Source organism: Thermocrispum municipale DSM 44069, assembly GCF_000427825.1.
In the GTDB taxonomy this organism is placed as follows: domain Bacteria; phylum Actinomycetota; class Actinomycetes; order Mycobacteriales; family Pseudonocardiaceae; genus Thermocrispum; species Thermocrispum municipale.
The window spans coordinates 340712-384777 of the sequence record NZ_ATYT01000004.1 but is presented as its reverse complement, the minus strand read 5'-3'; the positions used below and the strand labels follow the sequence as shown (position 1 = coordinate 384777).

The 44066-nt window shown below is 68.0% G+C and carries 44 protein-coding genes, 2 tRNA genes and 1 other RNA gene (1 of these 47 cut by a window edge); 30 read left to right on the top strand and 17 right to left on the bottom strand.

All coding sequences use genetic code 11. The features are described 5' to 3' along the window. Nucleotides 1–86: 86 nt before the first annotated feature. Nucleotides 87–260: a helix-turn-helix domain-containing protein gene (locus YWM_RS0105235; protein WP_028849830.1), complete on the top strand. Its 174-nt coding sequence runs from the start codon at nucleotides 87–89 to the stop codon at nucleotides 258–260. After that, nucleotides 260–1480, top strand: coding sequence for a tyrosine-type recombinase/integrase (locus tag YWM_RS0105230; protein WP_084612186.1), 1221 nt, complete (start codon nucleotides 260–262; stop codon nucleotides 1478–1480). The genes YWM_RS0105235 and YWM_RS0105230 overlap by 1 nt, the downstream gene beginning before the upstream one ends. Nucleotides 1481–1584: 104 nt before the next feature. Here YWM_RS0105230 and YWM_RS0105225 read toward each other — a convergent pair. Further along, nucleotides 1585–1657: transfer RNA gene (locus YWM_RS0105225), tRNA-Arg, on the bottom strand. 399 nt (nucleotides 1658–2056) lie between these two features. On the opposite strand from YWM_RS0105225, the gene YWM_RS22270 reads away from it, so the two are divergent. The 5 genes from YWM_RS22270 (at nucleotide 2057) to YWM_RS0105200 (ending at nucleotide 4522) form a co-directional block, all read left to right on the top strand. Beyond that, nucleotides 2057–2605 (top strand): YbaB/EbfC family nucleoid-associated protein, encoded by a 549-nt coding sequence (locus YWM_RS22270; protein ID WP_052344567.1) that lies wholly within the window; start codon nucleotides 2057–2059, stop codon nucleotides 2603–2605. Between the two features lie 84 nt (nucleotides 2606–2689). Next, complete coding sequence (locus YWM_RS0105215; protein WP_245565922.1) at nucleotides 2690–2944, top strand: hypothetical protein; 255 nt, start codon at nucleotides 2690–2692, stop codon at nucleotides 2942–2944. Beyond that, nucleotides 2941–3639: a WXG100 family type VII secretion target gene (locus tag YWM_RS0105210; RefSeq protein WP_028849827.1), complete on the top strand. Its 699-nt coding sequence runs from the start codon at nucleotides 2941–2943 to the stop codon at nucleotides 3637–3639. The genes YWM_RS0105215 and YWM_RS0105210 overlap by 4 nt, the downstream gene beginning before the upstream one ends. Nucleotides 3640–3646: 7 nt before the next feature. Further along, the gene (locus YWM_RS0105205; RefSeq protein ID WP_028849826.1) at nucleotides 3647–4150 is read left to right on the top strand and encodes a hypothetical protein; all 504 of its coding nucleotides are present in this window, start codon (nucleotides 3647–3649) and stop codon (nucleotides 4148–4150) included. A 9-nt stretch (nucleotides 4151–4159) separates the two neighbouring features. Continuing rightward, a complete protein-coding gene (locus tag YWM_RS0105200) occupies nucleotides 4160–4522 on the top strand; it encodes a DUF6188 family protein (protein WP_028849825.1) in 363 nt (120 codons plus the stop codon). Between the two features lie 146 nt (nucleotides 4523–4668). Here the strand turns inward: YWM_RS0105200 and YWM_RS0105195 are convergent. The 5 genes from YWM_RS0105195 to YWM_RS0105175 all read right to left on the bottom strand — a co-directional run bounded on the left by YWM_RS0105195 (nucleotide 4669) and on the right by YWM_RS0105175 (nucleotide 9696). Continuing rightward, nucleotides 4669–4759 (bottom strand) — tRNA-Ser (locus tag YWM_RS0105195). Nucleotides 4760–4869: 110 nt separating this feature from the next. After that, nucleotides 4870–6852 carry an acetoacetate--CoA ligase gene (locus tag YWM_RS0105190; RefSeq protein ID WP_043659646.1) on the bottom strand — a complete coding sequence of 661 codons (1983 nt, stop codon included), beginning with the start codon at nucleotides 6850–6852 and terminating at the stop codon, nucleotides 4870–4872. Between the two features lie 97 nt (nucleotides 6853–6949). Continuing rightward, nucleotides 6950–7723: an ESX secretion-associated protein EspG gene (locus tag YWM_RS0105185; RefSeq protein ID WP_028849823.1), complete on the bottom strand. Its 774-nt coding sequence runs from the start codon at nucleotides 7721–7723 to the stop codon at nucleotides 6950–6952. Between the two features lie 12 nt (nucleotides 7724–7735). Then, nucleotides 7736–9085 carry a hypothetical protein gene (locus tag YWM_RS22265; RefSeq protein ID WP_052344566.1) on the bottom strand — a complete coding sequence of 450 codons (1350 nt, stop codon included), beginning with the start codon at nucleotides 9083–9085 and terminating at the stop codon, nucleotides 7736–7738. After that, nucleotides 9082–9696, bottom strand: coding sequence for a hypothetical protein (locus YWM_RS0105175; protein WP_028849822.1), 615 nt, complete (start codon nucleotides 9694–9696; stop codon nucleotides 9082–9084). The genes YWM_RS22265 and YWM_RS0105175 overlap by 4 nt, the downstream gene beginning before the upstream one ends. A 207-nt stretch (nucleotides 9697–9903) precedes the next feature. On the opposite strand from YWM_RS0105175, the gene hisC reads away from it, so the two are divergent. After that, nucleotides 9904–10965: a histidinol-phosphate transaminase gene (gene hisC, locus YWM_RS0105170; RefSeq protein ID WP_028849821.1), complete on the top strand. Its 1062-nt coding sequence runs from the start codon at nucleotides 9904–9906 to the stop codon at nucleotides 10963–10965. Here the strand turns inward: hisC and YWM_RS0105165 are convergent. Both YWM_RS0105165 and YWM_RS0105160 read right to left on the bottom strand, forming a co-directional pair. Then, a complete protein-coding gene (locus tag YWM_RS0105165) occupies nucleotides 10946–11701 on the bottom strand; it encodes a sulfite exporter TauE/SafE family protein (protein WP_028849820.1) in 756 nt (251 codons plus the stop codon). The two genes, hisC and YWM_RS0105165, sit on opposite strands and share 20 nt — an antisense overlap. 58 nt (nucleotides 11702–11759) lie before the next feature. Then, complete coding sequence (locus YWM_RS0105160; RefSeq protein WP_028849819.1) at nucleotides 11760–13112, bottom strand: M20/M25/M40 family metallo-hydrolase; 1353 nt, start codon at nucleotides 13110–13112, stop codon at nucleotides 11760–11762. A 50-nt stretch (nucleotides 13113–13162) separates the two neighbouring features. Between YWM_RS0105160 and YWM_RS0105155 the strand changes: the two genes are divergently transcribed. Further along, nucleotides 13163–13651: an SRPBCC family protein gene (locus YWM_RS0105155; protein WP_028849818.1), complete on the top strand. Its 489-nt coding sequence runs from the start codon at nucleotides 13163–13165 to the stop codon at nucleotides 13649–13651. Here the strand turns inward: YWM_RS0105155 and YWM_RS0105150 are convergent. Together YWM_RS0105150 and YWM_RS0105145 are read right to left on the bottom strand one after the other, a co-directional pair. Next, entirely contained in the window at nucleotides 13637–14599 is a 963-nt protein-coding gene (locus YWM_RS0105150; protein WP_028849817.1) for an NADPH:quinone oxidoreductase family protein, read from the bottom strand. The two genes, YWM_RS0105155 and YWM_RS0105150, sit on opposite strands and share 15 nt — an antisense overlap. 95 nt (nucleotides 14600–14694) lie before the next feature. Beyond that, nucleotides 14695–15987: a M14 family metallopeptidase gene (locus YWM_RS0105145; protein WP_028849816.1), complete on the bottom strand. Its 1293-nt coding sequence runs from the start codon at nucleotides 15985–15987 to the stop codon at nucleotides 14695–14697. Between the two features lie 127 nt (nucleotides 15988–16114). On the opposite strand from YWM_RS0105145, the gene gcvT reads away from it, so the two are divergent. The 5 genes from gcvT to YWM_RS0105125 all read left to right on the top strand — a co-directional run bounded on the left by gcvT (nucleotide 16115) and on the right by YWM_RS0105125 (nucleotide 22040). Continuing rightward, the gene (gene gcvT, locus YWM_RS0105140) at nucleotides 16115–17218 is read left to right on the top strand and encodes a glycine cleavage system aminomethyltransferase GcvT (RefSeq protein WP_028849815.1); all 1104 of its coding nucleotides are present in this window, start codon (nucleotides 16115–16117) and stop codon (nucleotides 17216–17218) included. A gap of 171 nt (nucleotides 17219–17389) precedes the next feature. Continuing rightward, nucleotides 17390–19042, top strand: coding sequence for a BCCT family transporter (locus YWM_RS0105135; RefSeq protein WP_342664925.1), 1653 nt, complete (start codon nucleotides 17390–17392; stop codon nucleotides 19040–19042). Between the two features lie 11 nt (nucleotides 19043–19053). Beyond that, nucleotides 19054–19824 carry an SDR family oxidoreductase gene (locus YWM_RS0105130; protein ID WP_028849813.1) on the top strand — a complete coding sequence of 257 codons (771 nt, stop codon included), beginning with the start codon at nucleotides 19054–19056 and terminating at the stop codon, nucleotides 19822–19824. Between the two features lie 41 nt (nucleotides 19825–19865). Further along, nucleotides 19866–19962, top strand: an RNA gene (ffs, locus tag YWM_RS25550) — signal recognition particle sRNA small type. 161 nt (nucleotides 19963–20123) lie between these two features. Next, nucleotides 20124–22040: a DNA polymerase III subunit gamma and tau gene (locus YWM_RS0105125; protein ID WP_028849812.1), complete on the top strand. Its 1917-nt coding sequence runs from the start codon at nucleotides 20124–20126 to the stop codon at nucleotides 22038–22040. A gap of 214 nt (nucleotides 22041–22254) precedes the next feature. Here the strand turns inward: YWM_RS0105125 and YWM_RS0105120 are convergent, their stop codons facing one another. Then, nucleotides 22255–23106, bottom strand: coding sequence for an N-acetylmuramoyl-L-alanine amidase (locus YWM_RS0105120; protein WP_245565921.1), 852 nt, complete (start codon nucleotides 23104–23106; stop codon nucleotides 22255–22257). An 82-nt stretch (nucleotides 23107–23188) separates the two neighbouring features. On the opposite strand from YWM_RS0105120, the gene YWM_RS0105115 reads away from it, so the two are divergent. From YWM_RS0105115 to YWM_RS0105085, 7 genes are all read left to right on the top strand, one after another. Then, complete coding sequence (locus YWM_RS0105115; protein ID WP_028849810.1) at nucleotides 23189–23569, top strand: YbaB/EbfC family nucleoid-associated protein; 381 nt, start codon at nucleotides 23189–23191, stop codon at nucleotides 23567–23569. 6 nt (nucleotides 23570–23575) lie between these two features. Further along, the gene (recR, locus tag YWM_RS0105110; RefSeq protein ID WP_028849809.1) at nucleotides 23576–24172 is read left to right on the top strand and encodes a recombination mediator RecR; all 597 of its coding nucleotides are present in this window, start codon (nucleotides 23576–23578) and stop codon (nucleotides 24170–24172) included. 162 nt (nucleotides 24173–24334) lie between these two features. Beyond that, nucleotides 24335–26002, top strand: coding sequence for an ABC transporter substrate-binding protein (locus tag YWM_RS0105105; RefSeq protein WP_028849808.1), 1668 nt, complete (start codon nucleotides 24335–24337; stop codon nucleotides 26000–26002). Between the two features lie 96 nt (nucleotides 26003–26098). Continuing rightward, entirely contained in the window at nucleotides 26099–27103 is a 1005-nt protein-coding gene (locus tag YWM_RS0105100; RefSeq protein ID WP_028849807.1) for an ABC transporter permease, read from the top strand. Between the two features lies 1 nt (nucleotide 27104). Continuing rightward, nucleotides 27105–28037 (top strand): ABC transporter permease, encoded by a 933-nt coding sequence (locus YWM_RS0105095; protein WP_028849806.1) that lies wholly within the window; start codon nucleotides 27105–27107, stop codon nucleotides 28035–28037. A gap of 34 nt (nucleotides 28038–28071) precedes the next feature. Beyond that, the gene (locus tag YWM_RS0105090; RefSeq protein ID WP_028849805.1) at nucleotides 28072–29076 is read left to right on the top strand and encodes an ABC transporter ATP-binding protein; all 1005 of its coding nucleotides are present in this window, start codon (nucleotides 28072–28074) and stop codon (nucleotides 29074–29076) included. After that, the gene (locus tag YWM_RS0105085) at nucleotides 29073–30209 is read left to right on the top strand and encodes an ABC transporter ATP-binding protein (protein WP_052344564.1); all 1137 of its coding nucleotides are present in this window, start codon (nucleotides 29073–29075) and stop codon (nucleotides 30207–30209) included. The genes YWM_RS0105090 and YWM_RS0105085 overlap by 4 nt, the downstream gene beginning before the upstream one ends. Before the next feature lie 78 nt (nucleotides 30210–30287). On the opposite strand, the gene YWM_RS0105080 is transcribed toward YWM_RS0105085, so the two are convergent. Next, nucleotides 30288–30482 (bottom strand): DUF397 domain-containing protein, encoded by a 195-nt coding sequence (locus YWM_RS0105080; RefSeq protein WP_028849803.1) that lies wholly within the window; start codon nucleotides 30480–30482, stop codon nucleotides 30288–30290. Next, the gene (locus YWM_RS22260; RefSeq protein WP_043659643.1) at nucleotides 30467–31234 is read right to left on the bottom strand and encodes a helix-turn-helix domain-containing protein; all 768 of its coding nucleotides are present in this window, start codon (nucleotides 31232–31234) and stop codon (nucleotides 30467–30469) included. Before YWM_RS22260 ends, YWM_RS0105080 begins: the two co-directional genes overlap by 16 nt. A gap of 336 nt (nucleotides 31235–31570) precedes the next feature. Between YWM_RS22260 and YWM_RS26065 the strand changes: the two genes are divergently transcribed. Further along, entirely contained in the window at nucleotides 31571–31795 is a 225-nt protein-coding gene (locus tag YWM_RS26065; protein WP_156914647.1) for a hypothetical protein, read from the top strand. Between the two features lie 45 nt (nucleotides 31796–31840). Here YWM_RS26065 and YWM_RS0105070 read toward each other — a convergent pair whose 3' ends face one another. Further along, nucleotides 31841–32776, bottom strand: a complete 936-nt coding sequence (locus YWM_RS0105070; protein WP_028849802.1) for an EamA family transporter — start codon at nucleotides 32774–32776, stop codon at nucleotides 31841–31843. Between the two features lie 71 nt (nucleotides 32777–32847). On the opposite strand from YWM_RS0105070, the gene YWM_RS0105065 reads away from it, so the two are divergent. Next, on the top strand, nucleotides 32848–33762 hold the full coding sequence (locus YWM_RS0105065; protein WP_028849801.1) for a LysR family transcriptional regulator: 915 nt from the start codon (nucleotides 32848–32850) through the stop codon (nucleotides 33760–33762). Nucleotides 33763–33805: 43 nt separating this feature from the next. Next, nucleotides 33806–34783, top strand: coding sequence for a zinc-binding dehydrogenase (locus YWM_RS0105060; RefSeq protein WP_028849800.1), 978 nt, complete (start codon nucleotides 33806–33808; stop codon nucleotides 34781–34783). Nucleotides 34784–34910: 127 nt separating this feature from the next. Here YWM_RS0105060 and leuA read toward each other — a convergent pair whose 3' ends face one another. Beyond that, nucleotides 34911–36698 carry a 2-isopropylmalate synthase gene (gene leuA / locus YWM_RS0105055; protein WP_043659640.1) on the bottom strand — a complete coding sequence of 596 codons (1788 nt, stop codon included), beginning with the start codon at nucleotides 36696–36698 and terminating at the stop codon, nucleotides 34911–34913. Between the two features lie 299 nt (nucleotides 36699–36997). Here leuA and YWM_RS0105050 point away from each other — a divergent pair, with 299 nt between their 5' ends. After that, nucleotides 36998–37366, top strand: a complete 369-nt coding sequence (locus YWM_RS0105050; protein ID WP_028849798.1) for a hypothetical protein — start codon at nucleotides 36998–37000, stop codon at nucleotides 37364–37366. On the opposite strand, the gene YWM_RS0105045 is transcribed toward YWM_RS0105050, so the two are convergent. Both YWM_RS0105045 and YWM_RS0105040 read right to left on the bottom strand, forming a co-directional pair. Then, nucleotides 37363–37953 (bottom strand): nitroreductase family protein, encoded by a 591-nt coding sequence (locus YWM_RS0105045; protein ID WP_028849797.1) that lies wholly within the window; start codon nucleotides 37951–37953, stop codon nucleotides 37363–37365. The two genes, YWM_RS0105050 and YWM_RS0105045, sit on opposite strands and share 4 nt — an antisense overlap. Further along, a complete protein-coding gene (locus YWM_RS0105040; RefSeq protein WP_245565920.1) occupies nucleotides 37950–39179 on the bottom strand; it encodes a hypothetical protein in 1230 nt (409 codons plus the stop codon). Before YWM_RS0105040 ends, YWM_RS0105045 begins: the two co-directional genes overlap by 4 nt. Before the next feature lie 159 nt (nucleotides 39180–39338). Between YWM_RS0105040 and YWM_RS0105035 the strand changes: the two genes are divergently transcribed. The 5 genes from YWM_RS0105035 to YWM_RS0105010 form a co-directional block, all read left to right on the top strand. Continuing rightward, nucleotides 39339–40604 carry an aspartate kinase gene (locus YWM_RS0105035; protein ID WP_028849795.1) on the top strand — a complete coding sequence of 422 codons (1266 nt, stop codon included), beginning with the start codon at nucleotides 39339–39341 and terminating at the stop codon, nucleotides 40602–40604. Then, entirely contained in the window at nucleotides 40604–41626 is a 1023-nt protein-coding gene (locus tag YWM_RS0105030; RefSeq protein WP_043659638.1) for an aspartate-semialdehyde dehydrogenase, read from the top strand. The genes YWM_RS0105035 and YWM_RS0105030 overlap by 1 nt, the downstream gene beginning before the upstream one ends. Before the next feature lie 356 nt (nucleotides 41627–41982). Then, nucleotides 41983–42843 carry an SAM-dependent methyltransferase gene (locus YWM_RS0105020; protein ID WP_028849793.1) on the top strand — a complete coding sequence of 287 codons (861 nt, stop codon included), beginning with the start codon at nucleotides 41983–41985 and terminating at the stop codon, nucleotides 42841–42843. A gap of 94 nt (nucleotides 42844–42937) precedes the next feature. After that, a complete protein-coding gene (locus YWM_RS0105015; protein WP_028849792.1) occupies nucleotides 42938–43459 on the top strand; it encodes a GNAT family N-acetyltransferase in 522 nt (173 codons plus the stop codon). 122 nt (nucleotides 43460–43581) lie between these two features. Beyond that, nucleotides 43582–44066: the 5' portion of an SAM-dependent methyltransferase gene (locus YWM_RS0105010; RefSeq protein WP_028849791.1), read on the top strand. 379 nt of this gene lie beyond the right edge of the window; the window shows 485 of its 864 coding nt (coding positions 1–485); the start codon lies at nucleotides 43582–43584; the stop codon falls past the right edge of the window.

Genomic DNA, 44066 nt, shown 5'->3' with positions numbered 1-44066 from the left:
CAACGAAGCCGAACGCGAGCTAGCCGCCGCCATCGCCACCCGCATCCGCCAACACCGAGCACTCAAACACCGAAAGGACAACGACCATGCCCAAGCTGCTTAGCGTCGAGGACCTCTCGGACATCCTCGGCATCCCCGTCAACACCCTCTACCAATGGCGCACCAAAGGCTACGGGCCACCCGGCGTCCGCATCGGCAAACACCTCCGCTACCGGCCCGACGACGTCAACGCCTGGCTCAACGAACAGGCGGTGGCCTGATGGCACGCGTGTGGGTCTACGACCGGATCCAGTCGAAGAAGTACCGCGATGCTGTTGCGAAGGCTAAGGCGGCCAAACGCAAGCCTCCGAACCGGTACCTGGTGATGTACTACGACAAGACCGGCAAGCAGCGATCGGAATCTGTGCCAACTCGGGCACGGGCGGACCTCCGGGTAGCGGAGTTGTCGTCAGCGTTGCTGACGGGCACTTACACCGACCCGGTGGTCGCGAAGGTCAAGTTCGCGGAGGTCGCCGAAAAGTGGCTCGAGTCCAGGACGCGGATCAAGCCGTCGACTTGGTGGAAGTACAGAGGCCTGCTGGACAACCACGTCTTGCCCGAGTGGGGCAATGTAGCTCTCAACGCGATCGAGAGAGAGGACGTGGCTCTGTGGGTGGCACGTCTACTCAAGCCGACAGAGGAAGATGGCAGCAACTTAAGCCCGTCGACGGCACGGCTGGCATTTCGGGTTCTGTCGATGGTTCTCGAGTGGTGTGTCCCGCGACGGTTGGCAGTCAATCCGGCGAGAGGCGTTGAACTGCCGGTCGTTCCGGAAGCCGACCACGTGTACCTGACCTATGAGCAGGTCGAGGCGCTGGCGGCTGCTGCGGGTGAGCTACGAACCAAGTACAAGCGGCCGACTGCTGCCGCTGCTGTCAACCGGGCGCTGATCCTTTTCCTGGCTTACACCGGAGTCAGGTGGGGGGAGGCGGCTGCACTGCGTGTACGTAACGTTGACCTAGACAACCGGCGAGTTCGCATCGTGGCGACGCTCTACGAGATCAAGGGCGGTCAGGTCGAGGGGCTGCCGAAGTCGGGCAAACCTCGGACGGTGCCGCTACCGGCGTCGCTCGTGGATGAATTGCGGCCACTGATCGCTGGACGAGGGCCGGAGGATCGCGTGTTCACCACTAGTCGAGGCAAGCCCCTGCGGAAAGCCAACTGGCGGAGGCGCGAGTTTCTACCGGCTCTGCGGAAAGCCGGGCTCGATGTGGATGGATTCACTCCACATAAGCTCCGGCATACGGCTGCGTCCCTGGCCATCGCCGCTGGCGCGGATGTGAAGGTCGTTCAGTCCATGCTGGGTCACGCCGACGCATCGATAACGCTCAATGTGTACGGGCACTTGTTCCCGGATCGTCTCGATGAGGTCGCCAGCACACTTGATGCCAGGCGAAGGGCGGTTCTGGAAGCGCGCCAAAACGGTCCCGAGGCGGCTTGATCGGCACTGTACCCGGCCCCGGGCGTGTTGGACGTATATTGGACGCTTCCGGGGCTGTGGTATCTCTGGGCCTCGCGAAATGGCCTCTGACCTGGGAGAATGAGCGCGCCCGGAGGGATTCGAACCCCCAACCTTCTGATCCGTAGTCAGATGCTCTATCCGTTGAGCTACGGGCGCCTGTTCAGTTGGCGCGGTACACGTTACCGGGTCCGCGGTAGCGGCCTGCCACCGGGTCCATGAGGCGTCCGGGATGTCCCGGCCCAGGTGGGTGTCACCGTCAACTGTCCAGCAGTCTACCTGGGTTCATGACACATGACGTCGCAGGCCCGATCGGCCACATCGCGGCTGGTCCGGGTGGCACGGAGAGCCGAACGGGCGTCCGTCATGCGACAGTCATCCGCCTGATAGGGCATCGGCGCCAGTACGCGCAGTCGAGCCGGCCTACGCCCACCGAGATCGCCTCGACTGCGCCGACGGTGTGATGTCACCCCGGCACGTTCGGTCCTGCCTGGTAAGCGATCTTTACTGTGGCCGTAAGGCTGCTACGTTCCCGCCGGGATGAAAGAGGCTGACTCCATGGACGACACCGTGCTCGATCCGGACGGCGCCCGCGAACGGCTGCAGGCGTGGAAGGGTCGCATTGACCAGTTGGCCGCACATACGAAGGCGATGAGCGATCGCTTGCAGCAGTTGCAGGAAACGGTGGCCGACCCGCGCGGGCTGACCAAGGTGACGGTCGACTCGACCGGCTCTCTGATCGGTTTGCAGCTGACGCCGAAGATCCACGGTCTCCCACCGGACCTGATCGCGCAGGCGATCATGGACACGGTCCGCCGCGCCAAGGCCCGGTTGGCCGAGCGCTCCCGCGAGATCGTCGAGGAGACCATCGGCACCGAGTCGGCGGCCGGGCAGGCGATCGCGGCCTCGGTCGGCAAGCATCTGCTCGCCGAAGATGTGTCCGACACCGTCACCAGGAGCGCTACACCTGCCCCGACATCACCTGCTGCTCCGCCGCCTCCCCCGCCTGCGCCTGCGCCGACGGTGAAACCGTCGAGCGCTCCGCAACGTCGTAGGCGCGAGGAGGAAGAGGACGACGAGGAACCCTTCGAGTTCAAGTTCGAGTGACCGACCGGGGACCTGCTCCTGGGGCATCAGGGGTATCACGCGCCTGTCGAGGACATCACCAAGCACGCGGCCAACATCGACGCATTGCGAGAGCGGTTCGGCGCGATCAAGGCGGCCAGCAGCCACATCGCCCAGGACGACCAAGCGTACGGGCTGCTGTGCGGGTGGATCGCCGGAATCTTGGAGGACAAGCACGTCCAGGTGGATGACGTCATCGCCTACGTGGAGGAGAATCTCCAGCTCGTCGCCGAGACGTTGCGCGAGGCCGCCCAGACCTACGAACGCATGGAGGACGACTCCCGCAGCAGCTTCCAGGCCATCGGGGGTGGGCTGCGGTGACCGGCGACTCGCTGATTGCCCCGGTCGAGTCGACCCGCAAGCCGTGGACCGGAGCCAGTCTCGCCGACGGGGTGGACGGTCTCGTCCAAGCCATCAAGTCGGAAGGCTGGGTCGACGACGTCCTGGCCGGTGCCTCGCTGGGTGTGGACGTCGCTGCCACGGTGATGGACCCGATCAGCGCGCTGCTGGCCAACGGGCTCGGCTGGGCGATCGAATACTTCGAGCCGCTGCGCGAGATGCTCGACGAGCTGACCGGCAAGCCGGACGTGGTGAGCTCGCACGCCCAGACCTGGGCGAACATGGCCACGGAGTTCAAGTCGATCGCCGATGAGCTGAAAAGCGACATCGACAACGACTTGCCGGCGTGGCGGGGCGAAGCGGCGGACGCCTACCACAACCTGATGGAGCACAACGTCGAGGCCATCAACGCCCTCAGCGCCATCTGCACGGCCATGCAGTCGGCGACCGAGGGCGCCGGCGGCCTGGTCGAACTCACCAGGGAAATCGTCCGTGACTTGATCGCCGACCTGGTCGCGCGGGTGATCGTGTGGGCGGTGGAGGCGATTTTCGTGGTCACCATCCCGGTGATCGCCTCGCAAATCGCCGCTGCGGTCGTGAAATGGGCCGGCCGCATCCTCACCTACACCATGGCCCTGATCAACAGTCTGACCAACCTGACCAAGCTGCTCGGGTGAGCCGACGATGACACCCAAACCGAAAAATCCCAGCGGCTCGACGTCCACCAACAAAGGCGGAGCCGGGGGCAAGAAGCAGCCGGCCGGCGGCGGCACGCCCACCGTCCAGAACGTCAGCCAGGGCGTGAACCTGGCCAAGACCGCGGCCGTCAAAGGGCGGCCGAACAAGGCCTCGACGAACCCGCAGAAGTCCGGCAACCAGTCCGGCCAGAGCTCCGGCAAGAACCAGCAGGGACAGCAGACGAGCAGCCTGCCGCCCGGTGCCAAGCAGGGGTGGGTGAAACGAACAGCTGACAACGGCAAGGGTGTCGTGTATCAGCGCCCTGGCGCGACCGGAAACGCCGACATGATCCGCATCATGGATCCGACGCCTCGGTATCCTCACGGATATGTCAGGTTCTACAACAGCCACGGTCAGCCGATAAATTTGGATGGCAAGCCGGGCTCCAGGGCGGACACGCACATTCCCATCGACCCGAACGGAAATTATCCGCTGCCTAAAGGCTGGTAGGAGACGGCTATGGATCTGGGCTTGGCTGGGCAGTTCGTATCGGAAGCCACATGCGAGTTCGCTCTGGTGCTGCGCACCGACGCCGGGGCCGAGATACGGGTGGAGAGCGACTTCACAGTGTCCGGTACCGGGGGCAGCGTGACGTATTCGCCCGAGGATGTCGGCGAGACGACGGCGTTTGACTGGTTGGTGGGTAAGCACATTGCCGCGGCTGCCGTGGACGACGCGATTCTGACAATTGCGCTGGCCGACGGTACGAAGATTTCGGTGTCGCCGGATGAGGATTTCGAGGCGTGGACGCTTGCCGGGCCCGGCGAACGGAAGATCGTGTCCATGCCGGGTGGTGAGCTCACCGTGTTCGGCGTCGAGTAGTTCGGAGCTTACGAGTGGCCGACACTGATCAACTGCAGCGCGGACGCGTCGAGGCGTGGCCACTTCGGTGCGCGGCTTCCGCGACCCATGATCGTGCGAGTGCGGCGGCCGCCCCGGATTACCCAGGGCAGCGCGCCTGCATCTTGCGGAGGCTGCGGGATTCGAACCCGCGAGGGGGCTCAAACCCCCAACCGCATTAGCAGTGCGGCGCCATAGACCAGACTAGGCGAAGCCTCCAGGGTGGTATTCGGTGCGACTAGGTTACCGTCCGCCCACGACACGGCCCACCCGCCCCCCTGGATCCCGGCACGGGAGCCGCCAACGGGGCGGGTGGCCTGCGCGGGTCGTCAGGAGTTCGCGGTGCCGGCGAACTCCACGAACGGCCGCAACGCCCCCGGGTCGGAGAGCGCGTCCACGCTGATCGCCTTCTTCGGGTCCACCCCGCTGAGGATCTTCTTGACCGGAACCTCGCACTTCTTCCCGTTAAGGGTCCGCGGGATCGCCGGCACCTCGATGAACCGGTCGGGCACGTGGCGCGGGGACAACTCCGACCGCAGCCGCGACCGCAGCTCCGGCTCGACATCCGCCAACGACGACCCGGGCGCGAGCACGAGGAAGCAGAGCAGCTCGCCCTCCTCGTCACCGATTCGCGTCGTGTCGATCACCAGCGAGTCGTGGATGGCGTCGAAGCTCTCCACCACCCGGTAGAACTCCGCCGTGCCCATCCGCACGCCGCCGCGGTTCAACGTGGAGTCGCTGCGACCGTAGATCACCGCGGACCCGCGCTCGGTGATCCGGACCCAGTCGCCGTGCCGCCACACACCAGGGAAGTCCTCGAAATACGCCGCGCGCAGTCGCGAGCCGTCCGGGTCGTTCCAGAACATCACCGGCATGGACGGCATCGGCTTGGTGACCACCAGCTCGCCGACCTGCTCCACGATCTCTTTGCCGTGCTCGTCGTAGGCCGCGACCGCCGCGCCGAGCGCCCGACACGACAGCTCCCCGAGCCACACCGGAACATCGGGCGACGATCCCAGGAACGCCGTGCACACGTCCGTGCCGCCGGACACCGAGCAGATCTGCACCGGCCCGACCTCGTCCATGATCCACCGAAAGCCGTCCACCGACAGCGGCGCCCCGGTCGAGCCGATCGCGCGCATGGCCGACAGGTCGTGCTCCGCCGCCGGGCGCAGCTTCGCCTTCAGGCAGCTCTGCACGTACGGTGCGGAGACACCGAAGTACGTGATCCGATGCTGCGCGGCCAACCGCCACAGCGTGTTCAGATCCGGGTGCCCAGGGCTGCCGTCGAACAGCACCACGGCCGAGCCCACCAACAACCCGGAGATCAGCAGGTTCCACATCATCCACCCGGTGGTGGTGAACCAGAAGAACCGTTCACCGGGCCCCAGGTCGAGCGACATCGCCAACTGCTTCAGGTGCTCCACGACGATGCCGCCATGGCCCTGCACGATGCCCTTCGGCAGACCGGTCGTGCCCGACGAGTACAGCACCCACAGCGGGTGGTCGAACGGAACCGGCTCGAACTCCAGCGGCGCGCCCTCGTGCTCGGCCATCGCCGTGTCGAAGTCGACCGCACCGGCAGTCTGCGCCTGGTCCAGCTCCACGTAGTCGATCAGCAGGATGCCCTGCAACGACGGCATCTGCCCGGCCAGCTCCCGCACGGTCGGCCGCACGTCGAACTTCTTGCCGTTGTACAGATAGCCGTTGACGGCCAGCATCACCTTCGGCTCGATCTGGGTGAACCGGTCGGCCACCGCGCGCACGCCGAAGTCCGGCGAACACGACGACCAGATCGCACCCAGGCTCGCCGCGGCCAGGAACGTCACCAACGTTTGCGGGCAGTTCGGCGCCAGCGCCACCACCCGGTCGCCGCGCTGCACACCCAGCGACTGCAACATGCCGCGCGCCGCGCCCACCTTCGCACGCAGCTCGCCGAACGTCAGCTGCTCGGTCAGTCCGTCCTCGCGGTGGAAGACGACCGCCAGCTCGTCGTCGCGCTTCTCCGCGCCCGCCACGCCCGACAGCGCGTGCTCGGCGTAGTTCAACTCGCCGCCGGGGAACCACCGCACGCCGGGCATCTCGTCGCCCTCGCGGACCGCCCGCGGCTCGGCGCGCCACCGCACACCGATGAACTCACCGAACGCTGCCCAGAACTCGTCGAGCTCGTCCACGGACCAGCGCCACAGGTCCTCGTACCGCGACACCGCGAGCCCACGGTGCTCGGACAGCCACCGCTTGAACTGCTCGACGCGGGTGTCGGGCAGGTGATTCGGATCCGGACGCCAGAGAACTTCGGGAGTGTCGGCCATGACCCGGAGGGTAATGCGAAACTCGCGGATCAGGCCATGGTCGGCGAGCCCACACGGCAAGCGGAAATGTGTGCTGATCGCCCGGCGACGCGGTGGCTCAGACGACGACCTGCACCATCTCCTCGGCCATGGTGATCAACCGTGACGGATCCGCCGGGCTCACCGTCATCCACTCACCCTCGGTGCGCAGCGCGTACCGGCCGTCCTCGGCGTCCAGCCACGACACGGTGATCGGGGAGCGATGCCACCGGCCACGGCCGTCACGGGCTCGCGCACTCACTCGGCCGCCACCGGTGCGCGTGCTCAACGCCTTGGACAGCACCAAGCACTCCTCGCGCCGCACGCCCAGCTCGGTCAGGGTCTCCACGAACCCGCCAACCCCGTCCTCCGCGGCGGCCGCGCACGCCTTGTCGAAATCGGCGATCGGCAGGTTGGCCGACATCCCGCTGCCCGGCCCGAGGGGCGGCGGCACCTCGAACAGCATCGTGCGCAGCAGTCCGTCCCTGGTCTCCGGGCCGATCCGCACCTGCGTGTTCACCCGCGCCACGGCCGCAGTGCCCCGCGGTCCGAAGCCGCCGAGCGCGCGCAACGCCGCCTCCTGCGTGTCGACCTGAAGCTCGAGCATCACCTCGGCTTCCGTGATCGCCCGCAGCAGGGCGGCCAGATCACCGGCGGGCCGCTCGATCGTGCCCAGCTCCCGCGTGCTCAATGCCTCGTCGACCACGGCCGAATACTCCGCCCTGGCCCGCGGGGTGCGGCCGAAATGCGGGATACCCAGCCAGTCCGGCACCTCCCCGAGATCGAGCCCGCGCCACAGCAGGAAGAACTCCGCCGCGTGCAGCTCGATCCAGCCGGTTCGCTCGTCGCGCACCCGTCCTCCGGTCTAGTGCCGTCGGCGCGGCATCTCGTCGTCGACGTCCTCGCCGAGAAGCTTGCGGTGGATGTCGTTCCTGTCGGGGTCGAACATGCCCTTCTCGCCCAGCACCGGGCTCTTCCGCTGCCGCGACTGGTCCTCGGACCGCCCGGCACCGGCGCCACCCATGGCACCCATCGGCATGGCCCCCATGCCACGCGGCGCCGCGCCCGCACCGCTGGCCGCCGGGGCGGTCGTCGCGCCGGCCCCGGCCGGACCAGGCGCGTTGCCGCCGACCCCGGAGAGCGCACCACCGCCGAGCCGCGGCGCATTCTCCGCAGGCGCCCCGCCGCCGAGCGCTCCGACGGCGCCACCAGCAGCGGCACCGCCACCGGACACGGCGCCCACGCCCGACGTCGACGACGTCGAGGTGTCGGACTTGCGCGGGTCTTCCGGTGTCCTCGGCTTCGCGTCGTCATCCGGCCGACGGCCGCGATCCTCCGGCGGCTGCTCCTTCTTCGGCGGGGCGAACCACGGCACGGTCGAATACACCTCGGCCGACTCGTGCTGCATCGTCTTCATGACCTCGGCCGCCTGCCGGTGCGCCGCGCGGGACTCCTCCAACGGACCGAAGACGTCACCGGTCAGTTTGTTCGCGCTGCCCAGGTCCTGGCTGACGAACGGGCTGGAGTCACCCGCGGACATCGCCACGGTGCTGCCGCTGCCCGCGTTCCCACCCGAAGACTCCGGGAACGGTCGAGGCGACGGCTCCGGGAGCGGTCGCGGCATCGGCTGCGGAAGCGGAACCGGCTCCGGCATCTCGCGGGCGGCGCGCACCGCGATGTCCGTCTGCCTGCTCACGCACGTCCCAGCCTCGTGCGCGCGATGCCCGGTGTCCTCGGACCACTGCGCCAGCTTCGCCGCGGTGTCGCGGGCCAGCTCGGCCGCCGAGCCTTCCCACCCCTGTTCACATCGCCGCGCGGCACGCTCCAGATCCTCGGCGACCTCCTGCAGCAGGACGCCGATGTCGCCCCACTTCGCCGCCACCGCGTTCGCTCCCGCGACATCCAGGCCTTGCGTGGCCATCGCGTACAGCTCCGGGTGGTTCCACGTCATCCAGTCGATGTCGGAGTTCAAGTCGGCGGCACCCAGCGTGCCGACGTCGTCGTCGTCCTTCGGCCAGTGATTCGGCGGGATACAACCACCGGGGCCGATTCCCATCGACGACTGCCTGGGTGGCTCCGGCCGAGGGTCCCAGTCATCCGGGTCCCACGGGTCGCCGCCTTGCGGCAAGTCCGGCCGGACGCAGCCGCCTGGCGCGATACCCATGGACGAGGGTCCACCGTCGAACCGGGCACCGCTGTCCTCGGGGACGTTCACAGCCGGCTCCCCTCGTCAGCGACCTTCCGCTCCATCGCGTGCATGGCGGCCTGCAGCTCTTCCTCAGTGGCGTAGTAGCGGCGGGCCGCCGCACGCACCGCTTCCTCGTAGTCGGAGATCACCATCGCGAACTGCTTCAACACCCGGATCGCGGCGCTGTCGTCGCCTTCGGCCACCGAATGCAGCCGCCTGCTCATCGTCTCGGCTACCCAGTTCGCACCCAGCCGCAGCGGGACGTCCAGCTCGGCGGCCTCCGCGGTGATCTTCTCCACCTTGTCCTTGATCGCGACCAAGTCCATCAGGAGCATCCGCGCGATGTCCTCGTCCAGGCGGAGTTTGCCCTGCTTGGCCTGGTCCTTCAGCTTCGCCATGTCCCGCGAGACCGGAACCAGGTCGATGCCGGACCCCTTGCCGAACGCCTCGTCCGGGTCGTTCGGCCGCTGCGGCGCGGGCTCGGGTGGCGGCTGCCGGGTCGGGGACGATTGCGGGTCCGGGGTCGGCGCCGGTGCGCTGACGGGCGCGCCCGCTCCGGGAGCCTTCTGGTAGCTCGGGTCCAGGTGCGCCGGTGGCGGATCCTCGGCCGCCATCAAGCGGAACTCGTCTTCGCTCATGCTGCGAAGCCACCCCCTGTCCTAGCAGCGCCTGATCCGATCGGACGCTGCACACACGGTACCCAGTCGCAGCGGGGGAGAAAGGACTTTTGCCGGAATTCCTCCACGGCCCGCGGCGCGTTAGCCTCAAGCCACCGACCGACCACACGACGGCGCCCACACCATGGGACCGTCATGCCCGCACCTAGACCCCAAGGAGTCTTGTCGATGCCCGTCACCCCGCGAACCGATCTGGACACGCTGCCCAACTACGTGCCCGGCAAGTCCGTGCCAGGGGCGATCAAGCTGGCCAGCAACGAGTCGCCGGACGGCCCGCTGCCGAGCGTGGTGCGCGTGATCGCGGAAGCCGCGGAAGGAGTCAACCGCTACCCCGACATGGGCGCGTGGACGCTCATCGGACGGCTGGCCGACAAGCTGGGGGTCGAGCAGGACCAGGTCGCCGTCGGCTGCGGTTCGGTGTCGCTGTGCCAGCAGCTGATCCAGGCGATGTGCGAGCCGGGCGACGAGGTGCTGTTCGCGTGGCGTTCGTTCGAGGCGTACCCGATCATCACGCAGGTCGTCGGCGCCAAGCAGGTCACGGTGCCGCTGGACGACAACCACGTGCACGACCTCGACGCGATGCTGGCGGCCATCACGCCGCGCACGCGCGTGGTCTTCGTCTGCAACCCGAACAACCCGACCGGCACGGTGGTGCGCCGCGACGAGCTGGTGCGTTTCCTGGACGCGGTGCCGGAGGGTGTGCTGGTCGCGCTGGACGAGGCCTACCGCGAGTACGTCACCGACGTGGACGTGCCGGACGGCATCGAGTTGTTGGAAGGCCGGGACAACGTGGCCGTTCTGCGCACGTTCTCCAAGGCGTATGGCCTGGCCGGTCTGCGAGTGGGTTACCTGGTGTCGAACCCGAAGGTCACCGCGGCCGTGCGCAAGGTCTACGTGCCGTTCAGCGTCAGCTCGCTGGCCCAGGCGGCCGCGCTGGCGTCACTGGACGCCGCCGAGGAACTGATGGCACGCGTGGCGCAGGTCGTCGCCGAGCGCAGCAGGGTCCGGGACGGGCTGATCGCCGCCGGCTACCCGATTCCGGAGACGCAGGCGAACTTCGTGTGGCTGCCGCTGGGGGAGCGGACCGCGGCCTTCGCCGAACACGCGCTGGCCGGCAAGGTCGTGGTGCGGCCGTTCGTCGGTGACGGCGCGCGGGTGACCATCGGCACCCCCGAGGAGAACGACGCGTTCCTGGCGGCCGCGCGGTCGTTCAGTCAAGCAGGAGCTTGACCACCGCGGCCAGGCCGACGACCACGATCACGCCGCGCAGCACCCGGGGCGGGAACCGGCGGCCGATCTTCGCGCCGATCATCCCGCCCACGGTGGAGCTCACCGCGATGATCGCCACCACTTGCCAGCTGACCGGCGCGACGAACGCGTAGATGATCCCCGCGACGGTGTTGACCACCGCGGCCAGCACGTTCTTCAGCGCGTTCAACCGCTGGAGGGGTTCGGACAGGAACAGCCCGGCGATTGCGATCAGCATGATGCCCTGCGCCGCGGTGAAATAGCCGCCGTAGATGCCGACCAGCAGCGTCCCGATCCACATGGCGGCGCCGCCGTGCTCCTTGTGGTTCTCGCGCCGGGCGTTCAGCCACGCGGTCAGCCGCGGCTGCACGACGACCAGGACCAGCGCAAAGATGATCAGCGCGGGCACGATCGTCTCGAAGGCCTTCGGCGGCAGCGACAGCAACAGCACCGTGCCGAGCGTGGCGCCGATCATCGACGCCACCCCGAGCCGCAGCACCCGGCCGCGCTGACCGGCCAGCTCGCGGCGGTAGCCGATCGACCCGGAGATGGTGCCGGAGATCAGCCCGATGGCGTTCGACGTCGTGGCCGTCACCGGAGGGAAGCCCACCGTCACCAGCACCGGGAACGTCACCAACGTGCCGGATCCGACGACGGTGTTGATGGTGCCCGCCCACAGGCCGGCAATGAAAATCAAGACCGCTTCCCACCAGGTCACGGTCGCAAGCTACGCCAGGGTCACCGTGCCCGCCGTGCCGACGTGGCACAGGCCACGATCACAACCGGCGCAGCAACTGCCCGGTGAACCTGATCAGCCTGGCGTAGTTGTCCAGCGAGAGCCGTTCGTCGGTGCCGTGAATGCGGTCCAGCTCCGTGCTGTCCATCAGGATCGGGGCGAAGCCGAAGCGCTCGCGGGCGACGCGGTGGTAGTGCCGGGCGTCCGTGGCTCCGGGCACCAGCCCGGTGGTGACCGCAGCCTCCGGGACAACCGCCGTGGTCAGCTCGCCGAGCAGCCGGAAGTGCGGGCTGTCGGTGGAGGACACCGGCGAGGGCTCCGCGCGCTCACCGGGCGCCAGCTCCACCGAGACCTGCTTGTCCCGGACCACTCGGCGGCAGTGCGCCAGCACGTCGTCGACGGTGTCGCCGTGCAGGATGCGGAAGTTCACGAAGGCTTCCGCCGTCTGCGGCAGGACGTTCGGCTTCACTCCGCCGCGGATGACCGTCGGCGCCGTCGTCGTGCGCACCAAGGAGGCGGTCTGGGGACGCATGGCCAGCACTCGGGCCAGTGCCTTGTCCCATTTCGCCACCTTGGCGAGCAACGTGCCCCGCACACCCGGAAGGTACGGAGCGACTCGGGCAACCATCTCCCGCACGGGTTCGGTCACGCGGAGCGGCATCGGTTTGTCCTGGAGGGCGGCGACCGCTCGCGCCAGCCTCCCCACGGCCGTGCGGCGCGGCGGCATCGACGCATGCCCGCCGACGTCCGACGTGGACAGCCGCACGGTCACGAAACCCTTCTCGCCGACCATGATGGTCGCGGTCGGCACCGGCACGCCGTCGATCAGCCCGACACCGATCACGCCGCCCTCGTCCAGCACGAAGTCGGCCATCACGCCCTCGGCGGCGAGCAGCTCCGCCACCTTGGCCGCGCCGTGCTCACCGCCGATCTCCTCGTCATGGCCGAAGGCCAGATACACCGTGCGCCGAGGTCGCCAGCCGTCCGCCAGGGCAGCTTCGACCGCTTCCAGCGTGGCCAGCACGCGCGACTTGTCGTCGATCGTCCCGCGACCCCACACGTGCCCGTCGGCGATGACGCCGTCGAACGGCGGGTACGTCCAGCTGGGTTCGTCGTCGACCGGGACGACGTCCTGATGAGCCAGCAGCAGGGCGGCGGGAGCGCCGTCCTCCCGCCCGGCCCACCGGTAGAGCCTGCTGTGCCCGACGACGCGCAGTTCGAGCTCGGCGTGCACCCGCGGATACATGCGCTCCAGGAACTCACCGAACGCGGCGAACTGGTCGTCCTCGATACGTTCGCGCTCTTCGTAGGACACCGTGCGGTAGCGAACGGCCTCAGCGAGCCGGGCGGCAGCGGGCTCGAGATCGGACTGCGGGTGATCGAGCTCGGCCATGCTTGCGATCCTGCCACTAGGGTGAGAAACCAACGAACGAAGGAGATGCCGTGGCAGAGCCGACCGCGCAAAGTTCGATCGACATCGCCGCGCCCCCGGAGCTGGTCTACCGCATCGTGTCCGACGTGACCAGCATCGCGGAGTGGGCCGAAGAGACCCAGCGGTGCGCCTGGCTGGGCGACGCGACCGGTCCCGCCGTCGGCGCGAAATTCCGCGGCGTCAACAAGCACAAAGGCCGCAAGTGGGCGATGACGTGCACGGTGACCGAGGCGACCGAAGGGCGTCGCTTCGCCTTCCGGGTCAGCCTGCTCGGCGTGCCGACCGCGGTGTGGAGCTACGAGATCGAGCCGACCGAGCAGGGCTGCCGGGTCACCGAGAGCACCCGCCGCCTCGCGCCGGACCTGCCGACGGTGTTGGTCAACCGCTACATCCTGGGCGTGGGCGACCGCGACTCGCACAACCAACGCAACATCGAGCGCTCGTTGCAGCGGCTGAAGTCCTACGCCGAGCGGCAGGCCGCCGACTCAGCGGACGTCTAGCACCACCTTGCCCAGCGCGGCGCGCTCGTCCAGCGTCTGCAAGGCCTTGCCGGCCTCGGACAACGGGAACCGCGAACCGATCAGCGGGTCGAGCGCGCCCGCGGACAGGTGGGGCCACAGCTCGTCCCACTGCCGCTGCAGGTACTCCGGGTGCGGCATCCAGTAGTGCCCCCAGCCGACACCGATCACCGCGGTGTTGTTCAGCAGCAGCCGGTTGACCTTCACGGTGGGGATCTCGCCACCGGTGAAGCCGATGACCAGCAGCCTGCCCTCCGGGCGCAGGCAGCGCAGCGAGTCGATGAACCGGTCCCCGCCGACCGGGTCGACGACGACGTCCACGCCGCCGGTCAGCTCCTTGACCGCGTCCTTGAACCCGTCGACCCGTACCACGTCGTCCGCGCCCGCGTCCCGCGCGATCTGCGCCTTCGCGTCACTGGACACCACGGCGACGACCCGCGCGCCGAGCACCTTGGCCAGCTGGATCGACGCGGTGCCGATCCCGCCCGCGGCGCCGTGCACCAGCACGATCTCGCCCGCTTGCAGCCGCCCGCGCTGGACCAGCGCGAAGTGCGAGGTCAGCACGTTCATCGGGATCGCGGCGGCGGTCTCGAAGCTCATCTCGTCCGGGATCCGGAAGACCTGGCGGGGGTCGACCACGACCGTCTCGGCGAAGCCACCGATGCCGGGGAACGCGGCCACCCGCTGGCCGACGCTCAACCCGGAGCCCTCCGGCGCCGAACGCACCGTGCCGGCCACCTCCGAGCCCGGCACGAACGGCAACTCGGGCTGGATCTGGTACAGCCCTTTGCTCTGCAGGACCTCGGGGAACGTCACGCCCGCCGCATGAACGTCGACCAGTACCTGGCCTTCGGCAGGCTCCGGTTCGTCGATGTCCACCACCCGCACCGCGGCGGGTCCGTCCAGGGTCTCGATGTGCACGGCTCGCATGCGCCTCATTCGACCACACCGAGCCGCGAACGGAGTGTGGCCCCGATCACCGCTGTCTGGGATTGGTGATCGGGGCCACGTCCGTCGCGCGGAGATCAGCCTGTCGTGTCGCCGCCTGCGCCTACCTCCTCGAGCAGGATCTCCACCGCTTCGTCGTTGCGGCTGGTCTCCCGCTCGATCACCTCGTCGGGCGGGTAGAAGCCGTCGATGCCGCCGCTGGACGGGTACATCTCGAAGCAGAAGCTGAGGATCTTGTGCTCGCCCCACATCCAGTCGTTGATGTCGCCATCGGTGATGTAGAGGTCGCTGGACTGCTGCGGGGTGTAGCCGTTGGTCTCGGCCATCCGGGTGCCGACGTCGCGGAACCGGGCCGCTTCTTCCTCGGTCATGCCCTCGTCGGTGTCGTCGGTGGTGTAGCCGTACGGCCACAGCACCAGCTCGCTGAACGTGTGGAAGTCGATGTGGCCCTTGATCTGCTGCTCGCCGTCGACCACCCGGGAGTCGACGAACTCGGTGATCTGCTTGGACTCCGGCTGGTCCAGCGCCTCGGCGCCACGGTAGGTCTCCGACGCCGGGTTGCCGCTCGAGCCGTTGCAGCAGCCCCACTGGTAGGAGAAGTTCCGGTTGATGTCGGTGCCGACGGCCGAGCTGCCCTCGTTCGGCTTCCGGGACTTGCGCCAGCCCTGGTACTCGCCGGTGGCGATGTCGTACTCGATGCCGTCCGGGTTGACCTGCGGGACGACCCAGATCTCCGCGGTGTCCACCAACGCCTTGATCTTCTCGTCGGACGCGTAGTCGTCGGTGTAGCGGTTGATGATGCGCAGGCACATCTCGGTGGTCAGGTGCTCGCGCGCGTGCATGTTGCAGGTGAACAGCACCTCGGGCTCGTCCTCGTCGGTGTCCACGTTGTCGCTGATCTTCACCAGCGGGATGTCCCTGCCCTCGTAGGACGTGCCGATCGAGCTGATGGACACCAGGTCGCCGTGGTCCTCGGCGGCCTTGGTGATCTCCGCGACCATCTCGTCGTAGTTGTGGTAGTCCGCGTCGTCCTCCGGGAAGTCACCCGGCTTCTTGGCCGCGCTGAGTTCGCGCAGCTGCTTGCGGACGTCGGCCATGGTGATCAGTTCGTGCCCGGCCGCGCGCAGCTCGGCGGCCTGCTCTTGGGTGGCGCGCACGGTCATCGTGCCGTGTTCGGCGCTCAGCACATCGACGCCGGAGCGGGCGACGGCGGTCCGTTCGGCGACGCTGTCCAGGCCAGTGACGGTGTAGGTGACGATGTCCCCGGCGGCTTGCTGGTCGGCCGCACCGGCCGGACCGGCGAGGGGGAGGAGCACCGCGACACCGGCGGCGAGCGCTGCGGCCGCCGCCATCCCCCGACGAGTGGGCATTTTTCCTCCACGCTCCAGATCGTGTGTGGTTCTCACACGGTGCTGGGGCGACGGTGAGTTCGGCAACCGTCGAAAGTCGGTTCAACCCGGTTGGCGTGCGTTTTTCCCCCCGACGAAGATGGGCCCCATGACCGCACAGCCATCACCACTGCACGAGGTCCACCACGACCTGGGCGCGACCTTCACCGAGTTCGCGGGCTGGACCATGCCCGTGCGCTACAGCTCCGACCTGGCCGAACACCACGCGGTGCGCAAGGCGGCCGGGCTGTTCGACCTGTCCCACATGGGCGAGATCGAAGTGACCGGGCCGCAGGCCGGGCAGGCCCTGGACTACGCACTGGTCGGCAACATCGCGAACCTCAAGCTGGGCAGGGCCCGCTACAGCATGCTGTGCGACTCCGACGGCGGCGTGTTGGACGACCTCGTGGTGTACCGGCTGGCCGAGGACCGGTTCCTGGTCGTGGCGAACGCGGCGAACGCGTCGGTGGTGGCCGAAGCGCTGACCGACCGAGCCGAGCGGTTCGCCGACGCGCAGGTGACCGACGTCTCGGCCGAGTACGCGCTGATCGCCGTTCAGGGTCCGGCGTCGGCGGAGATCGTCCGCACCGTGTGCGATGCCGACGTCGACGCGCTGAAGTACTACGCGGCGACCCTGACGCAGGTGTCCGGTCACGACGTCCTGCTGTCCCGCACCGGCTACACCGGCGAGGACGGTTTCGAGCTGTACTGCGCGCCGGACCGGGCCGCCCAGGTGTGGGCCACGCTGACCGAGGCCGGCAAGCCGCACCAGCTCCAGCCCGCCGGGCTGGCCTGTCGCGACACGTTGCGCCTGGAGGCGGGAATGCCGCTGTATGGTAATGAGCTCAGTCGTGAAGTGACTCCGTTCGACGCTGGGCTCGGACGGATCGTGAAGCTGGAAAAACAGGGCGGGTTCGTCGGTCGCGAGGCGCTTGCCGCGCGAGCCGGGCGACCCGACGAGAAGGTCCTCATCGGGCTTCGGGGTACCGGCAGGCGTGCGCCACGGTCCGGCTACGCGGTGCTGGGTCCGGATGGGCCGGTCGGCCAGGTGACCAGCGGGGCGCTGAGCCCGACGCTGGGATACCCGGTGGCCATGGCGTACGTCGACGCGCAATTCCGCGAGCCGGGCACGGCTTTGCAGGTGGACGTGCGTGGAAAGCTTCAGTTGCCGGTCGAGGTTGTCGAATTGCCGTTCTATCGGCGGTCGTTGTGATGCCCCACACGTTCGGAAACCATTCTGTTACTTAGTACCGCTAACGTGCCAAAGCTCCGGGGTGCCGGAAGGACATGACAGCGACGAGAGAGGGAAGAACTCGTGGCGATAGAGGCGGAACGCCAGTCTGATACGGACCGGCTCCCGTGGTACCGAACGGTGCACGGGCCGGTGTTCTGGCCCGCGGCAGCGATCGTCCTGGTGTTCGTCCTGGCCACCGTGGCGTGGCCGACGACCATGAACGAGGACGTGATGGCCCCGGTCCAAACGTGGATCGTGGAGTGGTTCGGCTCCTACTACACGTTGTTGGTGACCGGGTTCGTTGCATTTTCGTTGTGGATCGGGCTCGGACATTTCGGCGACATTCAACTCGGCAAGGACGACGACAAACCCGAATTCGGTGTGCTGTCGTGGTTCTGCATGTTGTTCGCCGCCGGCATGGGCATCGGCCTGGTGTTCTGGGGCGTCGCCGAACCGCTGAGCCACTACGCGGGCGTGCCGAACAGGGCGGCGGGAGCGCCGAGCGGCATGACCGACGAAGGCGTGCACGAGTCGCTGGTGACGACGTTCCTGCACTGGGGCCTGCACCCGTGGGCCATCTACGTCGTGGTCGGCGTGGCGATCGCCTACGCGGTGCACCGCAAGGGCAGGCCGGTCTCCATCCGCTGGACGCTTGAGCCGATCTTCGGCGACAAGGTCAAGGGCTGGATCGGTGACGTCGTCGACATCGCGGCCGTCGTCGGGACGCTGTTCGGTGTGGCCACCTCGCTCGGCCTTGGCGTCCTGCAGATCGGTTCCGGTCTGAGCTTCCTGGAGATCATCGGCGGCGACCCCGGCAAGATCGTTTACATCATCTTGATCGGCGCCATCACGCTGATGGCGACCGTGTCCGTGGTCACCGGGGTCAAGAAGGGCATCCGCTGGCTGTCCAACATCAACATGGGCCTGGCCGCCGTCCTGCTGTTCATCGTCGCGGTCACCGGCGCTTCGCTGTTCCTGGCCAGGGAATTCGTCGAGTCGGTCGGCCTGTACTTCCAGGAGCTGCTGCGGCACAGCTTCAACACCACGGCGCTGGCCGGCGATGACGGCACCGTGTGGCAGGGCTGGTGGACTGCCTTCTACTGGGGCTGGTGGATTTCCTGGGCGCCCTTCGTCGGCGTGTTCATCGCGCGAATCTCCAAGGGGCGCACGATCCGCCAGTTCGTCGCGGCCGTGTTGCTGGTGCCGACCACGCTGGCCTTCCTGTGGTTCACCGTGTTCGGCGGCACCGCGCTGAACGAGGAGCGGAGCAACCCGGGCCAGTTCGTCGCCCGTGGCGACGACGGTCAGCCGCTACTGGACGCCGACGGCAACAACATCTCGGTCAACGTCGACAACTCGCTGTTCGAACTGCTCGACGGCCTGCCGGGCGGGAAGGTGCTGGTCGGCCTGGCGATCATCCTCGTCGTGCTGTTCTTCGTCACCTCGTCCGACTCCGGCTCGCTGGTGGTCGACATGCTGGCCTCCGGTGGCGACCCGGAGCCGCCGACGTGGAGCCGGGTGTTCTGGTCGGTGCTGGAGGGTGCGGTCGCGGCCGTGCTGCTGACCGTCGGCGACGAGACCGGTCTGACCGCGTTGCGCTACGCCGCGATCATCATCGCGTTGCCGTTCAGCGTGGTCATGATCCTGATGTGTTGGGCGTGCCTGAAACAGTTCCGAGCCGAACGTGAGCTGGCGCTGCGGATACAGCGCAGGCAGCAGCGGGAGGAACTGACCGAGCACGTGACGCAGAACCTGATCGAGGACGGCCTGGTCGAACCGAACGGGAACACCAACAACAAGTAACCTCACCTGCTGTGCGCAGCATTCTGGTGACCGGCGGCACCGGCACGCTCGGCAAGCACGTGGTCGAGCGGCTGGTGGCCGCCGGTTGCCGTGTCACGGTGCTGACCAGGCAACCGCGTCCTGGCGGGCCCGCACGGCAGCTGAAAGGTGACTTAATCACCGGAGAAGGGCTGGCCGCCGCGGTAGCCGGGGTCGACACGATCGTGCACTGTGCGACCGGCGCGCGGTTCCGCCGAGTCGAGCAGCTCGGCGCGCAGCGACTGCTGGAGCTGTGCCGGGAGCACGCCGTCGGGCACTTCCTCTACGTCTCCATCGTGGGCATCGATGATCACCCGATGCCGTACTACCAGGCGAAGCTGGACACCGAACGGCTGATCGCCGACTCGGGCGTGCCGTACACGGTGCAGCGCGCGACCCAGTTCCACGACCTGGCGCTGCGGATCGTCTCGGCTCTGGCTGCGCCGCCGGTCGCATTGGTGCCGCGAGGGTTCGCGGTGCAGTCGATCGACGTCGAGCAGGTCGCCGGCCGGGTGGCCGAGCTCGCCTTGGGCAATCCGGTGGGACGGGCGCGGGACATCGGCGGTCCGCGTGTGCAGTCCCTGGCCGAGCTGCTCGAGGAGTACAGCGCTGCGATCGGTCGGCGACGCCGGGTGGTCCGGGTGCCGGTGCCCGGGAAGATCGGCCGCGCCTTCGAGGCGGGATTGAACCTGCTGGGGCCGGACGGTGAACGGCTCGGGGGAACGTTCGCGGACTTTCTGAGCAAGCGGCTGTCGCAGAAGTGAGCGCCCGCGGTGCGGCGGCGTCGGCGGACCCGTCTACACTGAAGGCGGACCCCCGCGACGTCCACCCTGTGAACCTCCCCAGGGCCGGAAGGCAGCAAGGATAAGCAGGCTCTGACGGGTGCGGGGGTCCCCTTTTGCCCTGGGGTCGGCCGCCGATGGGTCCGTGGTCCGCTCACGGCCCGTGCTGCGACGGCTCCGCTGCGCGCCGAGCCTGGTCGTGGTCGTACTTCGCGCCGCCCGGGCTCCAGGCACACCCCGGGGCGTGAGAAGCGTCGGCATGCGGCGGTAGTCTCGGCGCCGTGGCTCTCGCGCTGTATCGCAAGTACCGACCGGCGACCTTCGCCGAGGTCGTCGGCCAGGAGCACGTGACGGAACCGTTGCGTGCCGCGTTGGCGTCCGGGCGGATCAACCACGCGTACCTGTTCTCCGGCCCGCGAGGCTGCGGTAAGACGTCCAGCGCGCGCATCATGGCCCGCTCGCTCAACTGCGAGCAGGGGCCGACGCCGGATCCGTGCGGCGAATGTGCCTCGTGCATCAATCTCGCCCCGGAGGGCCCGGGCACGGTCGACGTGGTCGAGCTCGACGCGGCCAGCCACGGCGGCGTCGACGATGCCAGGGAGCTGCGGGACAGGGCGTTCTACTCTCCCGCCGAGTCGCGCTACCGGGTGTTCATCATCGACGAGGCGCACATGGTCACCACGCAGGGCTTCAACGCCCTGCTGAAGATCGTGGAGGAGCCGCCGGAACACCTGATCTTCATCTTCGCCACCACCGAGCCGGACAAGGTGCTGACCACCATCCGCTCGCGCACCCATCACTACCCGTTCCGGTTGATCCCGCCGAGCGCGATGCGTCAGCTGCTGGAGCGCACCGTGGAGGCCGAGGGCGTCAAGGTGGAGCCCGCGGTGTATCCGCTGGTCATCCGGGCTGGTGGTGGCTCGGCCAGGGACACCCAGTCGGTGCTGGACCAATTGCTGTCCGGTGCGGGCCCGGAAGGCGTCACCTACGAACGGGCCGCGGCCATCCTGGGCGTGACGGACTCCGCCCTGCTGGACGACCTGGTGGACGGCCTGTCCGCCGACGACCCGAAGGCGGTGTTCGGCACCATCGAGCGATTGGTCGACGCGGGCCACGACCCGCGCCGCTTCGCCAGCGACCTGCTGGATCGGCTGCGCGATTTGGTGCTGCTGCGCGCGGTGCCGGATGCCGCAGCGCGCGGTCTGGTCGCCGCGCCGGAGGACCAGCTGGAACGGATGGCCGCGCAGGCCGAACGCATCGGGCCCGCCACGTTGACCCGCTACGCCGAGATCGTGCACAACGGTCTGCTCGACATGCGGGGCGCGACCGCCCCGCGGCTGGTGCTGGAGCTGCTGTGCGCCCGGATGCTGCTGCCGTCGGCGGAGGATTCCGAGGCGGCCGTGCTGCAGCGGCTCGAGCGGCTCGAGCGTCGGATGACCGCGGGGAACGCGGCAGCGGAAACGTCGGCGCAGCAGGTGGAAGAGCCCGCTCCGCGGTATCAGCGTCCGTCCGCGCGGCAGGCCGAACCGGCTCGGTCGGCTGAGCCTGCGCGGGCACCCCAGCCGTCCCGGCCGCCGGAGCCCGCGGCACGGGTCGAGCCTCCGCCGGAGCGGCGCCCGGCCGAGCGGCCACAACCGCCGGCTCAGCCGGCCCAGCCTGCCCACGCGGCACCTGCGGCCGAAGCGCAGAGCAAGCCGGGAGCCCCTGGAGAGCTGGACGCCACGGCGTTGCGCGGGGTGTGGTCGGAGCTGCTGCAGGCGATCCGGAAGAAGTCCCGCAGCACCGAGGCGATGATGACCAACGCCACCGTGCAGTCCGTGCAGGGTGGGGACGTCACGTTGACGCATCCCGCCGAGCCGCTGGCTCGCCGGTTGTCCGAGCCGCGGAACGCCGACGTGATCGCGTCCGCGCTGACCGAGGTGCTGGGTGGCGAGTGGCGCGTGCGGTGCCTGCCCGCGGGCAGTGGTGGGCCGAGCATGACCGCCCAAGCCTCGTCGCGGCCGGCGCCGAAGCCGCCGTCGCGCCCCGCGCAGGCCGAGCCCGAGGTGCCGCTGCCGCCCGAGCCGCCGGAAGAGGACGAGGACCTCTACGCGGAGGAGCCGAAGTCGCTGGGGACGCCGCAGCCGGAGAAGCCGGACCCGGGTGCGGCAGCGATGAAGCTGCTGTCGGATCAGTTGGGCGCCCGGCCGCTGGAGTGAGTGGTCGGCCGGGACCCAGCGGCACAGGTCTGCTCGGCCAGGTTCATCGCCGCGCGGCTCGTCTGCCCAGGTCCATCGCTGCGCGGCTTGTCGAGAGGGCCGTTGCCGCGAGATTCGTCAGCAGGGCCGTCGCCGCGAGGTCGTCGCCACGGGGCTTGTCAGCCCCAGCCTCCGGCGGCAGGCGCCGGCTCAGTTTGCGGTACTGCCGCGGCTGTCAGCTCAGCCCGAGGTACCGCAGCACGCCGTCGGCGATGGCCTCGGCGTAGGCCTGCCGCCCGGAAGCCCGGCGCATCGCTGCCGCCTCCTCCGGGTTCCGCATGTTGCCGCACTCGACCAGAACCGCGGGCCGCCGGGACAGATTCAGCCCGGCCAAGTCGGCCCGCGGGGCGAGACCGTCCGAGCCCAGGTAGCTCGAGACGGGGAAGTCCGCGTCCTGCAGCGCGTCACGCATCGTGCGGGCCAGCCGGATCGACGGCTGTCCCTGCGCGGCGTTCAACGGCGGCGCGGAGTACGAGACGTGGAATCCGCGCGCGGAGGCGTTCGTGTTGCCGTCGGCGTGAATGGACACCACCGCGTCCGCCCGGTGCTGGTTGCCGATCGCCGCGCGGCGGTTCACACACGGCCCGACACCGTCGTCCGAGTTCCGTGTCATCACGACGGTGACCCCGTGCTGCTGCAACAACCGCCGCACCCGCTGGGAGACGTCGAAGGTGAACGCATGCTCCGGGTACCCGTCGTTGGACGCCGTGCCCGTCGTGTTGCACGGCTTGGTGTTGCCGCGACCCGCGGGCACCGGCTGGTTGATCTCCTCCGGGACGGCGGCATTCCCGCCGTTGTGCCCGGGATCGAGGACCACGACGGCCTGTCGGACCTCGGCCGTCGTCGTGGTCGGTGGAGCCGCACTGGAGCGCGTCGGCCTGGCAGGCGAAGACGTTGTCGGCGTCGCGGAAGGCCGCTCGGCCACCGAGCTGGGGGAGGAAACCGGCCGCGGACCCGGCTGGTCGGACGGCCCCGCGCACGCGCCGACCGCAACCATCGTGAGCAGGACCGACAGCCACCGTCGCACGGGCCAACAGTGCCACACTCACTGGCGCTACGCTGGCAAGACGAGCCGTAGCGGTGTAAGTCCACGCAGGAGAGGCAAGGCGATGGTGCAACCCGGGGGCATGCCCGACATGCAGGCGATCCTGGAGCAGGCGAAGCAGATGCAGGAGCAGCTGCTGAACGCGCAACAGGAGCTGGCCGACGCTGAAGTCACCGGCACCGCGGGCGGCGGGCTGGTCTCCGCGGTGGTCAGCGGTGACCTGGAGCTGAAGAGTCTGAGCATCGACCCGAAGGTGGTCGACCCGGACGATGTGGAGACGTTGGCGGATCTCGTGGTCGCCGCGGTGCGCGACGCCATGGCGGCGGCGCAGCGGATGTCCGCGGAGAAGTTCGGCCCGCTGGCCGGCGGCCTCGGTGGCCCCGGCGGCCCGGGTGGCGGCGGATTGGACCTCGGCGGCCTCGGCCTGCCCGGCACCGGAAAGTAGACGAGGTTGTACGAAGGCGTCGTCCAGGATCTGATCGACGAACTGGGGCGATTGCCCGGCGTCGGTCCGAAGAGCGCCCAGCGCATCGCCTTCCACCTGCTGGGGTCCGATCCGGCGGACATCAAGCGGCTCGTCGACGTGCTGAACGCGGTCGCCGCGGGCGTACAGTTCTGCGAGGTCTGCGGAACCGTGTCCGAGCAGGAGCGCTGCCGCATCTGCCGTGACCCGCGACGAGACCCGGCGATGATCTGCGTGGTGGAAGAGCCCAAGGACGTGCTGGCCATCGAGCGCACGCGCGAGTTCAAGGGCCGCTACCACGTGCTCGGCGGCGCGCTCGACCCGCTGTCCGGTGTCGGTCCGGACCAGTTGCGCATCCGCGAGTTGCTGAGCCGCATCTCCTCGGACGAGGTGTCCGAGGTGATCATCGCTACAGATCCGAACACCGAAGGCGAAGCGACAGCCACTTACTTAGTGCGCATGCTGCGTGACTTTCCGAATCTCACTGTCACCCGTTTGGCGTCCGGCCTGCCCATGGGTGGTGACCTGGAGTTCGCCGACGAATTAACCCTTGGGCGAGCGTTTTCCGGCCGAAGGCAAGTGTGAAACTCCCCGTCACCGCCTAAAGTCTTACTGCCACGTAGCAGGATCGTGACCTGCCGGGCTTATGTCCCAGGGCCTAATCCGGTTAGGGTCTGGCCCGACACACAACGCGTTGACCGCTCACCCATGCGGGCGACGATGGATCGAATGGGCAAGAGGTGCCAGATGCTCCAACACAGGGCAACGAGACTCAAGAAGGCGGCCCTGATCGGGCTGGCAAGCGCGCTAGCGCTGTCGGTTGCGGCATGTGCCTCCGAGCGCGGCCAAGGCGGTGAGGGTCAGGTCAGGGGCGGCACGCTGACGTTCGGCAGCGCCGGTGACCCGAAGATGTTCGACGCCACCTTCGCCACCGACGGTGAGACGTTCCGGCCGGTGCGGCAGATGTTCGACACGCTGATCACCTACAAGCAGGGATCGGCCGACCTGGCTCCCGCGCTTGCCACCAAGTGGGAGCCGGTCGACGACGGCAAGGGCTGGAAGTTCACGCTGCGCGAGGGCGTGAAGTTCCACGACGGCACGGACTTCAACGCCGACGCGGTCTGCTTCAACTTCGACCGCTGGTACAACATGAAGGGCGCGGCGGCGCAGAGCCAGATGATCTACTACGCCGACGTCTTCGGCGGGTTCAAGAACAACACCAGCGAGGACTTCGGCGAGCCGCTGTACGCCGGCTGCGAGAAGGACGGCGACTACACCGTCACCATCAAGCTGAAGCGGCCCAGCGGCGCGTTCCCGGCGGCCTTCGGCCTCACCTCGCTGTCCATCGGCAGCCCGACGGCGATGAAGAAGTACAACGCCGACGAGGTCAAGCAGAGCGGTGAGGCGTTCACCTACTCCGAGTACGCCACCGAGCACCCGACCGGGACCGGTCCGTTCAAGCTCGAGTCCTACGACAAGTCCAACGGCACCGTCACCATGGTGCGCAACGAGGACTACTGGGGCGAGAAGGCGTACCTGGACAAGCTGATCTTCAAGACGATCCCGGAGGAGCAGGCTCGCAAGGACGAGCTGCGCGCCGGCACCATCGACGGTTACGACCTGCCCAGTCCGGCCGACTACGAGACGCTGGAGAAGGAAGGCCATCAGGTGATGGTCCGGCCGGTGTTCAACATCCTGTACCTGGGCATCAACCAGAAGAACAACCCGAAGCTGCGCGACCTGAAGGTGCGCGAGGCGCTCGAGATGGCCATCAACAAGGAGCAGCTGGCCAAGACCAGGCTGCCCAAGGGCGCCATTCCGCGTGACCAGTTCGTGCCGAAGGACCTGCCCGGATACACCGAGGACGTGGTCAAGCGCGAATACAACCCGGACGAGGCCAAGAAGGTCCTGAACGGGTTGAAGGTCAAGTTCCACATCCCGACCGAGGTCACTCGTCCGTACATGCCGGACCCGAAGACGATCGCCAAGTCGATCATTTCCGACCTGAAGGCGGTCGGGGTCGAGGTGCAAGAGGTCAGCAAGCCGTGGAACGGTGGCTACCTCGACGACGTGAACGTCAACGGCGTGCACGACCTGCACCTGCTCGGCTGGACCGGTGACTACGGTGACGCGGGCAACTTCATCGGCACGTTCTTCGGTCGGAAGAAGGCCGAGTTCGGCTTCACCAACGACAAGATCTTCGACGCGCTGGCCAAGGCCGACCGTGAGCCCGACCCGGACAAGCGGGGCGAGCTGTACGAGCAGGCGGCCGTCGAGATCTCGAAGTACGTCCCGGCCATCCCGCTGACCTCGTCGCCGCCGGCGATCGTGGTGTCCAAGGACGTGCAGGGGCTTGTCCCCAGCCCGTTGACGGACGAGCGATTCGTGACGGTCAGCAAGAAGCAATCGGACTGACGCCGCAGTCAGGCGTGCCCGAGACGCACTAGTTAGGCGAGTGCCCACCCGCACGTCGGGTGGGCACTCGCCGGTGCCCACCACACAGGCGGTTTCATGCTGAGGTTCATCGTTCGGCGATTGCTGCAAGCGATCCCGACGCTCTTCATCTTGTCCTTGCTCGTATTCGCGTGGTTCCGGGCGCTGCCCGGTGGTCCCGCCAGCGCCATGCTCGGCGAGCGAGCGACTCCGCAGCGGATCGCGGAACTCAACGAGCAGATGGGGCTCAACGACCCGATTCCCCTGCAGTACGTCAACTTCCTCGGCCGGATGCTCACCGGCGACTTCGGGACGTCGACCATCACCGGTGACTCGGTGTTGACCGAGATCGGCAGGCATTTCCCGGCGACCATCGAGCTGGCGTTCGCCGCGCTGTTCCTCGCGGTCGCGTTCGGTATCCCGTTCGGCTACCTGGCTGCTCGGTACCGGGGGAGCCTGTTCGACACCGGCATCGTGGTCAGCACTCTGGTCGGTGTCGCGGTCCCGGTGTTCTTCCTCGGCTTTCTGCTCAAGTACGTCTTCTCCACGCAGCTGAGCTTGCTGCCCCCGTCAGGCAGACAGGACGTGGACATCGACGCGACATCGGTGACCGGGTTCGCCACGCTCGACGGGCTGCTGACCGGAGAGTTCGACGCCACGATCAACGCGTTGCAGCACTTGGCGCTGCCCGCGATCGCGCTGGCCACCATCCCGTTCGCGGTGATCGTGCGCATCACCCGGGCGTCGGTGCTGGACGTGCTGAACGAAGACTTCGTGCGTACGGCAGAGTCGAAAGGGCTGACCGCGCAGGTGGTGCGCACCCGGCACGTGCTGCGCAATGCGCTGCTCCCGGTCGCCACCACGATCGGTCTGCAGACCGGGTTGCTGTTGGCCGGTGCGGTCCTGACGGAAAAGGTGTTCGTCTGGCGTGGCCTCGGCTTCCTGCTCGCCCAAGGTATCGAGCAGCGCGACTACCCGCGGCTGCAGGCGTTGATCCTGCTCGCCGCGGTCGTCTACGTCGTGGTCAATCTGCTGGTCGACATCTCGTACGCGATCATCGACCCGAGAGTGCGGGTGAGCTGACATGCAGGTGCTGCTCGATCGCAAGAAGCGCCGCATCGACAAGCTGGCGGCGGCGGGTGAAGGCGGAACCAGCCTGGCCAAGGACGCACTCAAGCGGATGATGCGCAACCCGGTCGCGGTGGTCGGCCTGGTGATCGTGGCGTTGTTCGTGTTGCTCGCCGCGTTCGCGCCGTGGCTGACGCCGAAGGACCCGTACAAGCCGTACCCGGAGCTGCTGGAGAACCTCACCGTCACGCACATTCCCGGGTCGATGCCCGGGTTCGTGCTCGGCAGCGATGCGGACGGGTTCGACTTCTTCTCCCGCCTGCTGATCGCCTCCCAGCAGACGTTGATCGTGGCGGTGCTGGCCACGTTGTTCGGTCTGCTGCTCGGGTTGATCATCGGTGGCTTGGCCGGTGCGCTCGGCGGCTGGGTGGACAGCGTGCTGATGCGCCTGGTCGACGTCCTGTTGTCGCTGCCCGCGCTGATCCTGGCGGTGTCCATCGCGGCGCTGTTCGCGCGCAGCAACCAGTGGACCGTGATCATCGCGGTCGGCATGGTCAGCGTTCCGGTGTTCGCCCGGCTGTTGCGCGGCGCGATGCTGGCGCAACGGGAGAGCGACCACGTGCTGGCCGCCACCGCGCTCGGCGTCAAGCGCAGCACGATCGTGTTCCGGCACATGCTGCCCAACGCGCTCGGCCCGGTGATCGTGCAAGCCACGCTCACCCTGGCGACGGCGATCCTGGAGGCGGCCAGCCTGTCGTACCTCGGCCTCGGCGACCAGGACACCTTCCGTGCCGAGTGGGGCCTGATGCTGGCGCAGGCGCAGCGGGTCTTCGAGGTCAAGCCGTCGCTGGCCTTCTTCCCCGCGGGCGCCATCATCATCGTCGCGCTGGGCTTCACGTTGCTCGGCGAGTCGATGCGCGAGGCCCTCGACCCCAAGAACCGCAGGTGATGGTGATGACGTCGGAACGGAGGTGGAGCTGACGATGGCACTGCTGGAGGTCGAGGACCTGACCGTGGTGTTCGGTCGGAAGGGGATCGAGCCCACGGTGGCGGTGGACAAGGTGAGCTTCACCGTGGAACCAGGGCAGACGATCGGTCTGGTCGGTGAATCGGGCAGCGGGAAGTCGGTGACGTCGCTGGCCATCATGGGCCTGTTGCCCAAGCGGGGCGTGCGGGTGAGCGGGTCGGTGCGGTTCGGCGACACCGAGCTGCTGTCGCTGTCGGACGCGCAGATGCGGGACCGGCGCGGGCGGGATCTCGGCATGGTGTTCCAGGACCCGCTGTCGGCGCTGAACCCGGTGATCACCATCGGCAAGCAGCTGACCGAGACGCTGCAGCGGCACCAGGGCATGGACATCAAGCAGGCGCGGGCCGAGGCGACCGAGCTGCTCGGCAAGGTCGGCATCCCCGACCCGGCCAGGCGCATCGACGAGTACCCGCACCAGCTGTCCGGTGGTATGCGGCAGCGCGTGATGATCGCGATCGCGCTGGCCTGCCGGCCGAAGCTGTTGATCGCCGACGAGCCGACCACCGCGTTGGACGTGACGATCCAGGCGCAGATCCTGCGGCTGCTGTCCGAGCTCGTGTCCGGCACGGACACCGCGATGATCATGATCACCCACGACCTGGGTGTGGTCGCGGGGCTGTGCGACGAGGTGAACGTGATGTACGGCGGCCGCATCGTGGAGCGGGCCGAGCGGTACGAGTTGTTCGCCGAGCCGCGGCATCCGTACACGAACGGCCTGCTGGGTTCGATCCCGCGGCTGGACATGCCGCGCGGGGAGCGGCTGGTGCCGATCACCGGCTCGGTGGTCGACAACATCCCGTGGACCGAGGGGTGTGCGTTCGCGCCACGGTGCCCGAACGCGAACGACGACTGCGTCCAGGGCCCGCCGCAGCTGGAGGAGCTGCCCGGCGGCCGCATGCTGCGCTGCTATCACCCGGTGGAACCCGCCGGTGAGGCGGCGACCCCGGAGGTTGTGCGATGACCGAGACCGCAGAGCGGGCCACGCCGGAGGCCACCGAAGAGGCCGACGTGCTGGTCAGTGTCGATGACCTGAAGGTGCACTTCCCGATCAAGCGCGGCATCGTGCTGGATCGGGTGGTCGGGCACGTCTACGCCGTGGACGGGGTGGATCTCACCGTGCGCCGCGGGGAGACGTACGGCCTGGTCGGCGAGTCAGGTTGTGGCAAGACCACGCTGGGCCGCGCGATGCTGCGCCTGGTCGAGCCGACCGGCGGCCGCACGGTGTTCGACGGAACGGACTTGTCGCAGCTCGACGGCGAGGAACTGCGCCGGATGCGTCGGCGCATGCAGATGGTGTTCCAGGATCCGCTGTCCAGCCTCGACCCGCGCCAGTCGGTGGAGTCGATCCTGGTCGAGGGCATGCGGGCGCACGGGTTGGCCAAGGACCGCAAGCAGACCGGCAAGCGGCTGCGCGAGCTGCTCGACGCCGTCGGTCTGCCGGCGAACTCGCTGTACAAGTACCCGCACGAGTTCTCCGGTGGTCAGCGTCAGCGCATCGGTATCGCGCGGGCCCTGACGGTGCAGCCGGACCTGATCGTCGCCGACGAACCGGTGTCCGCGCTGGACGTGTCGGTGCAGGCACAGGTGATCAACCTGCTGGAGGACCTGCAGGGTGAGTTCGGTCTGACCTACATCGTCATCGCGCACGACCTGGCGGTGGTGCGGCACATCTCGGACCGCATCGGCGTGATGTACCTGGGCTCGGTGGTCGAGGAGTCGGATTCGGACGAGCTGTACGAGGCGCCGCTGCATCCGTACACGCGGGCGTTGCTGTCGGCCATCCCGGTGCCGGACCCGGTGGTGGAGGACTCCCGCGAGCAGATCCTGCTGGCCGGGGACCTGCCGTCGCCGGCCAACCCGCCGACCGGGTGCCGGTTCCACACGCGATGCCCGTGGCGGCAGGAGAAGCTCTGCGACACCGAGCGGCCGCAGCTGCGGGAGATCCGGCCGGGCCACCGGGTGGCGTGCCACTGGGCCGAGGACATCGAGGCGGGCAAGATCACCCGGCACGAGGTGACCCCGGAGCTCATCGACACCAGCGGCGGTCCGCGCGAGGTGCCGGATTCCCCGGTCAGCGTCACCGACGTGGTGTGAGGCTCAGCGCTGCGGCGCGGCCTTGACAAGCCAAAGCCCCGGCTCGCGGTGAAGCGAGCCGGGGCTTTGCACGTCTGGTCAGAACTCGTCGTTCTTCACGCCCTGCTTGAATGCGTCCCACTCCGCTTTGGTGAAGCGGAGCATGCCGCCGTCGGGGTTCTTCGAGTCACGCACGAAGACGGTGTCACGGTCGGAGCCGTAGGCTACTTCGACGCAGTTGCCACCTTGAGTGCCAGAAAACGACGATTTGCGCCACGTCAGCTGCTCTGCCATTCGTCCGCCACTTCCAATATCAGCTGCTTGGACTGTCTTTGCGGTAGCGCCTCTCCCCGTATGACATCCCAGTGACGATTCAGCTTGAACACTGCCTCGTCGTCTTCCATGACGAAGCCACATATGGGAGTTTCCGCGTACGCGATCACCCTACCGGCGACCTCAGCCAGCGCGAAACTGCCGTCGATGCCGTGGTGCGTGTCCGCATCGACGGGCAATACCTGAACCCTGGCCGGAGATTCGGCAAGGGCATGAAGTTGCTCGACCATTGTCGCGTTGTCCCCGACTCGTCTCCGGAGCACCTGCTCGGCCACGATCGCCACCAGCGAAACCGCCGACGGCCCGTCAAGGATCTTCTGCCGTCCCAGACGGGCGGCAAGGCGAGTCTCGTCCCCCTCGAGGATTGCGCTGGCATATCTCTCGGTCTGCAGCAATCCCGGCACGACCAGAGGTTCGAACAGGCGGAGCTCGGTCGCCTGCTCCTCGATCTCTGACCAAGGCTGGAACCATGGCGGAACCGCGTTCTGCTCCAGCAGTCCTTTCCTGATTCGGCTGAGCAGCCCATCGGTCTGCAGAGCGCGGTCGACAGCTTCCGCGAACTGCTGGCTCGGCTGCATATGCCCGGCCTCGACCTTCGTGACCGTGCTGATCGAGAACGCAACGGACTCAGCAAGCTGCTCTTGCGTCAGGCCTGCATTCTCACGCGCCCGCCGCATCTCGTTCGCAAACAGGCCTGTGCCGACACCTTTCATTGCATGTTCACCTGACTCTCAGCCTCCCCACCTGAGCTGTCACTGCACCTTCGCTGTGGTTGCGTCGAGCAGACAACGATCTTCAGCCCGCGATTTATGCAGGTCAGTTCCCTGTCTCAGAGTAGTTGCGTCAGCACACGATGTGGGCATGACATGGAACTCGGGACCCTGTATTCGCCCCTTCGGGGCAGCGATCATCGCCACGGATGCCTACGCAGAGCCAATTTGCATTGAAAGTGCTGACGTACGGTCGGACGAGAAGGCGCTGCGGCGAGATGTCGTCGTGATGGACGAAGGTGTTGGCCTCCCGTACGTGGAGCGAGGGCTGCATCAACCGTGATTAACTATGACCCTCAGCTGTTCGCCCAGGTCGCAGCGGTCAATCCGGGCCTGGTGTCCACGCTCAACGCGCTGGTTGGTCAGCTGAAAACCGGACCTTTACCTTCTGCAGGTGTGCTTCAGGCTTACGGCCGGTACGTCCAGCGCCTCGGCGATGCCGTTGTCAGCTATGCCGAAGACCTGTCGGCGGCCCCTCGCATCGAGCAAGCGGATGCTCAATGACCGTCTACGGCTATACAGGACGAGCTGGTTGACGCCATTTGTGACTCACCGCTGCGGCGTGGGCTCGAGGGCCTCGGCGTCGACAGTCGGCGCCTGTACCTTCTTGCGGCCGGGGAGCGACCCGAGCAGGACGCCGGTGATGACGACCGCGCCCGCGACGAGCTCGACGACGCTCGGCTGCTCGCCGAGGATCACGAACGCGGACGTTATCCCGACGATCGGCACCAGCAGTGAGAACGGTGCGACGGCCGTGGCCGGGTTGCGTCGCATGAGTGTGGTCCAGATGCCCGTGCCCAGCACGGTTGCGGCCAGCACGACGTAGGCCAGACCGCCGAGCGCGACCCAGCCCGTCGGTGTGGCCATGGTGACCAGCGACTGCCATCCGGCGGCGGGGCCTTCGAAGATCACCGACAGCGCGTACAGCGGCACCGGTGGAACCAGACACATCCACAACATCACGTGGAACGGATTGATGTCCGGCCTGCCCTCCATCGCGCGCCGGCTGCACAAGTTCCCGATAGCCCAACTCAACGCCGCGAGCACGGTGAGCAGCACGGGCAAGGCGTCGGCGTGCTCGGCCCGGTGCCATGCGATGGTCGCCATGCCGCACACCGCCATCACGATGCCGACGACGGCTCGCCAGGACAGCTTCTCGCGCAGCAGCAGCCAGCCCAGCAGCACGGTGAACGGCGCGGAGGCCTGCAGCACCAGCGACGCCAGTCCGGCGGGCATACCGACGTGCATACCGACGAACAGGAACGCGAACTGCCCGGTGCCGAAGCCGAGCCCGTAACCGATCAACCAACGCAGCGGTACCTGCGGCCGCGGGACGAGCAGGATCGTCGGCACGGCGATGACCACGAACCGCAACGCGCCGGCGAACAGCGGCGGGAAGTGCTCCAACGTGGCGTGGATGGCCAGGAAGTTCACGCCCCACAAAGCGGCGACGAACGCGGCCAGCAGGCGATCGCGAACGGGCATGTCTCCACGGTGCGAGCAGATGACCTTGAAGACAAACGAATTATTCTTCCGTATCTCTGTAGCATTGCTTCATGGACATTGCGCGGCTGCGAGCTTTGCGGGAGTTCGCCGACCGCGGCAGCGTCGCGGCCGCGGCTGCCGCGCTGCACTGCACGCCGTCCGCGGTGTCTCAGCAGCTCAAGGCGTTGCAGGCAGAAGTCGGGGTACCGCTGACCGAGCCACACGGTCGCGGCTTGCGGCTGACCGACGCCGGGCGCGCGCTCGTCGTGCGGGCCGACGAGGTGCTCGGCGCGGTCGCCCGAGCGGAAGTCGAGCTGGAGACCTACCGGGCGCGCCCACGCGGCCGAGTGCGGCTGGCGATCTTCCCGTCCGCAGCGTTGTTGCTGCTGCCAGGCCTGCTGCACCGGGTCGCCGAGGTCGAGGGTCTGGACCTGGAGGTGCGCGACATCGACATGACCCCGGCGGAGGTCCCCGGCTTGCTGGCCGACTTCGACGTCGTGGTGACCCACCGCGACGAGCACGCCGAACCGTGGCCCGCCGACCGGATGGACGTCGAGCCGCTGCTCCGCGAGCCGTTGGACGTGGTGCTGCCGCCGGGGCATCGGTTGGCGAAGCAGCGGAAAGTCGAACTGAGCGACCTCGCCCACGAGCGCTGGATCTCGGTCGATGTGGGATTCCCGGTCGACGACGTGCTGCGCTCGCTCGCGGTGCGCACCGGCGTCCGCGCCAATATCGTCCACCGGATCAACGACTTCCGGATCACCGAGGTGTTGGTCGCCGCCGGGCACGGCGTGGCGCTCCTGCCCAGGTACACCGTCGACACCCGCCGTGGGAAACGGCTGCTGCGTAAACCGCTGGCCGGAACCCGAGCGGCCAGGCATGTCGACGCCGTGCTGCGTCCGAGTTCTCGGGCCCGTCCCGCGGTGCGGCGCCTGGTGGAGCTGCTGCACGCGGAAGTGGCCTCGGCCGTCCAAGATCCTCGCTGATCGTCCTTGACCTCGAGTTAACTCGAAGTTTTAGCGTGGTCGCATGCACGCGATCCGACAGTACGAGTTCGGCGCACCCGAGACGTTGCGCTACGAAGAGGTGGCCGATCCGCACCCGGCCCAGGGGCAGGTGCGCATCGCCGTGTCCACCGCTGGGGTCCACTTGATCGACACCGCCATCCGGCGCGGTGAGGGGCCGCCGCCGCGTCCGGAGCTGCCGATGACACCCGGCCGCGAGGTCGCCGGCGTGATCGACGAGGTCGGTGACGGTGTCGCCGACGAGTGGCTGGGCAAGCGGGTCGTGGCGCACCTTGGTTTCGCATCCGGCGGGTACGCGGAGCGCGCAGTGGTCAGCGTGGAGTCGGTCCACGAGCTTCCGCCCACGGTTTCCGACGACGTCGCGGTGGCGATGATCGGAACCGGCCGCACGGCCACGGCGATCCTCGACACGGCCCAGCTGACCAGCGACGACGTCGCGGTGATCACCGGCGCCGGTGGTGGGATCGGCATGCTGCTGGTGCAGGCGGCGCGCAACGCCGGAGCCACCACGGTCGGGCTCGCCGGCGGCGCGGCCAAGGTGAAGCTGGTGGACGAACTCGGCGCGGACATTGCGCTCGACTACAACGAGAACGGCTGGACCGATCGGTTGCGCGCGCAGCTCGGGCATCGCACTCCGACCATCGTGTTCGACGGAGTCGGCGGAAAGTACGGCACCGGAGCCCTCGAGCTGCTCGGCGACGGCGGACGAATGGTGGTGTTCGGCTGGTCTGCGGGCGAGCCGGTCCAGTTCGACAGCATGGACGTCTTCGGCCGGGGGATCGCGGTCCTGCCCGGGATCGACCGACGGGTCGTGCGAGACCGCACCAGCATGCGGGAGCTGGAGTCGCGTGCGCTGGCGGCCGCGGCGGAAGGGGACCTCAAGCCGGGTGTCAGCGCGAAGTTCGCGTTGCGCGAGGCCGCCGAGGCGCACCGGGCATTGGAGTCACGCGCCACGGTCGGCAAGGTGCTGCTCATTCCCTGACCGGCACGCGCAAGGCGGACCGGACTGAACAGCCATCGGAATTCGGGGCCGGTGTGCCGTCCGTCCGGGCGTGCAAGGGGGAGCTGGGCCCGCGGGACGCGGGGTCACCGCGGGCCCAGCGCCGACGTCAGCGGTTGGCGCGGTTGATGGCCGACACCACGGCACGCAGCGAAGCGTTGACGATCGACGGGTCGATGCCCACGCCCCAGTAGATCTTTTCCTCGATCGCGCACTCGATGTAGCAGGCGGCGCGGGCGTCGTCGCCTGCCGTCATGGCGTGCTCGGAGTAATCAAGAAGGCGCACGTCGAACCCGATGGTGGCCAGCGCGTCGAAGAACGCCGCGATCGGACCGTTGCCGGTGCCGGTGATCTGCTCCTCGTCGCCCTCGACCCGCACGGTCGCCTCGATCGAGTACTCGCCGCCGCCGTTGTCCGTCACGTGCGAGGTGACCAGCTCCAGCGGCGTGGTGGACGTGAGGTACTCGTCGCTGAAGACCGACCACATGGTGTCCGGGTCGACCTCGCCGCCCTCGCTGTCGGTGTGCTGCTGGATCACCTGCGAGAACTCGATCTGCAGGCGGCGCGGCAGGTCGAGATGGTGCTCGGTCTTCATGATGTAGGCGACGCCGCCCTTGCCGGACTGCGAGTTGACCCGGATGACCGCCTCGTACGTGCGGCCGACGTCCTTCGGGTCGATCGGCAGGTACGGCACCTCCCACGGGTGCTCGTCGACCGGGACACCGGCCTTGTCCGCCGCGTCCTTGAGCGCGTCGAAGCCCTTGTTGATCGCGTCCTGGTGCGAGCCGCTGAACGCGGTGAACACCAGGTCCCCGCCCCACGGGGTGCGCTCGTGCACCGGCAGCTGGTTGCAGTACTCGACGGTGCGCTTGATCGCGTCGATGTCGGAGAAGTCGATCTGCGGGTCGATGCCCTGCGAGAACAGGTTCATGCCCAGCGCGACCAGGTCGACGTTGCCGGTGCGCTCACCGTTGCCGAACAGACAGCCCTCGATCCGGTCCGCGCCCGCTTGGTAGCCGAGCTCGGCCGCCGCGATGCCGGTGCCGCGGTCGTTGTGCGGGTGCAGCGACAGGATGATCGAGTCGCGCCGCTCCAGGTTGCGGTTCATCCACTCGATGGAGTCGGCGTACACGTTGGGCGTGGCCATCTCGACCGTCGCGGGCAGGTTCACGATCACCGGGTTCTCCGGCGTCGGCTGCCAGATCTCGGTCACCGCGTTGCAGATCTCGGCGGCGTACGACAGCTCGGTGCCGGTGTAGGACTCCGGCGAGTACTGGAAGCGCCAGTCGGTGTCCGGGTACTTGCCCGCCAGCTCCAGCACGTACTCGGCCGCCTGCGTGGCGATCTTGGTGATGCCGGTCTTCTCCTCCCGGAACACCACCCGGCGCTGCAGGATCGACGTCGAGTTGTAGATGTGCACGATCGCCTTCTTGGCGCCCTCCAGCGCCTGGAACGTGCGATCGATCAGCTCGGGACGACATTGGGTCAGCACCTGGATGCGGACGTCGTCCGGCGCCAGGTCTTCCTCGATGATCTGCCGCACGAAGTCGAAGTCGGTCTGGCTGGCCGCCGGGAACCCGACCTCGATCTCCTTGTAGCCCATGCGCACCAGCAGCTCGAAGAACTTCCGCTTGCGCGCGGGCGACATCGGGTCGATGAGCGCCTGGTTGCCGTCCCGCAGGTCGACCGCGCACCACAGCGGCGCGCGGGTGATGCGCTTGTCCGGCCAGGTGCGGTCGGGCAGCTGGATGTCCTCCACCAGCCGGTACCACGGCCGGTAGCGGTGGTACGGCATCGAGCTGCCGCGTTGCGGATTCCAGTGCGGCTGGTCGGCGGGTACCGGTTGGTCGGGGGTGCGAATCGTGGGGTGCGCGTCAGAACGCGAAGAACTGCTCATGATGGGGAATCTCCTGCTTGATGGCCGACGACCGGCGGCATGGCGAAACTCCGCGACGAGGAGCCGGTCTGGATCAGGCCCCGTCGCGGCAGCGAAGCAGGAGCGCACGCGCCACGAGAGCCACCATAGCGCGCGTCGCGGTTCGGTGAAAAACCCACCCCGGGCGGTGGGCCGTGCCCGCATCGTTACCGTCCGGTAGGCCAGGCGAGCCGGTCAAACCGGAAATCGATCGTCCAAAGTGGTAAAACCGACGCCGTGACCCGTGGCATAGACCAGCCGAACGTGTCAAACTTCCGGCCATGAGCGAGCACACCGACAAGGCGGCGGAGGAGAAGACCGCCGTTAAGCGCGACGTCGACTGGGGCGAGATCAAGGACCGCTTCATCGGCCTGCTCGCTGGTGTGGTGCGCTGGGTATGCCTGATCTTCGCGCTGATCCTGGTGCTGCACGTGGTGTTCGTGGTGGCCGAGGCCAACCCGTCCAACGGCATCGTGCAGTTCGTCGACGGCTGGGCCGACCGGCTCACGCTCGGGGTCGGTGACCTGTTCACCCCGGACGACGCGAAACTGCGGGTGCTGATCAACTACGGCATCGCCGCCATCTTGTGGCTGATCATCTCCAGCGTCGGGTCCAAGATCATCCGCCGGGTCGGCGCGGTCCGCGACTAGAACGCGGGCACGTTCCAGTCGCTCAGCGCGATCTCGCTCAGCGGCAGTCGCCTGCGTGGTGCCCGTTCACGATCGATGAGCGCCTCGTGGCCGAGGATGTCCGCGTCCACCGGCTTGCCGACGGCGATCGCGACCACGGGCTCGACGTCGTCCGGCAGGGAGAACTCACGGCGAGCGGCCTGCGGGTCGAAGCCGGCCATCTGGTGGCCGGCCAGCCCTTCCGCGACGGCCTGCAGCACCAGATTCTGCGCGGCCAGCGCCACGCCGTAGGTCGCGTACGGCAGCTCGCCCTTCTCGTTGCGTGTGACGGCCAGGCCGAGGAAAAGGACGCTGACCCGGTGGGCCCACGCCTGATTGGCTTCGGTCAGCACCCCGAGAATGCGGTCGAACGTCTGCGAGCCGCGGGGACCGACCAAGAAGCGTGCGGGCTGCGTGTTGCCGTACGACGGCGCCCAGCGAGCGGCCTCCAGCAACGCGCGCAGCTGCTTGTCGCTGATCTTCTCGTCCGGGTCGAAGGCCCGCGGACTCCACCGGCGGGCGATCAGCTCGTGCAACTCGACACTGCTCTCGGCAACCTTCTCGGTCATATCGCGTACTCCCACACCAACAGTGCGTGTGCTCCGAACCATCCACTGGCCAGCGCGGCCGCGGCGAGCACGAGCAGTGCGGTCGACGGACGTCGGCGGGCAAGTCCCACCGCGACCGGGATCAGCAGCGTGAACGCCGGGATCAGCAACCGCGCTTTGGAATTCATCAAGCCTGCGGACCCGACGACCATACCGACCACGGCCAGACCGTAGATCAACAAGGGCAACGACAACCGGTGTTGGGTACAGCACACCACGGCGAGCACCAGTGCGGCCAGCAATACGAGAACCGTGCCGATGTCGTAAGCCGACTGTGCCGTGGCCAGCGCATGCACGGTGTACTGCGCGGTGGACACGCCGCCGTCGAACGACGAGCCCCAGCCGTCGGCCTGAAGTTCGTTCCACGAAAGGATTTGCCTGACGACGTCCTGGCCAGGGCTGATGCGGGCGCCCGCCCACCACAGAAAGCCGAACAGCCCGAGTGGTGCGAGCAGCACGGACGCGGTCGCCGCCAGGCGTTCGGTGTTGCGGGCGGCGCGGTCGCGCAGCAGGAAGACGACGGCCGTGACCGCGACGGCCAGCACCAACGCGACGGCGGTGATGCGCACCAATCCGGCAATGGCGCAGAGGAAGCCCGCGGCCAGCCACTGCCTGCGCATGAGGAAAACCAGGACCCAGCTCGCGCAGGCGCAGAACATCGCCTCGGAATAGGTCATGGACAGCACCACGCCCATCGGCGAGGCGGCGAACAGCGCGACCAGGATCAGCCCGACGCGACGGGAGCCGCCCTTGACCAGCACGCCGATGCGGTAGATGCCGTAGGAGCAGATGACGCCGCAGAGCAGCGTGACGGTGAACGCGGCGACGTGGTAGGGCAGGCCGAGCAGGTCCGCGAGGGCGCCGACGACCTTGGGATAGCCGGGGAAGAAGGCGAGCGGGGTCTCGTCGGTCCGTCGGCCATGCGCGTCAACCAGCTCGGCCGGCGCGTTTCGGTATCCGCCCGCGGCGATGCCGAGAAACCACTGCCCGTCCCATGCGGTGAGCTCGCGCGCCGCCGTGGTGCCGTGCCGGTCGGCCATCATCATCAGCACCAGCACGCCGAGTTGCCGAACGCCGAGGTAGACCAGCGCCGGAGCGGCCCAGAGCAGCAGGGTGCGAGGCGTCTGCCGGTGGCTCAGCCGCGGCGCGTCGGCCGGTCCGGCTGCGCGCGTCGCCACATCGGTCACGCTCGCCTGCCCTCCCGCTCGTGTCGTGTCCGAGAGTAGTGGTTAGTGCCACAAGCAGGCGTTGTCAGCGCCCTTCCGCCCGGTAGGCTGAGCGCAAACACAGACGGCGGCGTTCGCCCGGCAAGTGGGACGAGCGCTACCGCGAGGAGGTTCAGGCGCGTGGCGCTGGTGGTCCAGAAGTACGGCGGATCGTCGCTGGAAAGCGCTGAACGCATCACCAAGGTCGCCGAGCGGATCGTCGAGACCAAGCAGGCGGGGAATTCCGTCGTGGTGGTCTGCTCCGCGATGGGTGACACCACCGACGAGCTGCTCGACCTGGCGGCGCAGATCAACCCGGATCCGCCGGACCGGGAGATGGACATGCTGCTCACCGCGGGTGAGCGCATCTCGAACGCGCTGGTCGCGATGGCGATCAGCAGGCTCGGCGCGGAAGCGTGGTCGTTCACCGGCTCCCAGGCCGGGATCGCCACCACCGCCGCGCACGGCAACGCGCGCATCCTGGAGGTCTCGCCGAAGCGGGTCACCGAGGCGCTCGAGCAGGGCTACATCGCACTCGTCGCGGGCTTCCAGGGCGTTTCCAAGGACACCAAGGACGTCACCACGCTCGGCCGTGGTGGTTCGGACATGACGGCCGTGGCGCTGGCCGCCGCGCTGGACGCCGACGAGTGCGAGATCTACTCCGACGTGGACGGCGTCTACACCGCCGACCCGCGGATCGTGCCGAACGCGCGCAAGCTGGACACCGTCCCCTACGAGGAGATGCTGGAGCTGGCGGCCACCGGGTCGAAGATCCTGCATCTGCGCTCGGTGGAGTACGCCCGCCGCTACGGCGTGCCGCTGCGCGTCCGCTCGTCCTACAGCACCAAGCCGGGCACGTTGGTGGTCGGCTCGATCGAGGAGATTCCCGTGGAACAGGCGCTGATCACCGGCGTTTCGCACGACACGTCCGAAGCCAAGATCACCGTCACGGACGTGCCGGACTACAAGGGCGCGGCCGCCCGCATCTTCCGCGCGGTCGCCGACGCCAACATCGACATCGACATGGTGCTGCAGAACGTCTCGCGGACCTCCTCCGGCGTCACCGACATCACCTTCACCTTGTCCAAGGACAACGGGCCGTCCGCGGTCGCCGCGCTGGAGCGCATCAAGGACGACGTCGGCTTCGACGCCGTGCTGTACGACGACCATGTCGGCAAGGTGTCGCTGGTCGGCGCCGGCATGCGCTCGCACCCGGGCGTCACCGCGACGTTCTGCGAGGCGATCGCCAACGCGGGTATCAACATCGAGATGATCAACACCTCGGAGATCCGGATCTCGGTGCTGATCAGGGACACCGATGTCGAGGCAGCCGTGCTCGCCGTGCACGAGGCGTTCGACCTCGGTGGCGACGAGCCGGCCATCGTGTACGCGGGGAGTGGTCGCTGATGCGCGTCGGAATCGTGGGTGCCACCGGCCAGGTCGGCGGCGTCATGCGCAAACTGCTGGACGAGCGGAATTTCCCGGTCGACGAGATCCGCTTCTTCGCCTCGTCCCGGTCGGCGGGCTCGAAGCTGCCGTGGAAGGGCGCCGAGATCGTCGTCGAGGACACCGCGACCGCGGATCCGACGGGTCTGGACGTGGTGCTGTTCTCCGCGGGCGGATCGACGTCGAAGGCGTACGCGCCGAAGTTCGCCGAGGCGGGCGCCACGGTGATCGACAACTCGTCGGCGTGGCGGTTGGACCCGGAGGTCCCGCTGGTCGTCAGCGAGGTGAACCCGGAAGCCGTGCGGGACGCCCGCAAGGGCATCATCGCCAACCCGAACTGCACCACGATGGCCGCGATGCCGGTGCTCAAGCCGCTGCACGACGAGGCTTCGCTGGTGCGCATGGTGGCCTCGACCTACCAGGCGGTTTCCGGTAGCGGGCTGGCCGGCGTCGAGGAGCTGGCCACTCAGCTCGCCGCCGCTGGGTCGCGCGCCTCCGAGCTGACGCACGACGGTTCGTCGCTGCAGCTGCCCGAGCCGAAGAAGTACGCGCGAACCATCGCGTTCAACGCGTTGCCGATGGCCGGGTCGCTCGTCGACGACGGGTCGGGCGAGACCGACGAGGAGCAGAAGCTCCGGAACGAGAGCCGCAAGATTCTCGGCATCCCCGAGCTGCGGGTGTCCGGCACGTGCGTGCGGGTTCCGGTATTCACCGGCCACGCGCTGTCGATCAACGCCGAGTTCGAGCGGCCGTTGTCGCCCGAGCGGGCCACGGAGTTGCTGGCCGATGCGCCCGGTGTGCAGCTGAGCGACATTCCCACGCCGTTGGAAGCCGCCGGGCAGGACCCCAGCTACGTCGGCCGGATCAGGTCGGACGCCGGTGTCGAAGGCGGCCGGGGGCTCGCGCTGTTCGTCGCGGCCGACAACCTGCGCAAGGGCGCCGCGCTGAACGCCGTGCAGATCGCGGAGCTGCTGGTCGGCTGAGCTCGATCCCGTCCGTACCCGGAGCGCGTCCGGGCGCGGGAGGACTGCTCGCCCGATGGGATGAGCCTTTGCCCGGTCTTGGGCACGGAATGTGTCCGCGCGCGGCCGATCGACGGAATTTTCCCGGGCGCCATTTCCGCGCAGATGCCTTTCGCGGTGATTGCGCCTGTTTCCGCGACCCCGGGTGTTTTGTCACGGCAGTCGGGTTTTCGCCACCTCCGCAAGAAAATGCACGTGCAGATGTAATTGCATCAAGAATGGCGGCGGCCGATTCCCTCCGCCGGAACTCGAGTTGTTTTCCATGCGCTAAAGTCGACTCTCGGTAGCAGTCGGGCGAAAGGTGGACGAGAAGCCCCGTGGCAGCGGACGAGCAGGTCAACGTAGAGATTCCCCTGGACAAACCGACGTCGGCCCGTGCCTACGGCTGGCTGCTCGGCGGCAAGGACAACTTCGCCGTCGACCGTGAGCTGGCGTTGGGGACGCTGCAGATCCTGCCGGAGATCATGGACATCGCCAGGGGGAACCGGCTGTTCCTCTACCGCGCCGTGCGCTACCTGGTGGAAGAGGCGGGCATCGAGCAGTTCATCGACATGGGCTGCGGGCTGCCGACCAACAACAACGTGCACCAGGTCGCGCAGCGGTTCAATCCGAACGCGCGGGTCGTCTACGTCGACATCGACCCGATCGTGCTCGCCCACGGCAGGGCCCTGCTCGCCGACAACGACAACACCACGGTGATCACCGCGGACTTCCGCGACCAGCAGGCGGTGCTCGATCACCCGGACACCAAACGCCTGATCGACTTCTCCAAGCCGGTCGCGGTGTTGTACCTGTCCGTCGCCCAGTTCCTCCGGGACGACCAATCGGGCGGCAGCGTCCGGTACGCCATCCGGCACATCATCGACGAGAAGGCGGTGTCCGGCAGCTACCTGGCGTTCTCGCACGTCGTCCTCGACGACCCGGAGAAGAACGCGAAACTGACCAAGAAGGTCAACGACGACGGCATCCCGCTGCAGCTGCGCTCGCGCGAAGAGGTCCACGAACTGCTCGAGGGGCTGGAGCCGGTCGATCCCGGTCTGGTGGACATCGAGGAGTGGCGGCCGGACCCGAACCAGCCGCCGCTGGACCCGGTTCCCGAGGAGCTGCGGCCGTTCGAGGGCGTGGCGCGGATGAACAACGTCCTGTACGAGTACGGCGGGGTTCTGCGTAAGCCCTGACGACGGCGAAAGGCGGTGAGCGGATCGCTCACCGCCTTTGTCGTGTGCGGATATTCGGTTGCCCGGGCCGTTCGGTCGGGGCGAGAGTGGCGCGGTGATCGTTCGTCGCGAAGAGCCCGCCGACATCGAAGGCATTCGAGCCGTGCACACGGCCGCCTTCCCCGCTCCGGACGAAGGGCAGGTGCCCGTCGAGGTCGGCTTGGTCGACGCATTGCGTGCCAGTGATGCCTGGGTACCTGCCTTGTCGCTCGTCGCCTGCGAGCCCGGGAACGACCAGCTGATCGGGCATGTCGTGTGCACGCGTGCGTCGGTGGCAGGACGGCCCGCGCTGGGGCTCGGGCCGCTCGGGGTGCTGCCCGGCAGGCAGCGGCAGGGCGTGGGCAGCGCGCTGATGCACGCGGTGCTGGCCGCCGCCGATGCGCTGGACTTTCCGGTGGTGGTCTTGCTCGGGCATCCCGGCTATTACCCACGATTCGGATTCCGCCCCGCCGCCGAGCTCGGCATCGTGCCACCGGATCCTTCGTGGCGGGAGGCGTTCCAAGCCCGGCCGCTGGCCGCCTACACCGACGACGTGCAGGGCGAATTCGCCTACGCGGCGCCGTTCACCGAGTTGTAGCCGGATTCGTTTCCTCGATTTCTCGTTCGGTCGATGGGCGGCGAATCGCTCTGGATCCGGCCCCGGTGGGGTGCGCTAATGTTTTTCTCGGTATTGACCGGGGAAAGGTGGACGACAGCGCAATGACAACGGACGAGCAGGTCGACGTATCGATCCCTCTCGACAGGCCGACGGCCGCCCGAGCGTACGACTGGTTGCTGGGTGGCAAGCAGAACTACGAAGTCGATCGCCAGTTCATCCTCGAAGGGCTGAAGAAATTCCCGCAGGTCCTGGACAGCGCGCGCCAGAACCGTCAGTTCCTCTACCGGGCCGTGCGCTACCTGGTGGAAGAGGCGGGCATCGAGCAGTTCATCGACATGGGTTGCGGGCTGCCGACCAACAGCAACGTGCACCAGGTCGCGCAGCGGTTCAACCCGAACGCGCGGGTCGTCTACGTCGACATCGATCCGATCGTGCTCGCGCACGGCCAGGCCCTGCTGGCCGAGAACGAGAGCACCACGGTGATCACCGCGGACTTCCGCGACCCGAATGCCGTGTTGGAGCATCCGGACACCAAGCGTTTGATCGACTTCTCCAAGCCGGTGGCGACGCTGTTCCTCTCCGTCGC

Coding starts and splice junctions, on each gene's coding strand:
- YWM_RS0105190 (WP_043659646.1), bottom strand. CDS start 6,852: ATGGCCGACACTCCCGAAGTTCTCTGGCGTCCGGATCCGAATCACCTG.
- YWM_RS0105175 (WP_028849822.1), bottom strand. CDS start 9,696: ATGAGCGAAGACGAGTTCCGCTTGATGGCGGCCGAGGATCCGCCACCG.
- YWM_RS0105150 (WP_028849817.1), bottom strand. CDS start 14,599: ATGCGAGCCGTGCACATCGAGACCCTGGACGGACCCGCCGCGGTGCGG.
- YWM_RS22270 (WP_052344567.1), top strand. CDS start 2,057: ATGGACGACACCGTGCTCGATCCGGACGGCGCCCGCGAACGGCTGCAG.
- YWM_RS0105145 (WP_028849816.1), bottom strand. CDS start 15,987: ATGCCCACTCGTCGGGGGATGGCGGCGGCCGCAGCGCTCGCCGCCGGT.
- YWM_RS22260 (WP_043659643.1), bottom strand. CDS start 31,234: ATGAAAGGTGTCGGCACAGGCCTGTTTGCGAACGAGATGCGGCGGGCG.
- YWM_RS0105090 (WP_028849805.1), top strand. CDS start 28,072: ATGGCACTGCTGGAGGTCGAGGACCTGACCGTGGTGTTCGGTCGGAAG.
- YWM_RS0105100 (WP_028849807.1), top strand. CDS start 26,099: ATGCTGAGGTTCATCGTTCGGCGATTGCTGCAAGCGATCCCGACGCTC.
- YWM_RS0105070 (WP_028849802.1), bottom strand. CDS start 32,776: ATGCCCGTTCGCGATCGCCTGCTGGCCGCGTTCGTCGCCGCTTTGTGG.
- YWM_RS0105230 (WP_084612186.1), top strand. CDS start 260: ATGGCACGCGTGTGGGTCTACGACCGGATCCAGTCGAAGAAGTACCGC.
- hisC (WP_028849821.1), top strand. CDS start 9,904: ATGCCCGTCACCCCGCGAACCGATCTGGACACGCTGCCCAACTACGTG.
- YWM_RS0105205 (WP_028849826.1), top strand. CDS start 3,647: ATGACACCCAAACCGAAAAATCCCAGCGGCTCGACGTCCACCAACAAA.
- YWM_RS0105045 (WP_028849797.1), bottom strand. CDS start 37,953: ATGACCGAGAAGGTTGCCGAGAGCAGTGTCGAGTTGCACGAGCTGATC.
- YWM_RS0105080 (WP_028849803.1), bottom strand. CDS start 30,482: ATGGCAGAGCAGCTGACGTGGCGCAAATCGTCGTTTTCTGGCACTCAA.
- YWM_RS0105050 (WP_028849798.1), top strand. CDS start 36,998: ATGAGCGAGCACACCGACAAGGCGGCGGAGGAGAAGACCGCCGTTAAG.
- YWM_RS0105115 (WP_028849810.1), top strand. CDS start 23,189: ATGGTGCAACCCGGGGGCATGCCCGACATGCAGGCGATCCTGGAGCAG.
- YWM_RS0105085 (WP_052344564.1), top strand. CDS start 29,073: ATGACCGAGACCGCAGAGCGGGCCACGCCGGAGGCCACCGAAGAGGCC.
- YWM_RS0105160 (WP_028849819.1), bottom strand. CDS start 13,112: ATGGCCGAGCTCGATCACCCGCAGTCCGATCTCGAGCCCGCTGCCGCC.
- YWM_RS0105200 (WP_028849825.1), top strand. CDS start 4,160: ATGGATCTGGGCTTGGCTGGGCAGTTCGTATCGGAAGCCACATGCGAG.
- leuA (WP_043659640.1), bottom strand. CDS start 36,698: ATGAGCAGTTCTTCGCGTTCTGACGCGCACCCCACGATTCGCACCCCC.
- YWM_RS0105105 (WP_028849808.1), top strand. CDS start 24,335: ATGCTCCAACACAGGGCAACGAGACTCAAGAAGGCGGCCCTGATCGGG.
- gcvT (WP_028849815.1), top strand. CDS start 16,115: ATGACCGCACAGCCATCACCACTGCACGAGGTCCACCACGACCTGGGC.
- YWM_RS0105095 (WP_028849806.1), top strand. CDS start 27,105: ATGCAGGTGCTGCTCGATCGCAAGAAGCGCCGCATCGACAAGCTGGCG.
- YWM_RS0105235 (WP_028849830.1), top strand. CDS start 87: ATGCCCAAGCTGCTTAGCGTCGAGGACCTCTCGGACATCCTCGGCATC.
- YWM_RS0105060 (WP_028849800.1), top strand. CDS start 33,806: ATGCACGCGATCCGACAGTACGAGTTCGGCGCACCCGAGACGTTGCGC.
- YWM_RS0105030 (WP_043659638.1), top strand. CDS start 40,604: ATGCGCGTCGGAATCGTGGGTGCCACCGGCCAGGTCGGCGGCGTCATG.
- YWM_RS0105065 (WP_028849801.1), top strand. CDS start 32,848: ATGGACATTGCGCGGCTGCGAGCTTTGCGGGAGTTCGCCGACCGCGGC.